Origin of the sequence: Kitasatospora sp. NPDC004745 (assembly GCF_042873275.1) — a bacterium.
In the GTDB taxonomy this organism is placed as follows: Bacteria; Actinomycetota; Actinomycetes; order Streptomycetales; family Streptomycetaceae; genus Kitasatospora.
Window position 1 is genome coordinate 1 of sequence record NZ_JBIALK010000035.1, and the last position, 56,283, is coordinate 56,283.

General features: G+C 75.5%; 48 protein-coding genes and 1 pseudogene. 25 read left to right on the forward strand and 24 right to left on the reverse strand.

All coding sequences use genetic code 11. The features are described from left to right. Positions 1–124: 124 nt before the first annotated feature. The 3 genes from ACFYUY_RS35745 to ACFYUY_RS35755 all read right to left on the reverse strand — a co-directional run bounded on the left by ACFYUY_RS35745 (position 125) and on the right by ACFYUY_RS35755 (position 3,072). On the reverse strand, positions 125–1,438 hold the full coding sequence (locus tag ACFYUY_RS35745; protein WP_387907120.1) for a TolB family protein: 1,314 nt from the start codon (positions 1,436–1,438) through the stop codon (positions 125–127). A gap of 212 nt (positions 1,439–1,650) precedes the next feature. After that, positions 1,651–2,421: a lysophospholipid acyltransferase family protein gene (locus ACFYUY_RS35750; protein WP_360223394.1), complete on the reverse strand. Its 771-nt coding sequence runs from the start codon at positions 2,419–2,421 to the stop codon at positions 1,651–1,653. 225 nt (positions 2,422–2,646) lie between these two features. Further along, positions 2,647–3,072, reverse strand: a complete 426-nt coding sequence (locus ACFYUY_RS35755) for a DUF4395 domain-containing protein (protein WP_387907123.1) — start codon at positions 3,070–3,072, stop codon at positions 2,647–2,649. 231 nt (positions 3,073–3,303) lie between these two features. Between ACFYUY_RS35755 and ACFYUY_RS35760 the strand changes: the two genes are divergently transcribed. From ACFYUY_RS35760 to ACFYUY_RS35780, 5 genes are all read left to right on the forward strand, one after another. Further along, complete coding sequence (locus tag ACFYUY_RS35760) at positions 3,304–3,690, forward strand: thioredoxin family protein (protein WP_360223388.1); 387 nt, start codon at positions 3,304–3,306, stop codon at positions 3,688–3,690. 260 nt (positions 3,691–3,950) lie between these two features. Continuing rightward, positions 3,951–4,736 carry an electron transfer flavoprotein subunit beta/FixA family protein gene (locus tag ACFYUY_RS35765; RefSeq protein ID WP_387907127.1) on the forward strand — a complete coding sequence of 262 codons (786 nt, stop codon included), beginning with the start codon at positions 3,951–3,953 and terminating at the stop codon, positions 4,734–4,736. A gap of 45 nt (positions 4,737–4,781) precedes the next feature. Then, positions 4,782–5,744, forward strand: a complete 963-nt coding sequence (locus ACFYUY_RS35770) for an electron transfer flavoprotein subunit alpha/FixB family protein (RefSeq protein WP_387907130.1) — start codon at positions 4,782–4,784, stop codon at positions 5,742–5,744. A gap of 206 nt (positions 5,745–5,950) precedes the next feature. Then, positions 5,951–7,396 (forward strand): acyl-CoA synthetase, encoded by a 1,446-nt coding sequence (locus ACFYUY_RS35775; protein ID WP_387907133.1) that lies wholly within the window; start codon positions 5,951–5,953, stop codon positions 7,394–7,396. A gap of 310 nt (positions 7,397–7,706) precedes the next feature. Further along, entirely contained in the window at positions 7,707–8,612 is a 906-nt protein-coding gene (locus ACFYUY_RS35780) for a C40 family peptidase (protein WP_387907136.1), read from the forward strand. Between the two features lie 153 nt (positions 8,613–8,765). Here ACFYUY_RS35780 and ACFYUY_RS35785 read toward each other — a convergent pair whose 3' ends face one another. Then, positions 8,766–9,788 carry a PfkB family carbohydrate kinase gene (locus tag ACFYUY_RS35785; protein WP_387907139.1) on the reverse strand — a complete coding sequence of 341 codons (1,023 nt, stop codon included), beginning with the start codon at positions 9,786–9,788 and terminating at the stop codon, positions 8,766–8,768. A 367-nt stretch (positions 9,789–10,155) separates the two neighbouring features. Here ACFYUY_RS35785 and ACFYUY_RS35790 point away from each other — a divergent pair, with 367 nt between their 5' ends. Then, positions 10,156–11,223, forward strand: coding sequence for an NUDIX hydrolase (locus tag ACFYUY_RS35790; RefSeq protein WP_360221619.1), 1,068 nt, complete (start codon positions 10,156–10,158; stop codon positions 11,221–11,223). A gap of 153 nt (positions 11,224–11,376) precedes the next feature. Then, complete coding sequence (locus ACFYUY_RS35795; RefSeq protein ID WP_387907143.1) at positions 11,377–12,219, forward strand: DUF4184 family protein; 843 nt, start codon at positions 11,377–11,379, stop codon at positions 12,217–12,219. Here ACFYUY_RS35795 and ACFYUY_RS35800 read toward each other — a convergent pair. Next, entirely contained in the window at positions 12,195–13,559 is a 1,365-nt protein-coding gene (locus tag ACFYUY_RS35800; protein ID WP_360221613.1) for a dipeptidase, read from the reverse strand. The genes ACFYUY_RS35795 and ACFYUY_RS35800 overlap by 25 nt on opposite strands. A gap of 499 nt (positions 13,560–14,058) precedes the next feature. Here ACFYUY_RS35800 and ACFYUY_RS35805 point away from each other — a divergent pair, with 499 nt between their 5' ends. Next, the gene (locus ACFYUY_RS35805; RefSeq protein WP_360221610.1) at positions 14,059–15,273 is read left to right on the forward strand and encodes a geranylgeranyl reductase family protein; all 1,215 of its coding nucleotides are present in this window, start codon (positions 14,059–14,061) and stop codon (positions 15,271–15,273) included. Positions 15,274–15,385: 112 nt separating this feature from the next. Here the strand turns inward: ACFYUY_RS35805 and ACFYUY_RS35810 are convergent, their stop codons facing one another. Continuing rightward, positions 15,386–17,689, reverse strand: coding sequence for a glycosyl hydrolase family 18 protein (locus ACFYUY_RS35810; RefSeq protein WP_360221607.1), 2,304 nt, complete (start codon positions 17,687–17,689; stop codon positions 15,386–15,388). A gap of 177 nt (positions 17,690–17,866) precedes the next feature. Then, the gene (locus tag ACFYUY_RS35815; RefSeq protein ID WP_360221604.1) at positions 17,867–18,853 is read right to left on the reverse strand and encodes a helix-turn-helix domain-containing protein; all 987 of its coding nucleotides are present in this window, start codon (positions 18,851–18,853) and stop codon (positions 17,867–17,869) included. A 131-nt stretch (positions 18,854–18,984) separates the two neighbouring features. Between ACFYUY_RS35815 and ACFYUY_RS35820 the strand changes: the two genes are divergently transcribed. After that, complete coding sequence (locus tag ACFYUY_RS35820) at positions 18,985–20,283, forward strand: MFS transporter (protein WP_387907147.1); 1,299 nt, start codon at positions 18,985–18,987, stop codon at positions 20,281–20,283. A 132-nt stretch (positions 20,284–20,415) separates the two neighbouring features. Here ACFYUY_RS35820 and ACFYUY_RS35825 read toward each other — a convergent pair whose 3' ends face one another. Then, positions 20,416–20,820, reverse strand: a complete 405-nt coding sequence (locus ACFYUY_RS35825; RefSeq protein WP_387907150.1) for a RidA family protein — start codon at positions 20,818–20,820, stop codon at positions 20,416–20,418. Between the two features lie 83 nt (positions 20,821–20,903). Continuing rightward, positions 20,904–21,773, reverse strand: a complete 870-nt coding sequence (locus ACFYUY_RS35830; RefSeq protein ID WP_387907153.1) for an ATP-grasp domain-containing protein — start codon at positions 21,771–21,773, stop codon at positions 20,904–20,906. Between the two features lie 177 nt (positions 21,774–21,950). Here ACFYUY_RS35830 and ACFYUY_RS35835 point away from each other — a divergent pair, with 177 nt between their 5' ends. Beyond that, positions 21,951–22,724, forward strand: coding sequence for an enoyl-CoA hydratase family protein (locus tag ACFYUY_RS35835; protein WP_387907157.1), 774 nt, complete (start codon positions 21,951–21,953; stop codon positions 22,722–22,724). A 54-nt stretch (positions 22,725–22,778) separates the two neighbouring features. On the opposite strand, the gene ACFYUY_RS35840 is transcribed toward ACFYUY_RS35835, so the two are convergent. Continuing rightward, positions 22,779–23,618, reverse strand: coding sequence for a maleylpyruvate isomerase family mycothiol-dependent enzyme (locus ACFYUY_RS35840; protein ID WP_387907160.1), 840 nt, complete (start codon positions 23,616–23,618; stop codon positions 22,779–22,781). A gap of 165 nt (positions 23,619–23,783) precedes the next feature. Between ACFYUY_RS35840 and ACFYUY_RS35845 the strand changes: the two genes are divergently transcribed. Further along, entirely contained in the window at positions 23,784–24,539 is a 756-nt protein-coding gene (locus ACFYUY_RS35845; RefSeq protein ID WP_360221586.1) for a DapH/DapD/GlmU-related protein, read from the forward strand. A gap of 184 nt (positions 24,540–24,723) precedes the next feature. On the opposite strand, the gene ACFYUY_RS35850 is transcribed toward ACFYUY_RS35845, so the two are convergent. Further along, complete coding sequence (locus ACFYUY_RS35850) at positions 24,724–25,932, reverse strand: PucR family transcriptional regulator (protein ID WP_387907242.1); 1,209 nt, start codon at positions 25,930–25,932, stop codon at positions 24,724–24,726. Positions 25,933–26,364: 432 nt separating this feature from the next. Here ACFYUY_RS35850 and ACFYUY_RS35855 point away from each other — a divergent pair, with 432 nt between their 5' ends. After that, positions 26,365–27,333: an esterase/lipase family protein gene (locus ACFYUY_RS35855; protein WP_387907164.1), complete on the forward strand. Its 969-nt coding sequence runs from the start codon at positions 26,365–26,367 to the stop codon at positions 27,331–27,333. A gap of 204 nt (positions 27,334–27,537) precedes the next feature. Here the strand turns inward: ACFYUY_RS35855 and ACFYUY_RS35860 are convergent, their stop codons facing one another. Beyond that, the gene (locus tag ACFYUY_RS35860; protein WP_387907167.1) at positions 27,538–28,182 is read right to left on the reverse strand and encodes a HutD family protein; all 645 of its coding nucleotides are present in this window, start codon (positions 28,180–28,182) and stop codon (positions 27,538–27,540) included. 185 nt (positions 28,183–28,367) lie between these two features. Then, the gene (locus ACFYUY_RS35865; RefSeq protein WP_387907170.1) at positions 28,368–29,711 is read right to left on the reverse strand and encodes an MFS transporter; all 1,344 of its coding nucleotides are present in this window, start codon (positions 29,709–29,711) and stop codon (positions 28,368–28,370) included. Between the two features lie 116 nt (positions 29,712–29,827). On the opposite strand from ACFYUY_RS35865, the gene ACFYUY_RS35870 reads away from it, so the two are divergent. The 3 genes from ACFYUY_RS35870 to ACFYUY_RS35880 all read left to right on the forward strand — a co-directional run bounded on the left by ACFYUY_RS35870 (position 29,828) and on the right by ACFYUY_RS35880 (position 33,173). Then, positions 29,828–31,006, forward strand: a complete 1,179-nt coding sequence (locus tag ACFYUY_RS35870; protein ID WP_387907245.1) for an ROK family protein — start codon at positions 29,828–29,830, stop codon at positions 31,004–31,006. 248 nt (positions 31,007–31,254) lie between these two features. Then, the gene (locus ACFYUY_RS35875) at positions 31,255–32,412 is read left to right on the forward strand and encodes a PLP-dependent cysteine synthase family protein (protein WP_387907172.1); all 1,158 of its coding nucleotides are present in this window, start codon (positions 31,255–31,257) and stop codon (positions 32,410–32,412) included. Between the two features lie 188 nt (positions 32,413–32,600). Next, a complete protein-coding gene (locus ACFYUY_RS35880) occupies positions 32,601–33,173 on the forward strand; it encodes a TetR/AcrR family transcriptional regulator (RefSeq protein WP_360222274.1) in 573 nt (190 codons plus the stop codon). Between the two features lie 74 nt (positions 33,174–33,247). Here the strand turns inward: ACFYUY_RS35880 and ACFYUY_RS35885 are convergent, their stop codons facing one another. From ACFYUY_RS35885 to ACFYUY_RS35905, 5 genes are all read right to left on the reverse strand, one after another. After that, entirely contained in the window at positions 33,248–35,662 is a 2,415-nt protein-coding gene (locus ACFYUY_RS35885; RefSeq protein WP_387907176.1) for a right-handed parallel beta-helix repeat-containing protein, read from the reverse strand. A gap of 259 nt (positions 35,663–35,921) precedes the next feature. Continuing rightward, on the reverse strand, positions 35,922–36,800 hold the full coding sequence (locus tag ACFYUY_RS35890; RefSeq protein ID WP_387907179.1) for an MOSC domain-containing protein: 879 nt from the start codon (positions 36,798–36,800) through the stop codon (positions 35,922–35,924). A gap of 307 nt (positions 36,801–37,107) precedes the next feature. Beyond that, positions 37,108–37,911 carry a DUF6643 family protein gene (locus ACFYUY_RS35895; RefSeq protein WP_387907182.1) on the reverse strand — a complete coding sequence of 268 codons (804 nt, stop codon included), beginning with the start codon at positions 37,909–37,911 and terminating at the stop codon, positions 37,108–37,110. A 471-nt stretch (positions 37,912–38,382) separates the two neighbouring features. Beyond that, complete coding sequence (gene mscL, locus ACFYUY_RS35900; protein ID WP_360222286.1) at positions 38,383–38,832, reverse strand: large conductance mechanosensitive channel protein MscL; 450 nt, start codon at positions 38,830–38,832, stop codon at positions 38,383–38,385. A 229-nt stretch (positions 38,833–39,061) separates the two neighbouring features. Next, complete coding sequence (locus ACFYUY_RS35905) at positions 39,062–40,207, reverse strand: glycosyltransferase family 4 protein (RefSeq protein WP_360222289.1); 1,146 nt, start codon at positions 40,205–40,207, stop codon at positions 39,062–39,064. Between the two features lie 377 nt (positions 40,208–40,584). On the opposite strand from ACFYUY_RS35905, the gene ACFYUY_RS35910 reads away from it, so the two are divergent. From ACFYUY_RS35910 to ACFYUY_RS35920, 3 genes and pseudogenes are all read left to right on the forward strand, one after another. Beyond that, positions 40,585–41,799 (forward strand): glycosyltransferase family 4 protein, encoded by a 1,215-nt coding sequence (locus ACFYUY_RS35910; RefSeq protein WP_360222292.1) that lies wholly within the window; start codon positions 40,585–40,587, stop codon positions 41,797–41,799. 368 nt (positions 41,800–42,167) lie between these two features. After that, positions 42,168–42,698: a thiol:disulfide interchange protein DsbA/DsbL gene (locus tag ACFYUY_RS35915; protein ID WP_387907248.1), complete on the forward strand. Its 531-nt coding sequence runs from the start codon at positions 42,168–42,170 to the stop codon at positions 42,696–42,698. Further along, a pseudogene (locus ACFYUY_RS35920) lies at positions 42,592–42,915 on the forward strand (alpha/beta fold hydrolase); the annotation flags it as partial. The gene ACFYUY_RS35915 and the pseudogene ACFYUY_RS35920, both read left to right, overlap by 107 nt. A gap of 53 nt (positions 42,916–42,968) precedes the next feature. Here the strand turns inward: ACFYUY_RS35920 and ACFYUY_RS35925 are convergent. Continuing rightward, positions 42,969–43,715: an SAM-dependent methyltransferase gene (locus ACFYUY_RS35925; RefSeq protein WP_387907186.1), complete on the reverse strand. Its 747-nt coding sequence runs from the start codon at positions 43,713–43,715 to the stop codon at positions 42,969–42,971. A 78-nt stretch (positions 43,716–43,793) separates the two neighbouring features. Beyond that, positions 43,794–44,942: a glycosyltransferase gene (locus tag ACFYUY_RS35930; RefSeq protein ID WP_387907189.1), complete on the reverse strand. Its 1,149-nt coding sequence runs from the start codon at positions 44,940–44,942 to the stop codon at positions 43,794–43,796. A gap of 57 nt (positions 44,943–44,999) precedes the next feature. Here ACFYUY_RS35930 and ACFYUY_RS35935 point away from each other — a divergent pair, with 57 nt between their 5' ends. Further along, positions 45,000–45,773: a glutamate racemase gene (locus tag ACFYUY_RS35935; protein ID WP_387907192.1), complete on the forward strand. Its 774-nt coding sequence runs from the start codon at positions 45,000–45,002 to the stop codon at positions 45,771–45,773. Positions 45,774–46,512: 739 nt separating this feature from the next. Here ACFYUY_RS35935 and ACFYUY_RS35940 read toward each other — a convergent pair. Both ACFYUY_RS35940 and ACFYUY_RS35945 read right to left on the reverse strand, forming a co-directional pair. Continuing rightward, entirely contained in the window at positions 46,513–46,653 is a 141-nt protein-coding gene (locus ACFYUY_RS35940) for a hypothetical protein (protein WP_387907195.1), read from the reverse strand. 745 nt (positions 46,654–47,398) lie between these two features. Next, positions 47,399–48,481, reverse strand: a complete 1,083-nt coding sequence (locus ACFYUY_RS35945; RefSeq protein ID WP_387907198.1) for a polysaccharide deacetylase family protein — start codon at positions 48,479–48,481, stop codon at positions 47,399–47,401. Between the two features lie 349 nt (positions 48,482–48,830). On the opposite strand from ACFYUY_RS35945, the gene ACFYUY_RS35950 reads away from it, so the two are divergent. The 3 genes from ACFYUY_RS35950 (at position 48,831) to ACFYUY_RS35960 (ending at position 50,392) form a co-directional block, all read left to right on the forward strand. Beyond that, positions 48,831–49,103, forward strand: coding sequence for a hypothetical protein (locus ACFYUY_RS35950; RefSeq protein WP_387907201.1), 273 nt, complete (start codon positions 48,831–48,833; stop codon positions 49,101–49,103). 225 nt (positions 49,104–49,328) lie between these two features. Beyond that, complete coding sequence (locus tag ACFYUY_RS35955) at positions 49,329–49,877, forward strand: sugar transferase (RefSeq protein ID WP_387907204.1); 549 nt, start codon at positions 49,329–49,331, stop codon at positions 49,875–49,877. Positions 49,878–49,903: 26 nt separating this feature from the next. Then, positions 49,904–50,392 carry an NUDIX domain-containing protein gene (locus ACFYUY_RS35960; protein WP_360218614.1) on the forward strand — a complete coding sequence of 163 codons (489 nt, stop codon included), beginning with the start codon at positions 49,904–49,906 and terminating at the stop codon, positions 50,390–50,392. 168 nt (positions 50,393–50,560) lie between these two features. Here ACFYUY_RS35960 and ACFYUY_RS35965 read toward each other — a convergent pair whose 3' ends face one another. Further along, positions 50,561–51,097, reverse strand: coding sequence for a PTS fructose transporter subunit IIA (locus tag ACFYUY_RS35965; protein WP_360218617.1), 537 nt, complete (start codon positions 51,095–51,097; stop codon positions 50,561–50,563). A 317-nt stretch (positions 51,098–51,414) separates the two neighbouring features. On the opposite strand from ACFYUY_RS35965, the gene ACFYUY_RS35970 reads away from it, so the two are divergent. The 3 genes from ACFYUY_RS35970 (at position 51,415) to ACFYUY_RS35980 (ending at position 54,800) form a co-directional block, all read left to right on the forward strand. After that, on the forward strand, positions 51,415–51,654 hold the full coding sequence (locus ACFYUY_RS35970; RefSeq protein ID WP_360218712.1) for a DUF397 domain-containing protein: 240 nt from the start codon (positions 51,415–51,417) through the stop codon (positions 51,652–51,654). A gap of 891 nt (positions 51,655–52,545) precedes the next feature. Next, entirely contained in the window at positions 52,546–53,040 is a 495-nt protein-coding gene (locus ACFYUY_RS35975; RefSeq protein WP_360218620.1) for a hypothetical protein, read from the forward strand. 317 nt (positions 53,041–53,357) lie between these two features. Continuing rightward, positions 53,358–54,800, forward strand: coding sequence for an acyl-CoA dehydrogenase family protein (locus ACFYUY_RS35980; RefSeq protein WP_387907208.1), 1,443 nt, complete (start codon positions 53,358–53,360; stop codon positions 54,798–54,800). Between the two features lie 10 nt (positions 54,801–54,810). Here ACFYUY_RS35980 and ACFYUY_RS35985 read toward each other — a convergent pair whose 3' ends face one another. Further along, entirely contained in the window at positions 54,811–56,025 is a 1,215-nt protein-coding gene (locus tag ACFYUY_RS35985; RefSeq protein ID WP_360218626.1) for a phosphotransferase, read from the reverse strand. Positions 56,026–56,283 lie beyond the last annotated feature (258 nt).

Sequence of the window (56,283 nt, forward strand, 5' to 3'; positions counted from 1 at the left end):
TACTGCAGGGGGGACCCTGTGGGAGAGTAGGACGCCGCCGAACAATCATTCACGAAGAACCCCCGCCGGGATATCCGGCGGGGGTTCTTTGCGTTTCCCGGAGGATTCCGGGGCCGGGGGAGCCTCACCCGTTGTCGGGCTGCGACTCCTCCTGAGCCTGAGCCGACGGCTGTGCCTGAGCCGACGGCTGCGGCTGGCTCGGTGCCTGCGCCTGGGCCTGGGCCTGCACCTGAGCGGCGTCCTGCTCCTCGGGCCGGGCCGGCACGGCCACCGCTGCGGTGCCCCAGGCCGGCCGGCTGAGCCACACCTCCGCGGTGTTGGTGAGCCGGGTGACGCCGGTGCCGTCCGGTCGCATGCTGTAGAGGTCGGACCCGCCGCCGGACGGTGCCTGGGCGAAGACGATGGACTTGCCGTCGGGCGCGTACGAGGCGGTGCCGTAGGAGACGTTGGACGGGGCGGGGGTGAGCGCCCCGATCGCCGAGCCGTCGGGGTGGACGGTGTAGATGCCGCCGCCGGGGGTGTTGTCGGGGCCGGCCGGGTAGGTGGTGAAGACGATCTGGGTGCCGTCGGGGGACCAGCTGGCGCGGTCACCGGCGCGCAGTTCCCAGGGGGTGAGCTGCCGGAGCCCGGTGCCGTCCGCGCCGACCACGTAGACGGCGCGGCTGTTGGCGGGCTGGCCGGTGGCGCTGGTGCGGTACTCGAAGGTGAGCTGCTTGCCGTCGGGGGACCAGCTGGGGTTGCTGACCTGGCCGGAGTACGGCTTGTCGTTGGTGAGGAAGGTGAGCCGCTGGACGTCGGTGCCGTCCGGGCTCATCAGGTAGAGGTCCGAGTACTGGACCTGGTTGCCGTTGGCCTGGTCGAGGGCGCCCCAGGAGCGGCTGAAGGCGAGCTGCTTGCCGTCCGGCGAGTACGCGGGTGCGCGCTCGTCCTCGTTGGCGCAGTCGGCGGTGCCGCTCTCGCAGAGCTGGCCGATCTGGTGGGCGCCCTCGCCGCTGGCCGCGACCGTCCAGAGCCGGGCGGTGCCGCTCTGCGGGTCGGTCCGGTCGAAGGAGATGACGGCGCCGTCCGGAGACCAGTCGGGGCGGTCGTCGCGGGCGCGCTCCGGCGGCTGGGTGACCTGGTGAGGGGCGGTTCCGTCAGGGGCCAGGGTGACGATTGCGGTGGTGGTGCGGGTGGCGTCGACGAAGGCGCGGCCGACGATCAGACCGTTGTGGGCGGTGACCGCGGGTGCTTCCGCGGCGGCGCCCACCACGCCGGGGGTGGCCGGGGCGGTCGGTTCGGGGGTGGCGGCGGGGGTGTCCGCCTGGATCTCGGAGAGCGGGATGTCTCCGGGTTCGGCCCCGCATCCGGTGAGCAGGGTGCCCAGCAGCAGAAGGCCCGCACCGGCGGTTGCGCGGGTGCGGGCCTTGGGGGTGGGCGACTGTCGTGTGCCGGCCATCCGTGTCATCTCCGTCTCCGACCTTCCGGCCGCTCCGACGTTCGCTCCGTCGCCGATTCAGGACGAGGGCCCCAGAAGGGAGCTGTCACTGTGTCAGACGGAGGGCGCCGATGGCCGAGCGACACGCGACACTGCGCGCACGCTCCGCCACACGGAGTAGGAAGTCGGTCGGAGGGGAGGCGGTGGAGGGAGGGCCGTGGAGCGGAGGGCGGTCAGCCCCGGGCGGCTCGGCGCTCGGCCTTGGCCGCCGCCTCCGCCTCGTCCTCGGCCTCGGCGACCTCCAGGGTGGGCGCGGTGCCGTCGAGGTGCGTGGGCAGCCACCAGGTGTCGTCCGGTCCTGAGGGCTTGCCGGGGTACTCGCGCTGGGCCTGGTCGAGCATCTCCGCCATGGCGGCGCGCAGGCGTCTGGTGACCATCACGGGCTTGTCGTTCGGCCCGAGGTGAATCGGTTCGCCGATCATGATGGTGACCGGGACATGGCGCTTGGTCAGGGTCTTCGGGCGGCCCTTGGTCCAGAGCTGCTGGGTGCCCCAGAGGATCACGGGCAGCAGGGGGGTGCCGGAGTCGGCGGCCATGCGGGCGGCGCCGGTCTTGAACTTCTTCAGCATGAACGAACGGCTGATGGTCGCCTCGGGGAACACCCCGACGACCTCGCCGGCCCGGAGCGCGCGCACGGCGGCCTCGTAGGCGGGCTGGCCGTCGGTGCGGTCGACGGGGATGTGCTTCATCCCGCGCATCAGCGGACCGGAGACCGCGTGCTTGAAGACGTCGTCCTTGGCCATGAAGCGGGTCTTGCGCTTGCCTCCGCGGTAGGCGCCCAGGCCGGCGAAGAGGAAGTCCAGGTAGCTGATGTGATTGCTGACGAGCACGGCACCGCCGTCGGCGGGGATGTGCTCGGCACCCACGATCCTGATCCGCACGTCGAGCGCGCGGAAGGCGGTGAGTGCGGCGCCGATCACCGGCGGGTACACGAACTCTGCCACGGTCAGTCCTGACTTCCACGGGCCGGGGCCCGGTACGACGGTACCCGCGCCGTCGGGAGGGGGCCGACCGGAGCGCGGCACGCCGCGGCGGTCACGGGTGATTCACGGAGATGATCCCCCGAACGAGTGCCTGCTGTCACCTGAGGCGTCCGGTCAAGCGGATTTTCGCGGTGTGATCTCCGTGATGAGAACGGACGGGAACTTTTCCCGTCCCGGGCGGCCCGGTCAGGCCCCGGCGCCGAGCCGGCCCTGGGCCCGGCGGACCAGCGGGTAGATCTCGGAGCCGGGACAGTAGCCGAACGCGGCGTTGAGGAAGGCCGCGACGAGGGCGAAGGCGGTGGTCAGCACGCCGAGCCAGACCACCCCGGTGAGGTAGCCGAGCGTGCCGACGGCGGCGAAGACGAGGCCGACGCCCTGGGCGAACCGGGGCGGCCGCTCGTCCTCGGTCTCGGACGGCGGATCCAGCCGGGGGAGCAGCACCGTCCGGAACAGCCAGCCGTAAGGGGAGAGCCGCGGGCCGCCGATCGCGCCGGCGGCGAAGACGAGCCCCTGGGCGGCGAGCAGGACGGGGCTGCCGGTGATCAGGGAGGCGGCCAGGACGACGAAGGTGAGGGCGGCGGCGAAACGGGGACCGCGGGGGTCTATCTGCACGGGGGCTCCGGGAGGGTCGCGACGGGCGGCGGCGGGGCGCGTCAGCGACAGCGGGTGGTGGTGGCCCGGCCCAGGTCGACGACGCGGCGGGAGGTCGGCAGCGGTGGGGCGGCGCGGTCGGAGTCCACCCGCCGATCGTACGCGCGCCCCGCGGGGCGGTCGACCTCCTTTCCGGACCCCGGGGGCGCTGGCGCAGACTGGGGGGCGACGGGATCGGTGAGGTGCGTCGTCGTGCCGACGGCGGCGACCGGGTCCGGCCTGCTGAGGGCCGGGAGCGACGGGAGTGTGCGGGTGCGGACCGGGGACGGGGCGGTACGGCTGTCGGAGGCGGAGCTCGGCGGGGCGCTCGGGGAACGGGCGACGCTGGTGCAGTTCTCGACGGCGTTCTGCCAGCCCTGCCGGGCCACCCGCCGGGTCCTCGCGGAGGTGGCCGGCATGGTCGACGGGGTGGTGCACGTCGAGCTCGACGCCGAGGACCGCTTGGAACTGGTCCGTCGGCTGGAGGTCCTGCGCACGCCGACCGTCCTGGTGCTGGACGCGGACGGGCGGGTGGTGCGCCGGGCCGCGGGGCTGCCGCGCAAGGCGGACGTGATCGCGGCGCTCGGCCGGGCGGTGTGAGGGGCGGAGCGAATCCGGTCGCGGATGTGCCGCCCCGTCGGGTGGTGTCAGGGGTGGGCTGGGGCAGGATGGGCGCAGGCGGAAGTGCAGCCGTCCGGCCTAAGCTACTGGCCAGTAGTGACCACTGAGCTACTGGCGAGTATGCTGCCAGAGAGTTCCGGACCGGCACGGGAACACGCTGCCCGGAGCGGGTGCGTGCCAAGTTCGCACCCGCTTGCACAGCCGCAGCCGCCGGACGAGACCAGTACAGGAGACAGGCCGTGAGCTTGAGGATCGTTGTCTGCGTGAAGCACGTGCCGGACGCGACGGGTGACCGTCGGTTCTCGGACGACCACACCACCGACCGGGAGGGCGTGGACGGCCTGCTGTCGGAGCTGGACGAGTACGGCGTGGAGCAGGCGCTGCGGATCGCGGAGGCGAACGAGGGCGCCGAGGTGACGGTGCTGACGGTCGGGCCGGACGACGCGAAGGACGCGCTGCGCAAGGCGCTGTCGATGGGTGCGGACAAGGCCGTGCACGTGAACGACGACGACATCCACGGCACGGACGTGATCGGGACGTCGGCGATCCTGGCGAAGGCGCTGGAGCAGGTCGGTTTCGACCTGGTGATCGGTGGCATGGCGTCGACGGACGGCACGATGGGTGTGCTGCCGGCGCTGCTGGCGGAGCGTCTGGGTGTGCCGCAGGTGACGCTGCTGTCCGAGGTGTCGGTCGAGGGCGGTGTGGTGCGCGGGCGTCGTGACGGTGACGCGGCGACCGAGCTGGTCGAGGCGGCGCTGCCGGCGGTGGTCTCGGTGACGGACCAGTCGGGTGAGGCCCGTTACCCGTCGTTCAAGGGGATCATGGCGGCGAAGAAGAAGCCGGTGCAGTCGCTGGACCTGGACGACCTGGGGATCGAGGCGGACGAGGTCGGTCTGGCGGGTTCGTGGACGGCGGTCGAGTCGGTGGCGGCGCGTCCGGCGCGCAGCGCGGGCACCGTCGTCAAGGACGAGGGCGAGGGCGGCAAGGCGCTCGCCGGCTTCCTCGCCGACCAGAAGTTCATCTAGTCCCACCCGTTCGCGCATCCAACGATCGATCAGGAGCAACGAATCATGGCTGAGATCCTGGTTCTGGTGGACCACGCCGACGGTGTGGTCCGCAAGCCGGCCCTCGAACTGCTGACCCTGGCCCGCCGGATCGGCGAGCCGTCCGCGGTCGTGCTGGGCGCCGGCGGCGCCGCGGCCGACATCGCCGCCAAGGCCGCCGAGTTCGGCGCCGCGAAGGTGTACGTCGCCGACGGCGCCGAGTTCACCGACCAGCTGGTCGTCCCCAAGGTGGACGCCCTGGCCCAGATCGCCAAGGCCAACGGCGTCGCCGCCGTCCTGGTCACCTCCTCCGGCGAGGGCAAGGAGGTCGCCGCTCGCGTCGCGCTGCGGCTGGGCTCCGGCATCATCACCGACGCCGTCGACCTGGAGGCCGGCGACGGCGGTCCGGTCGCCACCCAGTCGGTGTTCGCCGCGTCCTTCCAGGTGAAGTCGAAGGTCACCAAGGGCGCCCCGGTCATCACCGTCAAGCCGAACGCGGTGGCCCCCGAGGCCGCCGCGGCCGCCGGTGCGGTGGAGAACGTGTCGGTGGAGTTCACCGGCAACGCCGCCAAGGTCACCTCGCGCACCCCGCGCGTCTCCTCCGGCCGTCCGGAACTGACGGAGGCCGCGATCGTCGTCTCCGGCGGCCGCGGTGTCGGCGAGGCCTCGGGCTTCGGCGTGGTCGAGGAGCTCGCGGACGCGCTGGGCGCGGCCGTCGGCGCCTCCCGTGCCGCGGTCGACGCCGGCTGGTACCCGCACAGCAACCAGGTCGGCCAGACCGGCAAGCAGGTCTCGCCGCAGCTGTACATCGCGGCGGGCATCTCCGGTGCGATCCAGCACCGGGCCGGCATGCAGACCTCGAAGACCATCGTGGCCGTCAACAAGGACCCCGAGGCCCCGATCTTCGAGCTGGTCGACTACGGCGTGGTCGGCGACCTCTTCGCCGTGCTGCCGCAGCTCACCGCCGAGGTGAAGGCCCGCAAGGGCTGATCCCCGCGGGGAGGACTGGAGGGCGTGGCGCCGGGTGCTCGGTGCCACGCCCTCCGTCGTGCGCGGCGCGGCCCGGTGCACGCGCGGCGAAGCGCCGGGTGCGCCGCGGGCCCGGCGGCCGCGGACCGTAGAGTCGGCGCGAGACCGCGGGACGACGGCGCGGAGCGGCCGCGCCGGGACGAGGACGAGGGCGAGGGGACGGAAGCATGGCACTGCTGACCGCACTTCAGGGCGGCTTCGGGGACGCGGCCGACGCGCTGCGGATCGACGGGCGGGCGCTGTCCCGGGAGGAGCTGCTGGGCGCGGCGTCCGCCGTCGCCGACCGGGTGGCCGGCGCCCCCGCGCTCGCCGTGCTGGCCCGGCCCACCGCCGAGACGGTGGTGGCCGTGGTCGGCGGCCTGTTGGCGGGCGTGCCCGTGGTGCCGCTGCCGCCCGACTCCGGGCCGAAGGAGCGCGAGCACATCCTGCGCGACTCGGGCGCGGCGCTGCTCGCGCACGCCGTGGGCGAGGAGGTCGACGGCGTGGCGGACGCGGCGGCGGGCCGCGGGGGCGTGGAGCTCCTGCCGGTGGACCCCGCGGAGCGGTCCACCGCCCGCCACGCCGAACCCCCCGCGGACGCCACCGGCTTCGTCCTCTACACCTCGGGCACCACCGGGGCTCCCAAGGGGGCCGTGATCCCCCGCGCGGCGATCGCCGCCGACCTGGACGCGCTCGCCGCCGCCTGGCAGTGGACCGCCGACGACACGCTCGTGCACGGTCTGCCGCTGTTCCACGTGCACGGCCTGCTGCTGGGGGTGCTCGGCGCACTGCGCACCGGCAGCCGGCTCGTGCACACCGGGCGGCCCACCCCGGCCGGGTACGCCGCCGCGGGCGGCAGCCTCTACTTCGGCGTGCCGACCGTCTGGTCCCGGCTGGCGGGCGATCCGGAGGCGGCGGCCCGGCTCTCCGGGGCCCGGCTGCTGGTCTCCGGCAGCGCGCCGCTGCCGGTGCCGGTGTTCGAGAAGCTGGCGGCGCTGACCGGGCACGCCCCGATCGAGCGGTACGGGATGACCGAGTCGCTGATCACCGTCAGCACCCGGGCGGACGGCGAGCGCCGGCCCGGCAGCGTCGGCCTGCCGCTGGACGGGGTCCGCACCCGGCTGGTCGGCGAGGACGGCGCGCCCGTGCCCAGGGACGGGGAGAGCGTCGGGGAACTGCAGGTCGCCGGCCCGACGCTGTTCAGCGGCTACCTCAACCGGCTCGACGCGGACGCCGAGGCCTGGACGCCCGACGGCTGGTTCCGCACCGGCGACGTCGCCGTGATCGGGGAGGACGGCTTCCACCGGATCGTCGGCCGCGCCTCCGTCGACCTGATCAAGAGCGGCGGCTACCGGATCGGCGCCGGAGAGGTGGAGGCCGCACTGCGCGACCACCCGGCGGTCGCCGACGCGGCGGTGGTCGGCGCGCCGGACGAGGACCTCGGGCAGGCGATCGTCGCGTTCGTCATCCCGGACGGCGCCGTGACGGGTGACCAGCTGACGGCCTTCGTGGCGGAGCGGCTCTCGGCGCACAAGCGCCCCCGCCGGGTCGTGCTGGTGCCCGAACTGCCCAGGAACGCCTTGGGGAAGGTGCTGAAGAAGCAGCTGCTCGCGCAGGCCGCCGGACGCGACTGAGGGGGCGTCGGACGGCGTCCGATGACGGGTGTTCACCCTGATGCACCGTCGGTGCTCACCCGCCGTGAACCCTTCCATTGGCGCACTCCACTGCGCGCTGTGAGCGGACGCGTGCCTAACGTGACACGCAGGCAGAACTGAATCCCTGGGCGACATGCCGCGGCTTCCGGTCGCACGGCCGGAGGCCGCGGCATGTCGGACGGGGACTGCCGGTCGGTGCGTGCCTCGCCGGGACGCACCGCGTGTCCGCAGCCGTTTCCGCAGCCGCCCCCGTGGCGGCGGGTTCGCAGCAGTGAAGGAAGTCAGCAGGATGAGCTCCGTCAACACCGGCGCGCCGGGTGCCGCCGACGAACCGACCGGGCAGCGCACCGCCGCCGCCACCGCCGACCAGCGGGCCGCCGCCCGCCCCGCCCGTCCGGCCCGCGCGTCGCGGGTCCGCCGGGGGATAGGCATGGTGGCCGTGATCGCGGCCGGTGCGGGCGTGATCGGCCTCGGCACCAGCGTGAGCCCCGCGGCCGCCGAGCCGGCACCGGCGCACGCCGGCTGGGACGGCTCGCGGTACTGGTTCAAGAACAGCCAGGGGCAGTGGCGCTGGACCTCGCACTACGACGTGTACGCGGCGCGCACGGGCGGCGGCTCCTCGTCGGCGGCGAAGTCCACCGGGTCCGGCGGGATCAAGCAGGGCTGGGACGGGTCGCGGTACTGGTTCAAGAACAGCAAGGGCGAGTGGCGCTGGACCACCCACTACGACATCTACCTGGCGCGGACCGGGGGCGGGTCGGCCTCGTCCTCCTCGTCCTCGCCGAGTGCGTCGGGCTCGGTGGGGTCCTCCTCCGACGCGGTGGCGGGCGACCGGGACGTCGAGGACGCGGTGCAGTTCGCCCTCGCGCAGCTGGGCAAGCCCTTCGTGACCGCGGGCAACGGGCCGAACGGCTACGACTGCTCCGGCCTGGTGCAGCAGTCCTTCCGGCGCGGCGGCATCGACCTGCCGCGGGTGGCCAACGACCAGTACGCGGCCACCACGCCGGTCAAGGCGAGCCAGTTGCGCCGGGGCGACCTGCTCTTCTGGTCCCCCGACGGGACGGCGCGGGGCATCCAGCACGTGGCGATCTACCTGGGCGACAACCAGTACGTCGAGGCGGCCCGGCCGGGGACGACGATCCGGATCTCGGGGATCAGCAGCGGCTACTACCCGGCGTTCATGGGGCGGCCGTAGCTCCGGCGGCCCGGTGAGGGGCAGGGGTGCCCGGGCGTTCGCGGCCCGGGTGCCCCTGGCGCGTCCTGGTCCGGGTCACTCCCGGGGCGCTGCTCGGCGCTGCGGGGGTCACCGCTGCGGCGGGTGGTGGCCGGTGGGGCTGTCGTCGGTGGGTCAGAGGTCGGTGGCTCCTGGGGCGGTGGGGCCGAGATCGGCGGGGCGGGGTAGGGCACCGCGGGCGCCGAGGGCGGTGACGGCGAACGCCCCGGCGGCCACGGCCGCGGCGGCGGCTTCGGGCAGGGCCGTTCCGCGGGCGAGTCCGGCGGCGAGGGCGCCGCAGAAGACGTCGCCGGCACCCGTCGTGTCGACGACCCGGACGGCGGGTGCGGGCAGCCGGGTCAGCCGCCCGTCCGCGGCGACCAGTGCGCCGTCGGCGCCCAGGGTGAGCACGGCGCCGGCGACCCGGCCGCTCCGTGCCGCCGCGCTGCCCGTGCCGTCCGTGCTGCCCGTGCCGTCCGTGCCGCCTCGGCCGTCCCGACCGGGACGGTGGCCCGTACCGGCGAGGATCCGGGCGGCCTCCTCGACGGTCGGGGCGCCGGTGAGCTGGCGGGCCTCGACGGCGTTGGCGACGATCAGGGGCCGGCGCCCGGCGGGGCCGGTGTCGGGCAGCGCGCCGGCGGGCGCGGCGTTGTGCACCCAGCGGGTGTCGGTCCCGGCGAGCGCGGCCGCCGTCGCCCGGATGCACTCCGCGGGGACCTCGCCGCTGGTGAGGACCACGTCGAGGGGGCGCGGGCGGAGCGCGGCGAGCGCGGCGGTGACCTCGGCGGCGGTCAGGTGGGCGTTGGCGCCCGGGACGACGACGATGCTGTTCTCGCCGCCCGGGTCGACCATGACGATCGCCTCGCCGGTGGGCGCGTCGGGGTGCGTGAGCACGGCGCCCGTCTCGACCTCCGCGCCCTGCAGATCGGCCAGCGCCGCCCGGCCGTCGGCGTCCCCGCCGACCTTGGCCACCAGGTGCGTCGCGGCCCCCATCCGGGCCGCCGCGACGGCCTGGTTCGCCCCCTTGCCGCCGAACCCCCGGGTGGCGTCGGCGGCGAGGACGGTCTCGCCGGGGGCGGGCAGCACGGGGCAGCGGAGGATGCGGTCGGTGTTGACGGAGCCGATGACGACGACGCGGCCGACGGGAAGCAGCTTCATCGTCCCTCTGTACGTGCCGGGGCGTGCGCGGCGCAAGACGGCACCCCGGGCGTGCCCAGGCGGCGCGGGACGGCGGCCCGGGCGCGCGTGGCCGGCGCAGGAGGGCGCCCCGGGCGCGCGGGCGGGGCGCGCGGCGGCCGTGTGCCGTCCCTCCTGGGGCCGGACGGACTGGGGTGGCTGGGCGGATGGCCGCTCGCCCGGGCACATGCCGCCGTCAAGGGGGCGGACCGGGGCGGACACGGCGGGCGCGCGGGGGAGGCATGGGGAGCGGCGTGGCGCGGGTACCACCACGGGTGGCGCTGGTTCGGCCGACGGGGGCGCTGCCCGGTGCGAACGGCATCGGGGCAAGTCGAGGGCAGGGGACGTTGTGATCGTCTGGGTCAATGGCACATTCGGGGCGGGCAAGACGAGTGCCTGCCGAGAGCTGGTGGAACTGCTGCCCGGGAGCGTGCTCTTCGATCCCGAGCTGGTGGGCTTCGGCCTGCGGCGGATGCTCCCGGCCGACCGGCTGGCGACGGTGTCCGACTTCCAGGACCTGGCGGCGTGGCGCCGGCTCGTCCCCGAGACGGCGGCCGCGCTGCTCGGCGAGGTCGCGGGCCCGCTGGTGGTCCCGATGACCCTGCTCAGAGAGGACTACCGGGACGAGATCTTCGGTGACCTCGCCTCGAACGGCATCGCGGTGCACCATTTCGTCCTGGACCCAGAAGAAACGATCCTGCGCGACCGCATCGCCCGTCGCGACGAGTGCCCGGACGATCCGCAGGCCAGCGAGCGGGTCCGCACCTGGTGCCTGGAGCACGTGGCCCGGTACCGGGCCGCCCGGCGCTGGCTGGTCGAGGACGCCCGGATGCTCGACACCAGCGAACTCACCCCGCGCGAGACCGCGCACCGGATCGCCGAGCTGGTCCGGGTCGGTGCCGCGCGCTGCCCGATCGTCCAGACCCCGGACCCGACCGGGGACACCGTGGCCTCCGCCGTGCTGCTCTTCGACGAGCAGGACCGCGTCCTCCTGGTCGACCCGGTCTACAAGCCCGACTGGGACTTCCCCGGAGGCGTGGTCGAACGCGGCGAGGCCCCCACCGACGCCGCCCTGCGCGAGACCGCGGAGGAGCTCGGTCTGCGGCTGGACCCGTCCGTCCTGCGCCTGCTCGCCGTCGACTGGGAGCCGCGCACCGGACCGCGCCGCGGCGGTCTGCGCCTGATGTACGACGGCGGCCAGCTCGACTCCGCCGCCCGCCAGAGCCTGCTGCTCCAGCCGGAGGAGCTGCGCGGCTGGCGCTTCGTCACCCTGGCCGAGGCCGCCGACCTGCTGCCCCCGAGCCGCTGCCGCCGCCTCGCCGCCGCCCTGGACGCCCGCCGCAGCGGTGAGCTGCGCTACCTGGAGGCCGGCCGCCGGGTGGCCCTCGGCCTGACCAGCACGGCGGACGCGGCGTAGCGCGGGCCCGACGGTCCACGCCGGGCCGGGACCTGTGTTCACACCCGCGTCCGCGGGGCGACGCCGGACGGCCCGGGGGCCGTCGGACGCGGCGTGGTGGCCCACGACCGGGGGCGTTGGCCGGCGGCCGGGCGCGGGCGGGAGGATGGGGGCATGCCGTTCACACTGAGCCACCCCGCCGCCGTCCTGCCCCTGCTGCGCGCCGCCGGGCAGCGCGGGCCGCTGGTGGCCTCGGCCCTGGTCGCCGGGTCGATGGCGCCCGACGTGCCGTTCTTCGCCGAGTCGCTGCTTCCCGGGGTGTACCGGCACGGCGGTCTGACGCACAGCTGGTGGGCCGTGCCCACGCTGGACGTGGCGATCGCCGGGGTGCTGGTGGCCGGCTGGCACGGGCTGCTGCGCGCCCCGCTGGTCGCTCTGCTCCCCGACCGGTGGGCGCGCGCGGCCGAGGCGCTGACGGTGCGGCGGCCCGGCGCTGACGGGGCGGGCGCGGCCTGGTTCGCCGCGTCGGCGGCGATCGGCGCCGCCACCCACGTCGGCTGGGACGCCTTCACCCACGAGGGCCGACTGGGCGTGCGGCTGTTGCCGGAGCTGAACCGCCAGGTGGCCGGTGTCCCGCTCTACTCCGCGCTGCAGTACGGCAGTTCGGCCCTCGCGCTGGCCGCGATGGCCGGCTGGGCGGCGCGTGCGGTGCGGGCGGTCGAGCCGGTGCGCCCGGCCGTCGCGCTCGCGCCCCGGACCCGCCGGACCGCCGTCGCGGCGCTCGGCGCGGCGACGGCGGTCGGGGTGCTGCACCGGCTCGCCCCGCTGCGGCGCAACCTCGTCCCGGAGGTCTGCTTCGGTGCCGGCGCCGGGCTCGCCGTGGGCGCGCTCGGCTACGCGGCGGTGACCGCCGCCGCCCGCCGGCTCAGCGGCGGGCGGCCGGGCGGGCCCGGTGGCCGGGGCGGCGGCCCCGGCTCCCGCAGCGGCGCGCGTCAGACGGAGCGCAGCTCGGCGTAACGGCGCAGGAACAGGGCCTCGGTGAGGGCCATCCGCTCCAGCTCCAGCGGGTCGACGCTCTCGTTGACCGCGTGGATCTGGGTGGTCGGCTCCTCCACGCCGATGAGCACGATCTCGGCCTGCGGGTACAGCGAGCGCAGCGTGTTGCAGAGCGGGATCGAGCCGCCCTCGCCGGAGGCGACCATCGCGGTGCCGAAGGCCTCCGCCATCGCCTCGCCCATCGCCTCGTACGCGGGGCCGGTGGTGTCCGCGGTGAACGGGGAGCCGTTGCCCTGGCGCTCGATGGTCACCCGGGCACCCAGCGGCACCTGCGCCTCCAGGTGGGCGACCAGCGCCTCCTGGGCGGCGTCGGCGTCGCTGCCCGGGGCGACGCGCAGGCTGACCAGCGCCTTGGCGGCCGCCTGCACCGAGGAGGTGGCGCCGATCACCGGCGGGGCGTCGATGCCGAGGACGGTGACGGACGGCCGCGCCCAGAGGCGGTCGGCGATCGTGCCCGTGCCGGTCAGGGCGACCCCGTCGAGGACCCTGGCGTCCGAGCGGAACTGCTCCTCCGCGTACTGGACGCCGGTCCAGGTCTGGTCGGTGGTCAGGCCGGCCACCGCGACGTCGCCGTGCTCGTCGTGCAGCGAGGCGAGCATCCGCACCAGCACCTGCAGTGCGTCCGGGGCGGCGCCGCCGAAGGCTCCGGAGTGCAGGTTGCCGGCCAGCGTGCTGACGGCGACCTCGACGACGGTCATGCCGCGCAGCGAGGCGGTCACGGTGGGCAGGCCGGGGGCGAAGTTGCCGGTGTCGCCGATGATGATGGCGTCGGCGGCGAGCAGCTCGGGGTGGGCCTCGGCGTAGCGCTCCAGACCGCCGGTGCCCTGCTCCTCCGAACCCTCGACGATGACCTTCAGGCCGACCGGGTAGCCGTCGCCGTACACCCGGCGCAGCGCCCGCAGGGCGGTCAGGTGCATCAGGATGTTGCCCTTGCAGTCCGCGGCGCCGCGCCCGTACCAGCGGCCGTCCCGCTCGGTCAGCTCGAACGCGGGGCTGAGCCAGGCGTCCTCGTCGAGCGGCGGCTGGACGTCGTAGTGCGAGTAGAGCAGGACGGTCGGCGCGCCCTCGGGGCCGGGCAGCTCGCCGTAGACGGACTGGGTGCCGTCCGGGGTGTCCAGCAGCCGGATGCCGGTCAGGCCCTCGGCGGCGAAGGCGTCGGCGACCCAGCGGGCGGCCTTCTCGCACTCCTCGACGGGGAACTGGCGCGGGTCGGCGACCGAGGGGAACGCGACCAGTTCGGCGAGGTCGGTGCGGGCACGGTCCATCAGGGACCGGACGGCGTCGACCAGGGGCTGTGACATTCGGGGACTCCGTGGGGGCGGCTCCGGCCGCGGGGTGCCGCGGACGGAGGGGAGTGGTTGGGGTACCGCCGATCATAGGCGGAGTCGGGCGGGGCGGTCTGGTGGACGGGCTCGGCGGGGTGGCCCGGCGCGCGGGCCGGTCCGCCGGTTCCGCGGGGCCCCGGAGGCGTGCTGCGCGGCCCGGCCCGGAGTTCGGGGCGGCGCGGCCACCGGCGGGCCCGGCGGACGCATAGGATTGCTCGTCGTGACTGACTCCGGAAGCTCCGATTCCCGTAGCCCGCTCGACACCGGGTCCTCGCCGCTCGACGCCGAGGTGTCCGGGCAGCCGTCAGGTCAGCCCTCGGGCGAGGCGTCAGGACCGGCGCCCCAGGCGGCGCCCGATGCGGCCGGTGCGGCCGACCGGACGAGAGCCGGGGGGAGAGCCGACGCGGCGCCTGACGCGAAGCCCGCCGTGCCGTCCGAGGAGAGGCCCGACGCGACGCCCGCCGGTGAGCCCGCCGTGACGGCCGAGCCGCGCGACGGGCGGCCGCAGTCCGACGCCCTGGAGGGCGTCTGGGACGTCGTGGTGGTCGGTGCCGGGCCGGCCGGGGCCTCGGCCGCGCACGCCGCCGCCGTCCAGGGCCGCCGGGTGCTGCTCCTCGACAAGGCCGAGCACCCCCGCTACAAGACCTGTGGCGGTGGCATCATCGGCCCGTCCCGGGACAGCCTGCCGCCGGACTTCCGGCTGCCCCTGCAGGACCGGGTGCACGCCGTCACCTTCGCGTACCAGGGCCGGTTCACCCGGACGCGTCGTTCCCAGCGGATGCTCTTCGGCCTGGTGAACCGGGACGAGTTCGACCTGCGCCTGGTGCAGGCGGCCAAGCAGGCCGGGGCGGTGCTGGTCACCGGAGTGACCGTCACCGGTGTCGAGCAGCGGGGCGGAGAGCACCGGACGGCGCTGGTGACGGCCGCCGACGGGCGGAGCTTCGAGGCGCGCGCCGTGGTCGGCGCGGACGGCAGCGCGAGCCGGATCGCCCGGCACGTCGGCGTCACCTTCGACCAGATCGACCTCGGCCTGGAGGCGGAGATCCCGGTGCCGCCGCAGGTCGCCGCGGACTGGTCCGGCCGGATCCACCTCGACTGGGGCCCGCTGCCCGGCAGTTACGGCTGGGTGTTCCCCAAGACGGAGTCGAGCAGTCTGACCGTCGGCGTCATCTCGGCGCGCGGTGACGGCGAGCGGACCAAGCAGTACCTCGCCGACTACATCCGGCGGCTGGGGCTGTCCGGCTTCACCCCGACCGTCGAGTCCGGCCACCTGACCCGCTGCCGGGCCGAGGACTCGCCGCTCTCCCGCGGCCGGGTGCTGGTCGCGGGCGACGCGGCCGGCCTGCTGGAGCCGTGGACCCGCGAGGGCATCTCGTACGCGCTGCGCTCGGGCCGGCTGGCCGGCGAGTGGGCGGTGAAGGTCGCCGAGGCGGGCAACGCCGCGTCGGTGCGGCGCGAGGCGCTGAACTACGCGTTCGCCGTCAAGGCCGGGCTGGGCGTGGAGATGCGGGCCGGCAAGCAGCTGCTGGCGGCGTTCGAGCGGCGGCCGTACCTGTTCCACGCGGCGGTCTGCCTGGTGCCGCCGGCCTGGCGGGCCTTCGCCCGGACCACCCAGGGGCACACCACCTTCGCCCAGGTGCTGCGGCAGTACCGCGCCGCGCGGAAGCTGTCGGCGCTGGCCTCGCGGTAGCGGCGGACCCGGGGCCGGTGCCCCTCCCCGCGGGGAGGGGCACCGGCCTCTCGGGTGGCACGGGCCCTTCGGTGGCACGGGCCCTTCGGTGTCACCGGCCTTTCGGACCGGGCTACTTGAGACCGGCGTCGAGGGCGCCGATGAGCGTGCCGGACGGGGTGTCGCCGGACATCTCCCAGATCATTCCGCCGAGCAGGTTCTTCGACTTGAGGTAGGCCGCCTTCTGGCCGATCGACCAGGCGTCGTCGAAGCTCCACCACTGCCCGCCGGCTCCCGTGTAGCCGTACGTCGAGACCGACTTGGGATCGTGGTAGACGGTGAGCCCGGGCACTCCGGTGAGCAGGTTCTGGTAGCCGCGGGTACCGGCCTCCTCCGCGAACTGGCCGGGGGCGGCACCGTTCGCGGACTGCCAGACGCCCTTGGCGCCGCCGTCCGCCACGCCCTGCCAGCCGCGCCCGTAGAACGGGAAGCCGATGGTGAGCTTGCGCGGGTTGACCCCGGCGTCCAGGTACGTCCGGACCGCCGCGTCCACGCTGAAGTGGGTGGTGTACGGGTCGTTCGGGTCGGTGTAGAGGTTGGCCTGGTGGCCGGTGCGGCCGGGTTCCCAGGAGTTGTCGCTGCCGGAGCCGTGGAAGTCGTACCCCTGGACGTTGGCGATGTCCAGCGAGCCGAAGATCTTCGTCAGGTCCCATCCCGCGGCGACCTTCGCCGGGTCGGCCGGGGTGAAGGCGGTGAGCAGCTTGTGCGAGCCGCCCAGCGCGTCCAGCTGCTTGCGGAACTCGGCCAGCAGCAGGGTCAGGTTGCCCTTGTCGGCGGCGCTCCAGTGGTTGCCGGCGTGGCCGTCGCCGGAGCCGGGCCACTCCCAGTCGAGGTCGATGCCGTCGAAGATCCCGGCCGCGACGCCGTCGCCGCCGGCGCCGTTGTAGACCGGCAGGTTGCCCTTGATCCAGGTGTCGACGCAGGACTTGACGAACTTCTGGCGGGAGGCGTCGGTGGCGGCGGCGTCCGAGAAGTACTTGGAGTACGTCCAGCCGCCGAGCGAGACGACCACCTTGAGGTTCGGGTACTTGGCCTTGAGCTTCTTCAACTGGTTGAGGTTGCCGCGGAGTTTGCCCCAGCCGTCGTCGGCCACGCCGTCCACCGACTGGGCGGCGCTCATCGGGCGGGCGTAGTCGGCGTCGGCGTCACCGGCGCCGGTGCCCTGGTCCGGGTCCTGCGGGTTGGCGGTGGTGCCCTTGGTGACGCCCGCCAGGCAGGTCAGGTTGACCGGATCGATGTTCTCGAAGGCGTAGTTGACGACGTCCAGCTTGGCCGCGCTGCCCGAGGTGTCGAGGTTCTTGACGAAGTACTGGCGGCCGTAGATGCCCCACTGCACGAAGTAGCCGACCCTGGCGTACTTTCCCGCGCCGACCAGGTCCGAGGTGGTCACGGTGAGCGGTGCGGAGGCCGGCGAGGCGTTGTCGGCGGGGTCGCGGGCCTTGACGGTGAACGTGTAGGCGGTGGACGGCGAGAGGCTGCCGACGGTCGCGGTCAGCGTGCCGCCGCCGACCGTCGCCACCGGCGTGCCGCCCTGGTAGACGTCGTACGCGGCGACCCGGACGTTGTCGGTCGCGGCGTTCCAGGCGAGCGTGACGTCCGTCGAACCGACCGCCGTGGAGCGCAGGGCGGTCGGCGCCGTGGGCGGGGTCGGATCGCTCGACGGGTCGAAGGTCGCGGCGGTGACGGCGGTGCTGAGCGGGCCGGTGTTGCCGCGGGCGTCCTTGGCGCGGACGGTCAGGGTGTAGCTGGTGGCCGGGGTGAGGCCGGTGAGCAGGGCGCTCGTGGTCGTGCTCGAACCGAGCACGGTGGTGCCGCTCAGCACGTCGTAGGAGGCGACCGGGAAGTCCCCGCCGGTGGCGGCCGCCCAGGACAGGGCGAGCGTGTGCGCGGTGCTGGAGGTGACCGCCGGTGCGCCGGGGGCGGACGGCGGGACGTCGGCGCTGCCGTCGCACTTGTCGCCGTTGACGCGGCAGTTGGCCGGCGCGGCGACGGGCCCGGTGCCGACGAACCAGAAGCTGTACGGCTCGGTGGTGCCGTGGGCGTTGACGGTGGCGTTGTAGAAGGCGTTGGTCGCGGTGACGTGCCGGCCGTTGACGGTGGCGGTGCCGTTGTAGCTGTTGCCGATGGAGACTCCGGCCGGCAGGTCGAACTCCAGGGTCCAGCCGGTGACGGCGGTGGCGTTGTCGTTGTGGACGATGTAGGTGCCCTGCCACCAGGAGCCGTTGTCGGCGGTGGTGAAGGTGGCGGTGAGCTTTCCGGCGGCGTGCGCCGGGGCGGCCAGCGCGGTGATCGCGGCGACCGGGAGGAGCAGGGCGGAGAGCAGTGCCAGCAGTCTGCTGCGCACGCGCGGGCGCCCGGCCCGGGATCGAGCGGACATGGTTCTCCCTGTGACTGTGGGGGTTGGACAGGGTGACGCAGAACCGCGGGTGTGGTGCGTGTGCGATGGGTGCCCGCGCCGTGGGGTGACGCGGCATGGGGCACTGTAGGAGGACTGGACCAATGCGTCAACAGGTCTGTACCACTGGTGAGTTGGGGTGCAGGGTGGCGGGCCGGGTCACCGGTTCGCCCCCGTCAGCTCGTCCCCGAGCGCGCTGCGCCGGTACAGCACCGAGCGGCCGTGGCGTGCCCGGGTGACCAGCCCGGTGGCGGCCAGGACGGACAGGTGCTGGCTGACCGCACCCGGGGTGACCCCGAGCCGGTAGGCGAGGTCGGTGGTGGAGGCGGGCTCGGCGAGCAGGGTCAGCAGCCGGGCCTTCGGCGCGCCGATCAGCGCCTCCAGGGCCTGCGGCGGGACCGGGGCGCCGGCGCCGTCCATGCCCGCCTGCCCCCGGGCCGGGTAGCTGATCTGCGGCGCACGGTCGTTGCTGATCATGGTGATGGCGCCGCGGGCGAAGAAGGTCGGGATGAGCACGAGGCCGCGCCCGTCCACTGCCGTCTCGCCGTCCCAGTCCGTCCAGCGACGGTTGATCGACAGGACGCCGTCCTCCCAGTGCAGCCGGTGGTCCAGGTCGGCGAAGAGCGCCGCCGCGCCGTACTGCGAGAGCAGCCGGGCCCGGTAGACGAGGTCGGCGTCCAGGACGCTACGGGCCTGCGGCCACCAGTGCGGGGCCAGGCAGACCTCCCAGTACTCCTCCAGTGCGTCGGCGATCCGCGCCAGCAGCCGGGCCGGGTCGGCCAGTCCGGCGGCCAGCCGGGCGGGCAGGGGGCGTCCGTGCGGCAGGAAGGTCTGTTCGAGTTCGGTGCGCAGCTGCTCCGGCGGCAGCCCGCGGACGGCCGCCAGCTCGGTGCGGAAGTCGGCGGCGGGGGCCTCCGGGCGGGGCGTCAGGAAGTCCGGGATCCAGCGGTTCCCGCCGACGAGGGAGAGCAGCAGCGCGGAGTCCAGCCGCTCGAAGACGGGCCGGAGGCGTTCGAAGGCCCGGCTCTGCAGGGGGTAGACGCCGGGGTGGGTCCACATCCGCAGGCTGAGGGAGGCCTCCTGGATCGGGGACACCGCGAACCAGGTGGTGGCGAGGTCGGCCAGGCCGAGCCGGAAACGGTGCACGGGAGCTTTCCTGCGGCGCTCGACGACGAGGATTCAGCCAGAGCCTAAAGGATTGTCCGCAGCGCCCCGGTAGGCGGTGTGATCAGGGCATGACCTCCTCACCTGCGGAGACTTCCGCACCTCCGCTCGCCATGCCTGGAAACGCGGGAGACCCGGACGCCGGGAACGGCCTGCCGGGGGCCGTCCGGCGGCGCCTGCACCCCGACCCGATGGTCCGTCGGCTGGCCGGGGCCACGTTGGTCAACACCGTCGGCAACGGACTCTCGCTGTCCGTCGCGGTGCTCTTCTTCACCCGGGTGCTCGGTCTGAGCGCCGCCCAGCTCGGGCTCGGGATGACCGCCGCGGGACTGTGCGGGGTGGCGGCCAGCGTGCCGGCCGGGCGGGCGGCCGACCGGTGGGGCGCCCGGCCGGTGCTGGTGGTGCTGGTGGTGGCGGAGGCGGTCGGCACCGCCGGGTACGCGCTGGTGCACAGCTACCCGGCCTTCGTCGCGCTGGCCTGCGGGGTCGCGGCCGTCGACCGCGGGTCCGCCGCGGTGCGCAACGCCCTGTACGCCGAGGTGCTGCCGCCCGAGCGCCGGGTCGCGGGCCGGGCCTACCTGCGGGTGGTGACCAACATCGGCATCTGCCTGGGCACGGCCGTCGGCGCGGTCGCGCTCCAGGTGGACACCCGGCCCGTCTACCTGGCGGCGATCCTCGCCGACGCCGCCTCCTTCGCGGTCGTCGCCGTGCTGTTCCACCGCCTGCCCGCCCACGAGCGCCCGGCGCCGACCGCACCGCAGGCCGGTGGCGGGGAGCCGGACGGGCGGCGGGCGCGGCGGCGCAACCCGGCGCTGCGGGACGGCCCCTTTCTGGTGGTCACGGTGCTGAACTCGGTGCTCTGCCTGCAGTTCGCCGTCCTCGAGGTCGGCGTGCCGCTGTGGATCGTCCAGGACACCGAGGCGCCGCGCATCACCGTCGCGGGCACCCTGATCGTCAACACCCTGCTGGTGGTCGCCCTGCAGGTGCGGGCCACCCGGGGGACGGAGGACCGGGCGACGGCGGCCCGGCTCTGCGGCCGGGCGGGACTGCTGCTCGCCGCCTCCTGCCTGGTGATCGCGCTGGCGCACGGCCTGCCCGCGGTCGTCGCGGCCCTGGTGGTGCTCGGCGGAGTGGCGCTGCAGTCGCTCGGCGAGGTCCTCGGCCAGGCGGGCGGCTGGGCGCTCAGCTACGACCTCGCGGGGGAGCGCGACCACGGCGCCTACCAGGGCGTCTACAACGCCGGGACGGCGGCCGCGATGATGGCGGGCCCGGCGCTGGTCACCACGGCGGTGATCGGGTTCGGCCCGGTCGGCTGGGCGGTCCTGGGCGGGGTGCTGGCGGCGGCGGGCCTGGCGATGGGCCCCGCCGTCCGGTGGGCCGGGCGGCGGGGCGGGTCCGTCCTGCCGGTGTGACGGCGGCGTGACGGACGGCGTGACGGCTGCTGTGGCGGCTGCTGTGACGGCGCGGCGGATGTGGGCCCGAGCCGCGGCGCCGGGGCCCGAGCAGTGCGGGGCCCGGGGGAGCCGGCCGACGGGGGTGGTCGGCTACTCCGGGACGACCGCCATGGCCTCGATCTCGATCAGCACCTCGGGCAGGAACAGCGCCGAGACCTGCATCGCGGAGGAGGCCGGCGGGAGCACGGCGCCGAGGTACTCGTCACGGGCCTCGCGGATGGCGGCGAGGTGGCCGATATCGGTCATGAAGTAGGTGAACTTGACGACGTCGGAGAAGTCGGCCCCGGCGGCGGCCAGGCAGCGGCGCAGGTTCTCGAAGATCTGGCGCGCCTGCGCCTTGGGGTCGCCGGCGCCGACCAGGTTCCGGTGCTCGTCGAAGGCCACCTGGCCGGAGACCAGGACCAGCCGGCCGGTTCCGGTGACGACCTGGGTGTAGCCCGTCCCGGGGGCGACTCCGGGCGGCTCGACGATGTGGGTGAGATGCGAGGTGGTCATGGCGACCATCCTGTCCGAGCGGGTGACCGGGCCGCACCCGGGTTTCGCGGTCCTGCGCTCGGTCCTCGGCGCGGTCCCCAGCCCTAGCGGACGACCTCGGGCAGCTCGCGCAGGAACGGCCGGTCGGAGCCGGGGAGTCGTGCGGCCGGGCCGCCGGCACGGAGCACCACGTCGAGGACGCCCTCCGGGTCGGCGGCGTAACCCCCGCTGGCCCACGCCGCGTTGGCCTCGACCACGGCCCAGCGGCCGTCGTCCGTGAGCCCGACGTCCACCACCACGGCGCTCGGCAGCGCGGCGCCCGGCCCGGACGCCGCCAGGACCTCGGCGGTGAAGGCGAGGGCGTCGGCCGCCTCGGCGGCGTCCACCTCGGCATCGGCCGCCCCGCTGCCGGCCGCCCAGCTGCCGTTCGCCCCGCTGTCGTTCGTCGTGCCGAGCGGTGCGACGGACAGGTCGCCGTCCACCGCGTAGCGCGAGGCGGCTCGTACCGTGCCGTCCAGGACGAACAGCCGGTACTCGCTGCGGAACCGCACCACCTCGCTGACCAGGACCGGAGTGTCCCCGTCCAGCAGCTCGGGGCCCGGCAGCGCGCCGCCGTCCGGGTAGACCCGGGCGGCGAACAGCTTGTCCGCGGGCGGCTTGACGAATGCCCGGCGGCGCAGGCGCCGCGCCTCGGCCAGGGTGGTGCAGGCCACCTGCCGGCCGGTCAGGGCGTGCGGCAGACGGGCCAGCCAGTCCGCCGACGGCTCCAGGAGCGCCAGGTCGAGCTCGCGCCCGACCGCGTCCGCGAACAGCGGCCCGCCGTACACGTGCACGGCCGAGCCGAGCAGCTCCGGCGGCGCCTGCCAGGCCTGCGCGACGGCCGCGCGCAGGCCGCGGCGGCCGGCGGCGGTGCGCAGCTGGAGCCCCGTCTCGTTGATGCGCGGGGCGAGCAGGAGCACGGTGTCGGTGGTCATGGCGGCGATGCTGCCGTGCGCGTGGTGGTCGCCACCACCGGTTTTCCGCCGGGATCCGGCGCAGGGTGGCTCTGGCCGAGGGGCGGGTGGGCGTGCCAGAGTCGTCCGGGCGTCGCCCGGGCACCCCGGGCGGCGCGGCAGTCCGACCCACCCTCAGCCGGAAGGCAGGCCCCGCCGATGACCAGCGCAGAGCCCCTCGTCCGCGTCACCACCGCCGACGCCGTCACCACGATCACCCTCGACTCGCCGCACAACCGCAACGCGCTCTCCACCCGCCTGATGGCCGGACTGCGCGCCGGACTGGCGGCCGCCGCGGCCGACCCGGAGGTCCGGGCCGTGGTGCTCGGCCACACCGGCAAGGTGTTCTGCGCGGGCGCGGACCTGTCCGAGGCGACCGGGGCGGACCCGACGGTCGGCCCGAGGGGCCTGGTCGAGCTGCAGCGGGCGATCGTCGACTGCACCAAGCCGGTGATCGCCGTCATCGACGGCCACGTCCGGGCGGGCGGTCTGGGCCTGGTCGGTGCGGCGGACCTCGCCGTCGCCGGCCCGACCGCGACCTTCGCGTTCACCGAGGTCCGGCTCGGCCTCGCGCCCGCCGTGATCTCGCTGCCGCTGCGCCCCAAGCTGGACCCGCGTGCCGCCTCCCGCTACTACCTCACCGGCGAGGTCTTCGACGCCGCCGAGGCCGCCCGGATCGGCCTGATCACCCGCGCCACCGAGTCCGCCGAGGACACCGGGGTCGCGCTGAAGGGCCTGCTGGACGCGCTGCGCCAGGGCTCCCCGCAGGGGCTGGCGGAGTCGAAGCGGCTGGCCAACGCCGAGGTGGTGCGTTCCTTCGAGCGGGACGCGGACGAACTGGTGGAGCTGTCGGCTCGGCTGTTCGGCTCGGAGGAGGCGCAGGAGGGGATGCGGGCGTTCCTGGAGAAGCGGCCCGCGCGCTGGGTTCGCTGACGGGCGGGGCGGACGGCCTCCGGGCCGGGGGTCGGCCCCCGGCCCGGGGAGCCGTCAGCTCCAGCCGATGGCCGCCGCGTCCCGCCACAGGCCGAGCAGCGTCTCGTCGCCGGAGAGCTCGACCTTCGCCACGGGCCCGGTCTCGGCCCAGGATCCGGCCCCGGTCACGGCCCCGGCCCCGGTCACGGCTCCGGTTCGGGCGGGACCGACCGGCAGCCGGTTCCACAGCAACAGGTACAGGTCGCGGGCGGGGCCGCTCAGGGTCAGGTCGGCCGGTTCGGGGGCGTCGCCCAGGGTGACGCCGAGCGGCTCCCGGGTGATCGTCAGGTGCCAGGAGCCGGGGCCGTCGGTCGCCCGGACCCGGATGGTGCGCGGCTGGTCGCTGCGCAGCCTGCTCCCGCTGCGGGCCATGAAGCCGCGGAGCAGTTCGTCGATGCCGTCGAGGGCGAAGGCGGCGTCCACCCGGGGCCCCTCGACGCCGGCCGCCGCGTCGGCGTCGAAGCGGTGGACGGCGGTCTCGTGGGCCTGGCGCCGGGCCCAGAACGCCAGCGGGCTGGGGGCCGGCAGGAAGGCCCAGCAGTCGAGGTCGGCCGGGGCCCGGGTGAGTGCGTCGACCAGCGCGGCGTGGCCCTCGCGGAACCAGTCGACCAGGTCGGCGTCGGACGGTGCCGGGCCGGTGGCGGCCCGTTCGCCCGCCTCGTCCAGCGGGGCGCGCAGGCCGCGGGACGGGTAGGCGGCGGCCCAGCGGTGGACGTGGCCGACGTGTCGCACCAGGTCGCCGAGGCGCCAGTCCGGGCAGGTGGGGACGGGCGCGGACGGGTCGGTCCGGGCGGCGGCGTCGGCGAGCAGGGTGCCCTCGCGGTGCAGCACGGACACGTGTTCGATGATCTCCATGGGGGGAGTGTTCCACCGGAGCCCGCCGTGGGCCGCGGATTTCGGACAGACCGTCGGCGCGGGTCGGCCCGGTCGGGTGCGCCGCAGGTCACGGTGGGCGCGGGGGCGGTGTGATGTTGGCCGCCCGGAGTCGGGGCGCACCCTACGGGCCGGTAACGTGATCGCATGCCGATAACCCGTTCGCTCCTCTCCGCCGTCCGGTCCGGCGGCCGCCGTGCCGCCGGCCGACTCGTCCACCGGGGCTGGCGCTGGGTGCAGCGGACCGGTGCGGTCACCAACCGGAGCCCCGGCCCGTACCGCTTCGGCGAGTTGGGGGACGGCACGACGCTGGCGTTCCCGCTCGGTGCGGTGTTCAACGAGCAGTGGATCACCATCGGCCCGTTCTCGATCATCGGCGAGCGGGTCACCATCAGCGCGGGCTTCCTGCCGGGCCTGGACCTCGGGCCCGAGCCGATCGTCCGGATCGGCGGCGGCTGCGTGATCGGCCGGGACAGCCACATCGTCGGCCACCAGTCGATCGTCCTCGGCGACGACGTCTGGACCGGTCCCGGTGTCTACATCTCCGACCAGGCGCACGAGTACCGGGCCACCGACCTGCCGATCGGCAAGCAGTGGCCGCGCAACGAGCCGGTGGAGATCGGCGCCGGGAGCTGGATCGGCACCGGCGCGGTGATCCTGCCGGGCGCCCGGATCGGCCGCAACGTGGTGGTCGCCGCGGGCGCCGTGGTGCGCGGTGACGTCCCCGACCACAGCGTGGTGGCCGGGGCCCCGGCCAAGGTGGTCCGGCGCTGGACCGCGGAGGACGGCTGGCAGCCGCCGCTGCGCCACGACGCGCCCCAGCCGGTGCCGGACGGCGTGACCGCCGAGCAGCTGCGCGCGCTGGTGGGCTGGGACCTGCGGCTGCCGGGGGAGCAGCCGTAGGGCCGGTGGTCCGGCCCGCCCGCTGTGCCCGGCCCGCGCGCCGTCTCCTGCGCGCCTGCTGTGTCCGGCCCGCCCGCTGGGCCCGGGTGGGTGTGGGGCCGACTGCCGGTGCCGGGGTCCGGCCGACTGTCGGTGTCGGGAGTCCGGCCGAGGCCCGGCCCGTCGTGCCCGGGCGGGCGGCCGACTACCCCGTGTGCGCCGCCCGTTCGGCGGTCCGGGCGGCGATGGCGGCGGTGATCCGCAGGACGTCGGCCGGGCGGGCGGGGTCGAGGCCGGTGAGGGCGGCGATCCGGCGCAGCCGGTAGTCGACGGTGTTCGGGTGCAGGTGCAGGGTGGTCGCGGTGTGCCGGCGGTTGAGCCCGCCCGCCAGGTGGGTGCGCAGCGTGGTGAGCAACTCGCCGCCGTCGGTGAGCGGTTCGAGCAGGGCGGCGAGCCGGGCGCGCGCCCGGCTGGGCCGGGTGAGCTGGTACTCGAGCAGGACGTCGTCGAGCCGGTGGAGCCCGGGCGGGCGGCCGAACGCACGGGCGACGTCCAGGACTTCGTAGGCGAGGGCGGCCGCGTCGGGCACCTCGGCGGGCGCGGCGGCGGCCGCACCGGCCAGAACGGGTGCGCCCGCGGCCCGGGCCGCGGCGGCGACGGTGGCGGCGAGGTGCGGCCAGGGCCCGGCTTCGGGGGCCGGGCCGTCGTCGGTCGCTCTCCCGGCCGTCGGTGGGGCCTGGTCCGGGCCGATCGGGACGAGGACCAGGCCGCCCGAGGAGGTGAGCGCGGACAGCGCCGACTGCCGGGTGTGGTGGCCGAGTTCGGCCGTGAGCCGGCGGAGTTTGCGGCGGGCGGCGACGGCCGGTTCGACGCCGGGGGTGTGCTCGTCGGGGTGGTCGGAGACGGAGAGGCAGAGGACGGCGTAGCGCGGTGGGAGGCGCAGTCCGGCCCGGGCGGCGGCCTCTTCGGCGGGGCTGCCGGCGAGCAGCGCCGTGAGCAGGGCCTGTCGGGCCGCGCCGCGCGGGTCGCCGGCCGGCCGGTGTTCGTCGAGGTAGCCGGCGCCGGCCGCGGTGGTGGCCTGGCGGAGCTGGTCCAGCAGCAGCCGGTTGAGGACGAGCAGGTCGGCGGCGTCGTCGGCGCGCGCGTGCCGGGTGGCGAACTCCCAGCAGACCTCCAGCCCGAGGTGGTGGGCGAGCAGGACGGCGTCCAGCGGCAGGCCCTCCTCGGCGCGCCGGGTGGCGGCCTCCCGCACGGCGGTGAACTCCTCGTCGGGGGCGGGTAGTCCGGTGCGGACGGCGTGGGCGAGGGCGCGGATCCGGCGCTCGGTGTCGCGGGTGAGTTCGCCGGTGAGCTGCTCCCGGGGCAGGCGGCGGTAGACGGGCACCCGGTCCAGCAGGGCGGCGACCACGGCCACGGCCAACTCGCGTACTCCGCCGAGGAGTCGCTGGTCGGCCGGGCGGCCGCCGATCACCGGCACGCGCCAGCCGGGGGCCTGGCCGCCCGTCCGCCCCGTGGTCCCTGGGGCGGGCGAGGCTGCCGCCGACGTTGCGGCTGCGGGTTCGGCCGCGGCTGCGGTTTCGGTCACGGTCTCGCCCGGGTGCGCGGTGCCGGCTGCGGAAACGGAAACGGAAACGGAAGCGGACGGGCCGGCGGGCGCGCGTCCGGATGTGCGGGCGGCGGCGCGGTCAGGTGCGCGGTGGGGCGCGCAATCGGGTGCATTGTGACTGGTCACAGAGAACACCGTCCAGATCTGGGGAACGCCCAAGGGCCGGGCCGGAGGGGCGACCGCATGATGGAGCCACTCGGGTTACCTGTTGGTAACAAACTTCCGCCGTGGAGGCAACAGTTGAGAACCCCACTTCTCCGCTTCTCCGCAACTCCCCTGCGCCGTAGGCTCGGCGGGGCCTTCGGCACGAGCCTGCTGGCGGGCGCGCTGCTGGTCGGCGCGTCGACGGCTCCGGCGATCGCGGCTCCGGCCGCCGTGGCGTCCCCCGGCGCCGCCGCGTCGGCCGCCGAACTGCCGCCGGACGGCGACTCGGTGGCCTCCCCGCCCGGTGCCAACGACTGGAACTGCCGGCCGAGCGCGGCCCACCCCGACCCGGTGGTCCTCGTGCACGGCACCTTCGCCAACCGCTACGAGAACTGGCTCGCGCTCTCCCCGCTGCTCAAGGGCCTCGGGTACTGCGTGTTCGCCCTCGACTACGGGACCGTCCCCGGTGTCACCTCCTCCGGCAGCGGTCTGCTGCTGCCGATCGGCGGCCTCGGCCCGGTGCCCGACTCGGCGGCCCAACTCGGCCGGTTCGTCGACCTGGTGCTGAAGGCGACGGGAGCGGGCAAGGTCGACATCGTCGGCCACTCGCAGGGCGGCATGCTGCCGAACTACTACCTGAAGTTCCTCGGCGGCGCCGCCAAGGTCGGGCGGATGGTCGGCCTGGCGCCGTCCAACCACGGCACCACGCTCGACGGGATCACCAAGCTCGCCCCGTACTTCCCGGGCGTCGCGGACCTGATCTACACCGTCTGCCAGTCCTGCCGCGACCAGGCGGTCGGCTCCGACTTCAACCGCGTGATGGCCTCCCGCCCGGACACCGTGCCCGGCGTGCGCTACACGGTCGTCTCGACCGTCTACGACGAGGTCGTCACCCCGTGGCGCACCCAGTTCCTGAACGGCCCGGCCGTGGACAACGAGGTGCTGCAGGACCACTGCCCGGTCACGCTGGCCGAGCACGTGGCGATCGCGTTCTCGCCGACGGCGCTGCACCTGGTGACCAACGCCCTCGACCCGGCGCACGCCACTCCGGTGTTCTGCGGCTGAGCGCCGCCGCCCGTCGGCGGGGCCCCGGCCGGGGAGTCCGCTCCCCGGCCGGGGCCCCGCCGGTGCGCCGTGGCCGGACGGGGCACGGGCCTGCCGATCAGCCGATCAGCCGCTGCCCGGCAGGTCGGCGGATCGGCAGGTCGGCAGGTCGGTAGGTCGGCGGATCGGCGGATCGGTAGGTCGGCGGGCGGACAGGTCAGCCGGTCAGCGGGACGGCCGGAAGGAGACCACCGCCGTGACACCGCCGTGCGGGACCCGCACCTCGTAGTCGCCGGGCCCGGCGAGCAGCGCGCCGTCGAAACGGTCCAGCGCCACGTCGGCGGCACCCGTCGTCCCGTCCGCCGGCTCCGCGGCGTCGGCGGGGGCCGCGACCGCCGCCACGTCCGCGACCGCTGCGGAGCCGGCGAGGCAGACCACGAGCACGCTGTCGCCCGCCGGGACGTCCACCGCGCCCGGCGCGGTGAACAGGTCGACGCCGGCGCCGACCCGGCCGCGTCGGGTCATCACGTTGAAGTCGACCACCGGGCCGCCCAGGAGCCGGCAGTCCGTCTCGGCCTCACCCGGGAAGGCGAACGGGCGGAACGGCGCGTCGACGGCGTGCTCGGTGCCGTCGACGGTCAGCACCATGCCGGGGCCCTCGACCAGGGTGATCACTCGGTCGACGCCGGGGAACGGCGAGAAGGGCCCCGCCGAGGCGACGTCGGCGAGGCTGACCCGCCAGTCGAAGCCGTCCAACCCGGCTCCGGCCGGGTGTCCGGCGACCTCCCTGGTCACCCCGCCCCCGTTGAGCCACGCCGTGGCCGGGCGCTCGGCCGCCCGCAGTACCTGGATCCGTTCGCTGGTCGTCATGGCCCGCATCCTGCCAGTACCCGGCCGGGCCCGTCCCACCGGCGATCCCCGGGCCGGGAGGTCGCCGCGTCCGGCGGTGACCTGCGGGCCCGGCGGTGACCTCGTGGCCCGCGACCGACCCCGAGACCCGCCGGCCGTCCCGCCGGGGGATCGTCGGGGATCACCGACGATCCCCCGGGGGGTGTTCAGTGCCGGCGGACGGTCAGCGGCAGGAACGCCGCCGCGCCGGCCGCCACCGCGACGGTGGTCAGCGCCAGCGGCAGTCCGATCGCGTCGGCCAGGAAGCCGATCACCACCGGGCCGATCAGCATCCCGCCGTAGCCGAGGGTCGAGGCGAACGCGACGCCCTGCGGCCCGCCCGCGGCGCCCGCCCGGGCGATGGCGAGCGGAAAGAGGTTGGCCAGGCCGAGGCCGACCAGGACGAAGCCGCAGACGGCCAGCGGCACCACCGGGGCCAGCGCGGCGACCAGCATGCCGGCCGCCGCGGCCAGTCCGCCGAGCAGCATCAGCCGGGTCTGGCCGAGCCGGATGGACAGCCAGGTGCCGGCGACCCGCCCGCTGGTCATCGCGAACGCGTACGCGGCGTACCCGGCGGCGGCCGTACCGGGGCCGGCGTGGACGTCGTCGGTGAGGTGGAGCGTGGTCCAGTCGGCGACGGCGCCCTCGCCGTAGGCGGTGCACAGGGCGGTGAGGCCGAGCAGGAGGACGAGGAGGCGGACCTGCGGCGCGGCCGCTGTCGCCCGGGCGGTGGTCCCGGCCGCCCCGGTGCCCGGGGTGCCGTCCGCGGCTGCCCCGGCGACACCGGCGTCTCCTGCGGCACCGGTGCCCACGGTGTCGCCCCCGGCCTCCGCCGGGGCGGACCCACCGGCCCGCACGGGCGCGACCATCGGCGCGGCCGGGCTGCGCAGCAGGACCACGCCCGCGGCGGCGGTGACGGTGAGACCGAGCAGGCCGCCCAGGGCCAGTGCCCAGGAGGCGCTCAACGGCCCGGCGAGCAGTCCGCCGACGCCCGCGCCGATCAGGCCGCCGAGGCTGTAGCCGGCGTGGAAGCTGGGCATGACGGGCCGTCGCAGCTGGGCCACCAGGTCGACGGCTGCGCTGTTCATGGCGACGTTGGCGCCGCCGTACCCGGCGCCGAAGAGCAGCAGGACGCCGCCGAGCGCGGTGACGGAGTGGGTGTGGGCGGGCAGCGGCACGGCGAGGCTGAGCAGGGCGAGCGAGGCCACGGTCACCGGGCGCGAGCCGTACCGGAGGCAGAGCCGACCGACCACCGGCATGGTGAGGACGGCGCCGACGGACAGGCAGAGCAGGGCCATGCCGAGGGCGCTGTGCGAGGCGTTCACCTGGCTGCGGACGTCCGGGATGCGCACGACCCAGGCGGCGAACAGGAATCCGTCGACGGCGAAGAAGGCGGTCAGCGCGAGGCGTGCTGGGCCCCAGGGGCTGTCCGTTCCGGGGGGAGTGCTGCGAGACTGGGAGGAGGCCTGGTCGGGTCGGGAGTGTGAACGGATTTTGTTTCGAAGCGGCACAAAGTCACAATAGGGGCGTGCAGCTCTCACCTTCAAGCCCGCGACCAGGCGCCGGGGTCGACCCCGACGCGCAGCGCGACGCCCACCGCCGCGCGGCCCCCGACCGCGGCCGGACGCTGCTCGGCCCCGCGCTCGCGCTCATCCACACCGGCCAGACGCCCACCCGCTCGGCGCTGACCCGTGCGCTGGACGTCACCCGGGCCACCGCCGGCGCCGTCACGGCCGAACTCGAGGCGCTCGGCCTGATCACCGTCGACTCGCGCCCCGCCGGCGGCGGCCGCGGCCGCCCCTCGCACCGGCTGGCGATCGACCCGCAGGGGCCGGTCGTGGTCGCCGGGCAGATCCACGCCGACGGGCTGAGCGTCACCCTGGCCGGCCTCGGCGGCCTGCTGGACCCGCCCGTCCACCTGCCGCTGCCCGCCGCCACCGACCCGGTCCGGATGCTGCGCGCCGTCGCCGAGGCCGGTGCCGAGCTGGCCCGCGCGACGAGCCGGCGCTGCCTCGGCGCCGCGCTCGCGCTGCCCAACCCCGTCACCGAGCCGGACGGCACCGCGCTGGCCGCCCTGCACTTCGCCTGGCCCAGCGGCACCCCGGTCGCGGACCTCTACGACGTCGAGGTCGGGCGCGCCGACCACGGCCCGAACGCGCTGCGGCCGCTGCCCACCGTGATCGCCAACGACGCCAACCTCGCCGCGCTCGCCGAGTACCGCCACGGTGCCGGGCGCGGCGCCCGCCACCTGCTGCTGGTCACCTCCGGCCACCGTGGCGTCGGCGGCGCGCTGGTGATCGACGGCCACCTGCACACCGGGAGCGCCGGGCTGGCGCTCGAGGTCGGCCACCTGACCGTCGACCCGCAGGGCCGCCCCTGCCAGTGCGGCAACCGCGGGTGCCTCAACTCCGAGACCGACCCGGACGCGCTGTTCGCCGCCGCCGGCCTCAGCCCCGAACCGGGCCGCCCGCTGCTCGACCAGGCGCGCGAGCTGTGCCGGGCCGCGGCCACCGACGAGCGGGCGCGGGCGGCGGTGGAGCACGTCATCGACCGGCTCGGCCTCGGGCTGGCCGGCGTCGCCAACATCCTCAACCCCGACCGGGTCGTGCTCAGCGGGCTCCACCTCGACCTGCTGGAGGCCGCGCCCGAGCGGCTGCGCGCCGTGGTCGCCGAACGGTGCCTGTGGGGGCGCAGCGGGCGGGTGCCGATCGTCGGCGCGGAGCTGGCGCACGGTGCGCTCGCCGGCGCCGCCGAACTGGGCTGGGGGCCGTACCTGGCGGATCCGCAGTCGGTGCCGGCGGGTTGACACCGGTGCCGACGGGCTGACACCGGTGCCGACGGGCTGACACCGGTGCCGGCGGGCTGACGCCGGTGCCGGCGGGCTGACGCCGGTGCCGGCGGGCTGCGGGGGCGGACCGGGAGGGCAGCCCGGGCTCCTCGACGGGGAGCGCGGGCGGGATAAGCGGAAGCTGGGTCTTCGGAAATTGTCACTTATCGTGACTCTCATACACTCGTAGTGAGCACCGGGGGGCGCAACGAGTGGAGAGAGAGACCATGAGCAGCCAGTCCGGCGGCGCCGGCGGCGTCCGCAGTCAGGGCGGCGCGAGCGCGATCGAGCCGACGATCGACATCGACCGCACCGACCCGCAGTACCGCGCCTGGCTCAAGGAGGCGGTGCGCAAGGTCCAGGCCGACGCCAACCGCTCCGCCGACACCCACCTGCTGCGCTTCCCGCTGCCCACCGAGTGGGGGATCGACCTCTACCTCAAGGACGAGTCCACCCACCCGACCGGCTCCCTCAAGCACCGCCTCGCCCGCTCGCTCTTCCTCTACGGGCTCTGCAACGGCTGGATCCGCCCCGGGAAGCCGGTGATCGAGGCCTCGAGCGGATCCACCGCCGTCTCCGAGGCGTACTTCGCCCAGCTCGTCGGGGTGCCGTTCATCGCCGTCATGGCCAAGAGCACCAGTCAGGCCAAGATCGACCTGATCGAGTTCCACGGGGGCGAGTGCCACCTGGTCGAGCGGCCGGACGAGGTCTACGCGGCGTCCGCGCGGCTCGCCGAGGAGACCGGCGGGCACTACATGGACCAGTTCACCTACGCCGAGCGGGCCACCGACTGGCGCGGCAACAACAACATCGCCGAGTCGGTCTTCGCCCAGCTGCGCCTGGAGCCGCACCCGGAGCCGGCCTGGATCGTCGCCACCGCCGGGACGGGCGGCACCTCGGCGACCATCGCCCGGTACGTGCACTACATGCAGTACGACACCCGGATCTGCGTCGCGGACCCGGAGAACTCCTGCTTCTTCGAGGGCTGGGTCCACCACGACCCGGAGGCCGTCTGCGACCGCGGGTCGCGGATCGAGGGCATCGGGCGGCCGCGGATGGAGCCGAGCTTCGTCCCGGGGGCCGTGGACCGGATGATGAAGGTGCCGGACGCCGCCTCGATCGCCGCCGTGCGGCTGCTGGAGCAGTTGCTCGGGAAGAAGGCGGGGGCGTCCACCGGGACGGGCCTGTGGAGCGCGTTGAAGATCGTCGCCGAGATGCGGACCTCGGGGCGGCGCGGCAGCGTGGTGGGCCTGATCTGCGACCCGGGCGACCGCTACCTGGACAAGTACTACTCGGACGACTGGCTGGCGGGTGAGCGGATCGACATCGCGCCGTACCGGGCCGCACTGGAGTCCTTCCTCGCCGGCGGGGCCTGGACGGGCTGATGCCGCAGGCTCGGTGACGGATCGTCAGGTGCCGTGCCGTGCCGGGCAGCCGGGTTGGGGCGGTCGGTGAGCGGTGGCCCGGCCCGGCGGGGCGGCGTGCGCCAGCCAGCCGTGCCGGCGCCGCCCGGGCGGGGGTCGACACCGCAACCTTTCGGCGCTCTGTTGCCTAGCGATGCTAGGATCGGTCCATGTCGATTCACCAGCGCCGCGAGCGCGAACGCGCCGAGCGGCACCAACTGATCATCAGCAGCGCGCGGGAGCTGGCCGAGGCCGAGGGCTGGGAGGCGGTGACGACCCGCCGGCTGGCGGAGCGGATCGAGTACAGCCAGCCGGTGCTGTACAGCCACTTCGCGGGCAAGACGGAGATCGTCGCGGCCGTCGCGCTGGAGGGGTTCGCGGAACTCGCCGCAGCGTTGCGGGCCGTGGTGCGCGAGGCCGACGGGCCGGCGGCGGCCTTCGCGGCGGCGGCGCACGAGTACCTCGCCTTCGGCCTCGCCAACCCGGCGCTCTACGACGCGATGTTCACCCTCGCCACCGACCTGCCGTTCGGGCGGCCCGACTCGCCGGAGCCGTTGAAGGAGGCCTTCGCCGCGCTCGCGGGCACCTTCGCCGAGGTGGCGGGGGAGCGGGACCCGGAGGTGTTCACCGAGGTGGGCTGGGCGTCACTGCACGGGCTCGTGACGCTGGTGCGCGGCGGACGGCTGCGGCCCGGGTTGGAGCGGGCGCGGGTGGACCTCCTGGTCGAGCGGCTGCTCGGCTGAGGCCTCCTTCCGGCCCCGGCCCCGACCCCGGCCGCCGGACCCCCCGTCACCCTGCCCCCGTCACCCGGCCGCGCTCAGGGCAGCCGGGTGCCCGGCAGGTCCGCCGGGACGAGGAGCTGGAGCTCCTCCGTCGACGGGTCGGTCAGGTGGGCCACCCGGACGGCGTGCCGCTCGACCATGGTCTCGAAGACCTGCCGGGCGGTGCGCCCGTTGCCGAAGTTGGGCCCGCGCTCCAGCCGGGCGAAGTGGTCCAGCAGCGCGCCCTCGGCCTCCTCGGCGAGCTCGTACTCGTGCTCGGCGCACTGGGCCCGGGCGATGTCCAGCAGCTCGTCCGCCGTGTAGTCGGGAAACGTGACGGTGCGTGAGAAACGCGACGAGACACCGGGGTTGGCGGAGAGGAAGCGCTCCATCTCGGCGGTGTAACCGGCCACGATGACGACCACCTCGTCCCGGTGGTCCTCCATCAGCTTGACCAGGGTGTCGATGGCCTCCCGCCCGAAGTCCCGCGCGCCGTCCTCGGGGGCGAGCGCGTACGCCTCGTCGATGAAGAGCACCCCGCCCCGCGCGCGGTCGAAGGCGGCGGCGGTGCGGATCGCGGTGGAGCCGATGTGCTCGCCGACCAGGTCGACCCGGGCGACCTCGACCAGGTGCCCGCGCTGGAGGACCCCGAGCGCGGCCAGGATCTCGCCGTACAGCCGGGCGACGGTGGTCTTGCCGGTGCCGGGGGCGCCGGTGAAGACGAGGTGCCGGCGCAGCGAGGGCGCCTTGAGCCCGGCCAGCCGGCGGCGCTTGCCGACCGAGATGAGGTCGATCAGCGTGCGCACCTCCTGCTTGACGGTGGCCAGCCCTACCAGCGAGTCGAGTTCGGCGAGCGCCTCGTCGGCGGGCCGGCAGTCGGGGATCGGGGAGATCGCCGCGGGCGCCGCGGGTGCCGCGGCGGCGACGGCGGACGGGATCGCGGGCGCGGGGAGCCGGGCGGTGCGGGGCGCCGGTACCTCGGCCGCGCCGAGGCCCGGCCCGACGTCGTCGGAGGTGCAGCCCTCCGCGACCGGCCCGGGTTCGGAGAACTCGAAGCCGGCCCGTTCGTTCTGCTCGGCCCGGCAGCGGGTGAGCCGGGTGCGGCAGCCGTCGATGATGTGGAAGCCGAAGCCCTTGCCGTGCGAGACCCGGCAGTCCTCGAAGGTGCCCCGTCCCTGCGCCGAGACGTAGACCCCGGCGTCGGTGCTGGCCCGGACGGTGCAGTCGCGCAGCACCGGGTCGGCGCCCTTGGTGACGATCACGCCGGTGGCGACGTCGGAGATCTCGCAGTCGGTGAGCAGCCCGCCGCTGCCGTGGTCACGGAACCACAGGCCGGTGCCGGCCTCCTGGACCCGGCAGCCGGTGAGGGTCACGGCCGCGCCGCCGCTGACCGAGACCGCGGAGCTGCGGATGCGGCTGAAGGAGCAGTCCTCGGCGGTGGCGGCGGAGTCGCGGTCGAGGACGAAGAGGGCGTCCGGGAGGTCGTGCAGCGAGCAGTCGGTGAGGGTGAGCCGGGCGCCGTCGCTGACCCACAGGGCCGGGTACTCGCCGTTGGAGCCGTGGATCTGGCAGGACTCGGCGACGGCCTCGGTGCCCTGGTCCCACACCGAGAGCGCTCCGCGTCCGAAGTCGCGGACGGTGGTGTGGGCGAGGGTGAGGCGCGAACGGCCGCGCAGGTCGGCGCCGTTCTCCGGCAGGTCGTGCACCCGGCAGCCGGTGAGGACGAGTTCGGCCTCCCCGTCCAGGGTCAGGCCGTTCCCGGTGACCCGGTGGATCTCGCAGTCGACGAGCCGGCCGCCGGCCTGCGCGTCGGCCTGGACCCCGCTGCCGCGGATCTCGTAGATCTCGCAGCCCGTCAGTTCGGCGGCGCTGCCCGGGTCGGAGAGCAGGACGCCGGCGCCGGAGGCGTGGTGGACCTTGCAGCGTTCGAGGGCCGCGGTGGCACCGCCGAGGACGGCGAGTCCGGCTTGGCCGGCGGCGGCGACCTCGCAGTCCTCGAAGGCGGCGGCGGTGCCGGCGCCGCGCAGCCGCAGGCCGAGGCCGGCGGGGTTGGTGACGACGCAGCCGCGCAGCGTGGGCCGGGCGCCGTCGGCGACCTCGAGGCCGGTGGCCGATCGGGTCTCGATCCGGCAGCCGGAGAACGCGGGCGTGGCCTGCGGCCCGGTGACCAGGACGGCGGGGGTGGAGCCGTCACCGCCCTCGACGACGAGGTCGCGGACGGTGGCGGCGGCGGTGACGGTCAGCGCCACTCCGGAGGGCGGGTCGATCCGCACGGTGCCCGGGCCCTGGGCCGGGACGATCGTCACCGCCTTGTCGAGCAGCAGGTTCTCCCGGAACGTGCCCGGCCGGACGGTCACGGTGTCGCCGGGTTCGGCGGCCGCCAGGGCCTCGGTGAGCGTGTCGTACTCGCCCGCGCGGCGACGCCAGCGGGATGCGCTGTCCTGGGTGACCCGGACCCTGTGCTCTGCCATGACGGTCTGTCGTCCCCACCTTCGTCGAGCCGGCGTGCCACGGGCCGGGCACGGGGTGCGCGGGCCGTCCGCCCACCGTAGCGCGCCCGTCCGGGTGGTCCGGCCGCCCGTGGAGGCGGGGGCACCGGGGGTGCGCGCCGTTGCCACACGTTCCGACCACATGTTTCAACGAGCGCGCACAGCCGGGGTTCCGGAGCCGGCGCCGGAGCCGATCACGGCGGCGGCCGGAGCCCGGGGCGCGGTGGGAGCCGTCAGCCGGTCACCCCCGCGCGTCGGCCGGCCAGTGCGCCCCGTCCTCCAGCACCTCGACGTCGTCGCCGACGCGCAGCGTGCCGAGCACGTCGCCGGTCACGCCGGCCGGCCGCTCGGGGATCAGGTTCTGCCCGAACGCGGCGGACCTCAGCAGCCGGTGGTGCCGGGCCAGGGTGCGCAACGGTTCGGGCCCGCGCCGCTCCCCGCTCTCCTGGTCGGTGGTGGTGATGACGCAGCGGCCGCACGGCTTGACCACCCGGAAGGTGAGGTCGCCGATCCGGATCCGGCGCCAGCCGTCCTCCGCCCAGGGTTCGGCGCCGCCGATCACGACGTTGGGGCGGAAGCGTTCCATCGGCAGGTTCTCGTGGCCGTCGGGGTGCTCGGCGGCGATCAGCGCGTTGAGGCGGTCCAGCGAGGCGGTGGTGGTGAGCAGCAGCGGGAAGCCGTCGGCCATCGAGACGGTGGTGCCGGGCTCGGAGTAGTCGGGGTCGACGGGCCGGGAGCGGGGGTCGTCCAGGTGCACCAGGCGGTAGTCGCCGAGGTGTTCGGCGATCCACCGGTGCGCGTCCTTGGCGGCCTCGGCGGCGTGGAAGCGGGTGCCCCACACCTCGACCTCGGCGAGCGGGTCGCCGGCCGCGACGGCGGGGGCGGGGACCTCGGTCCGGGAGCCGTCGGGGGCGGTGAGGGCGAGCGCGCCGTCGGGGAGCAGGTCGGCCCGCATCTGGCCGAGTGCGGTGTTCTCGCGCTGGCTGACGAACCGTCCGGTGGCGTCGGCGAGCATCCAACGGCGGTCTCCGGCCAGGCCCCAGGGTTCGACCTGGGCGGTGGCCGGGCTCAGGCGGTACATGGACTTGACGGGGTAGACGTGGAGTCCGGTGAGCTGCATCCCCCCATCCTGCCAGCCGGTCGCGCGGATCCTCCGGGCGCCCTGGGTGCCGGGAGCGCGGCCGTCCGGCGTGGCTGCCCAGCTGCTCCGGGCGGGGCCCGGGCCCGTCGTGCCGTGACGGTGCCGGCGAGGGGCGGTCGGACGGTTCCGGGCCCGTACGCGCACGGACCGCCCGGGACGCCGTGGGGGCGTTCCGGGCGGTCCGTGGATGACCCGTTCTCCGTGGGCCCGGCGCGGGATCGCGCCGGGTGGTGCTCAGATGGTGCGGGTGGGGGCCGGGTGGGGACGGCCCCGGGGTGTCAGCGGCTCAGTAGCCCTGGCCCTGCTGGTAGCCGCCGGGCTGGAACTGGCCCTGGCCGGTGTCGCCGTAGGGGCCCGGCCGCTGCGGCTGCATCGGGCGGACGGGTGCGACCGGCGCCATGGCCGGGCGCAGCTGGCCGCCGCCGAAGCCCTGGTCGCCGCCCTGACCCGGGAAGCCGGGGCCGGCCGGGTTCGGGCCGGTGAAGGACTGCTGCCCGCCGAAGCTCTGCGGACCGCCCTGCGGCTGGCCGCCGGGGTGGCCGGGCCCGAACGCGCCCGGGCCGCCGATCGGCTGCGCGCCGAAGGACTGCTGGCCGCCCTGGCCACCGATGAAGGTGTTCTGGCCGCCGAAGCTCTGGCCGCCGGTCGGCTGGTAGCCGCCGCTGGCGGTCTGGGCGAAGGACGGCGCGGCGGGCTGCGGTCGCTGGTACGGCTGGGGGGCGCCGTAACCGGGGACGGGCGGCTGCGGCGCGGAGGCGTACGCCGGCGCGGGCTGCGCGGGGATGTACGCCGTGGCGGGGCCGGCGGAGGGGCCGCTGCTCGGGCCGGGGCCCAGGGCGAGGCGGGCGGGCGGCAGCGCGGGGAGGTTGCTGCCGGCACTCTCGTACCCGTTGCCGTACCGGTTCTCGTAGGAGGGGGCGAGGCCCGCTCCGTAACCGGACGACAGCGCCGGCGGCAGGGCTGCCGGCACGTTGATGGGCGCGATCTGGGGGACGCCGCGCTCAGCCACGAGGCTGTCGTAGATCGGCGTGCCGGAGGAGAAGGACGGAGAGGGGTAGCCGACTCCGTCGTAGGAGCGGGGCGAGGTCATGGGGCATACGGTAAGCCCACAATGCGCCTGCTGAGGAGAGTGGGAGGGGGAGCAGTTCGAGTGTTTACACAGTCTTCGCTCGCACAAAGGTTTCGAAAGTAGGAAGAACGGACATACCGGCGTTCAGTTCCGGACAACCTTCGCGCGCCGTCGGTGATCGAACGGCGACCGCACGGAGGAGCCGGGAAGCCTTGCGGTGACTGGGCGGTGGCCGCTTCCTGGCCCGCCGGAGAAACTTTTGGCGACAGGGCGTGCGCGGGCGCATTCGAGCCCCCGCCGACGGTCGGCGGAGGCTCGTGAATGTTTCGGGGATAAGGTCCCTGTCAAACGCTACTGAACCGGTGCCCAGCCGTTATAAAAGCCGTGGTCAGCCCCGCCCCGCCCGGTCCGCCACCGGTGGGCGGCCCGGCGGCCCGGTGGCCCTGCGGCCCCGCGGTCGGGAGCCAGGGGCCGGCGCGACCGGAGTCGCACTCAGCTCGACTGCAGCGCCTGCGTCTGCGCCGGGAGACCCGGCCGGCCGGACACCTCCGAGGTGCAGAAGGAGCAGCGGCTGGCCGCGGCCGGGATCGAGCTCAGGCACTCCGGGCAGTCCACCTTCGCGGCCGGCGCCGGCTTGGCCGATTCGAACCGCGCCTGCAGCTTGCCGACCGGCACCACCACGGCGAAGTAGATCACCGCGGCGACCAGCACGAACCCGATCAGCGCGTTGACGAAGACCCCGTACGGGAACCGGGTGCCGGCCACCTCGAAGGTCTTCTGGGTGAAGTCGCCGACGGCCCCGGTCGCGACCCCGATGAGCGGGGTGAGGAAGGCGGTGACGAAGCCGGTGACCACGGCGGTGAAGGCCGCGCCGATCACGATGCCGACCGCGAGGTCCACCACGTTTCCGCGCAGCAGGAAGCTGCGGAATCCCTTGAACACCGGGTGACTCCAAATCCGAAGGGGGCAGGGGGAGATGGGGCGGCGCGCCGGGCCCCGGCCGGACATCCTGCCGACCTGGCCGGGTCGAGGTCCAACCGCGTTCACCCGAACCGCGTAACCGGCCCGGCGCCGCGCGGGGCGTCCCCGGGCCTCGCGGGGTCGCTCCGCGTACGGGCCGATCGCGTGCCTGCTCCGCGTACGGCTCGGTTGCGTGCGCCCGTGCCCCGGCTCAGACCGGCCGCACCCGCAGGGCCCGCTCGTAGAACTCGACCATCTGCGCCGACACCTGAGGCAGCGTGAAGGACGTCAGGAACCGCGCCCGCGCCGCCTTCGCCCGCTGCCGCGCCGCAGCCCGGTCGTCCAGGGTGTCCGTGAGCGCGGCCGCCAGAACGGCGGGTTGCTCCGGCGGCACCAGCCGCGCGTAGTCCTCCGAGCCGACCGTCTCGCGCAGTGCCGGGACGTCCGTGCAGACCAGCGGCACCCCGATGCCCATCGCCTCGATCGCCGTGCCGCCCTGGCCCGCCCAGCGGGACGGCACGGCGACGGCGTCGGCGGCGGCCATCAGGTCGGCGACGTCCTCGCGCGGCCCGAGCAGACGGACGTTCCCGGCCGCCTCGGCGAGCGTCCGCAGCCGTCCGCTCTCCGGGCCGGCCGCCCCCGCCAGCAGCAGCACGGCCTCCGGTTGCTCGCGCCGGACCGCCGGCCAGGCCGCCAGCAGGACGTCCAGGCCCTTGCGGTACTGCTGGCACCCGGCGGCGAGCACCACCGGTGCGTCCGGGGCGAGTTCCAGCGCGGCGCGGACGGCGGCCCGCCGCTCGGGGGTGGCGGTGCCCAACAGGTTCGGGTCGAGGCCGCGCGGCACCACGTCGATGCGCCGCCGGGGCACCCGCAGCCGCCGCGCCATGGTGGTGGCGACGTGCCGGGTGAGCGCGTGGAAGCGGCGGGGGCCCCGGGCGGTGGCCGTGTCGAGGGCCCGTCCGGCGCGGGTCCGCCAGGGGCCGCCGTCGTGCGTGCTGAGCTGCGCGGGCCCGTACGCCGGGTCGAGCAGGCTGGAGACCACGGGGGTGCGGGTGGCCAGCGCGGTGGCCCGGCCGAGCACGTCCGTGGTGTGGCGGGTGGTGTGGAGGAGGTCGGGCCGGCGTTCGCGGACCAGGCGGCGCAGCGCCGCGGCCGTCCCGGCGCGGCTGAGCCGGCCGACGGCGAACACGGTGGCGCCCGCCGCCGTCAGCTCCGGCTGCCAGCCGCCGGGGGAGTCGTGCAGATGGGCGACGTCCAGGGTGACGCCGGCGCGCACCAGGTGGGGCGCCATCTCGACCAGGGCGCGCTCGGCCCCGCCGGTCCGGTTGACGCTGTCGAGCAACACGAGTACCTGCACCGGCCACCCCCGCCCGCTGCGGGCGCGCCCGTTCTCCCGTGCCGGACGCCCCCTGACTGGCGATCAGCATCGCAGGTGACCGACCGGCCCGCCAGCGATTTGGCCCGCCCGGGTGGCGAACTCCCATCGTGCGGGCGAAGGTTGGGGGGTGGCCGGGTTACGCCGCGGGGTCGGACGGGGTGGTGCCGGGGTGTGCCGGGGGCCGGACGCGACCGTCGGCTCGGGGGTGGTGCGTGTCACGGGGCGCACAGCGGTCGCAACCGGCGCACGGCCGCGGCCGACCCGCGCACGACAGGTGTATTCGCGCGGGCGCACGGGCCACCACCAGGTTGCGCGAAGGGGCTGTACCGCGCGGGGCGCTGTGCCAAGGTCGGTCCATGCCCGACCATACGTCGGCCGATCCGGCCGGAGCCCGTCCCCGTGTCCTGCACCTGATCAGTGATCCACGCCGCGGCGGCGCCCAGAACCTCGCCCGTGACCTCCACCGGGAACTGCGCCGCCGGGGCCAGGCCTCCGCCCTGTGCGCCCTCGCCCCGCAGCCCGCCGCGCCGCCCGCGCGGTTCGCGGCGCCCGCGCTGCCCGGGCCCCGCGCCGAGGACGGCGGCGAGGACGAGCCGGACATCCTCCCCGGCGCCTGCGCCGGGCTCCCGGGCGCGGCCAACGCCGCGGTCCTCGGCGCCGGGCGCCTGCGGCCCGGCACCCTGCGCTCGCTGCGCGCCGCCGCCCGCGCCGCCGACGTGGTCCTCGCCCACGGCTCGGACACCCTGGCCGCCTGCGCCCTCGCCCTGGCCGGCACCCGGACGCCCTACGTCTACGTCTCCGTCGGCCACCCCCGCTACTGGACCGCGACGCGGCTGCGCCGGGTGCGCGGGGGTGCGCTGATGCACCGGGCGGCCGCCGTCACCACCCTCACCGACGAGGCCCGGATCGTTCTGGAGGAGCAGTTCCAGCTGCCCGAGGGCAAGGTCCGGGTGATCGCCAACTCCCGTGCCGCGGAGAGCTATCCGCCGGCCGGCGGCCGGGACGACAGACGTGCGGCCCGGCACGAGCTCGGCCTGCCCGCGGACGTCCTGCTGGTCGCCTGGATCGGGGCGATCGCCCCCGAGAAGCGGCTCGACCTCGCCCTCGACGTCCTGGACCGCCTGCCGGACGTGCGGATGGCCGTGGCCGGGGACGGCCCGCTGCGCGAGGCGCTGGCCCGCCACCCGGCGGCCGCCCGCGCACACTTCCTCGGCGCCCTGCCCGACCCGGCCCCGCTCTACCGGGCCGCCGACGCGCTGCTGCTCACCAGCGACAGCGAGGGGGTGCCGGGCGCGCTGATCGAGGCGGCGCTGGCCGGCGTGCCGGCGGTGGCCACCGACGTCGGCTGGGTGCGCGAGGTGGTCCGGGACGGCGCCACCGGCGCGCTGGTGGCGCCCGGTGACCCGCTGGCCCTCGCCGAGGCGCTGGCCAAGGTGCTGGCCTGCAACCGGGCTGGCCTTGGCGCGGCCGCCCGGGCGCACGCACTGGAGAACTTCGAGCTGGGCGCGGTGGTGGACGACTGGCAGCGGCTGGTGGCCGAGGTGTGGGCGGGATCGGGGCCGGGCTCCTGACGGTGCCGGCGGGGCGGGCCCCGGCGGTCGGTGGCGGACGGCGGCGGACGGCCCTCCGCGGGCGGCGGCGGCCGGGGCGGTTCCCCTCGGCCGGGCCCGGTTCCCGTCGACCGGGCCCGGTTCCCGTCGACCGGGCGGTGGGGGCTGCGCCGTTCGGGCGAATCCGGGCCGCCGGCCCGGGGCCGACTCGACGGTAACGAACCGTCACCGGCACACTGCCCGGTGTGAACTCGAAGTCGCTGCTGCGGTCCGCCGTCCTGCTCGCCGTCGCCGCGGGGATCGCCGCATTCCCCGTCCAGGCCGGCGCGGCGTCCCACCAACCCCCCTCCGAGGGGGCCCAGTTCGTGAGGCTCGACCATCCGCAGCCGGTGCGCGAGAGCGCCCGCGCCGAGGCGGTCGAGTTCTTCTGGTACGACTGCGGCCACTCCCAGCAGCTCGAACAGTCCCTTCAGGCCTGGGCCGAGAAGCACCGCGCGGACGTCGACCTGCGCCGGGTGCCGGCGATCTGGCCGGGCAGTCCGGAGGAGGCCGTGCAGCGCGGCCACGCCCGGCTCTACTACACGCTGGAGCGCCTGGGCCTGGTCGAGCGCCTGCAGGTCGCCGCCTTCCGTTCGGTGCACACCGACAAGGCCGACCTCACCTCCGAGGTCACCGCCACCGACTGGGCGGTGCGCCACGGCGCCGACGCCGAGGTCTTCCGCACGGCGTACCGCTCGCCGGAGGTCAGGCGCGCGGTGGACGACGCCGCGGCCCAGTTCATCCGCTACGGGATCAACGAGCTGCCGACGGTGGTCGTCCAGGGCGAGTACCGGACCTCGCCGAGCAAGGCCGGTGGCGTCGACGCGATGCCCGAGGTGCTGGACTACCTGGTGCAGCAGGAGCAGCTCCAGCACAACTGACCGTGGACGAGGCGGTGGTGACGCGGGATCGGTGGATTCGCTGGTGCTCTGGGGCCGCAACGACCCCTTCTTCACCGAGGCCGGCGCCCGCGCCTACCTGCGCGACCTGCCCGCGGCCGAACTCCACGTCCTCGACACCGGGCACTTCGCCCTCGAGGAGAAGCTGCCCGAAATCGCGCCGCTGATCGACGACTTCCTGGCCCGCACGCAGAAGTAGGCGCGTCCGGGCGGGCGTTCGGCCCGTATGGGCCGTTCCGGCCGGACGGCCGTTCAGCCCCGGCGCAGCAGGTAGGTGACGAAGCCCAGCGTCCCCCGGTAGCCGTGCAGCCACTCCCGGCGGTGCCGGTCCACGGCCTCCCGGGCGGCCGGCGCGTCCGGGTGCTCCGGGTGGTCCAGCACCCACTCGGCCAGCGAACCCGTCCAGGCGAACTCGTAGTCGTCCCACTCCTGCGGGCTGCTCACGTACCCGGACACCGGCGTCCAGCCGTCCGCCAGCACCCGGTCCGTGGTGGCCGCCAGGTCCGCGTAGTCGTCCCGCTCGGCACCCAGCCCGTCCAGCACCGCCCGGGACGGCTCGCGCTCCCAGAACGCCTCGCCGACCATGACCAGGCCGCCCGGGGCCAGGTGATCACGGGCCGCCGCCAGGGTCGGCGACAACCCGCCGAAGGCGTGCGTGGAGCCGACGCACAGCACCAGGTCGAAGGGCTCGACGGCGGTGAACTCCCGGGCGTCCAGGTGGTGCAGGCCGAGCCGGCGCACCACGCCGAGCGCGGTCGCCGTCTCGCGGGCCCGGGTCAGTGCGGCCGGGTCGAGGTCCACCCCCACCGCCCGCCAGCCCGGGCGCGCCGCCAGCGCGCGGACCAGCCACGCGCCCTCGCCGCAGCCGAGGTCCAGCGCGCGGCCGGCCTCCGTCCGCGCGGTCGCCCGGTCCAGCAGCCGGGCCACCGACTCGTCGGCGATCGGCGCGGCGATCGGGTGGTGGGCGTGGGCGAGGCGCGAGATCGTCTGACGGTCCATCCGAGCAGTATGGAGCGGACCGGCCCGCGGCGCCCGGCTTTGCGCCGGGTCCGGCCGACGGGGAACCGCCGGCGGGGCTCAGGCCTGCGAGTACGTCCGGCCCTTCCACGCCGCGCCCCGGCCCCGCCAGTGCTGCACCGCCGAGTCCACCGTCATCAGCAGGTAGAGCGCGGCCGTGAACGGCAGCAGGAGCACGGCCGCCGCCGGCTGCCGGTAGTAGCGGACCATCGGCAGGTACGTCCCCGCCATCAGCGCCCAGGCCGCCCCGCCCGCCACCGCCACCGCCGGCACCCCCGCCGCCAGCCCGGCCACCGTCGCCAGCGGTGGAACCAGGTACACCAGCCCCAGCCCCAGCACCGTCCCGGCCAGCAGCAACGGCGAGTGCCGCAACTGGGCGTAAGCACTGCGCGACACCATCCGCCACAGCTGCTCCAGCCGCGGGTACGGGCGGACGCTGTCCACCTCGTCGGCCAGCCCCAGCCAGGTCCGCCCGCCGGAGGACTTCACCGCGCGGGCCAGCGAAACGTCGTCGATCACCGCCCCGCGGATCGCGGCCACCCCGCCCGCCCGCTCCAGCGCCTCCCGCCGTACCAGCGAACAGCCGCCCGCCGCGGCGGCCGTCCGGCCACCCGGGCGGTTGCTCCGGCGGAACGGGTACAGCTGGGCGAAGAAGTAGACGAAGGCCGGCACGATCAGCCGCTCCCAGCCGGTCTCCACCCGCAGGCGCGCCATCTGCGACACCAGGTCCAGCCCGTTGGACTCCGCCGCCGCCACCAGCTCCGCCAGCGACTCCGGGCCGTGCGCGATGTCGGCGTCCGTCAGCAACAGGTACTCCACGTCCGGACCGGCCAGCTCCACCCCGTGCCGCAGCGCCCACAGCTTGCCCGTCCAGTCCGGGGGCAGCGGGGGCGGCGTCGTCACGGTCAGGTCCAGTCCGTCCAGCGTCCGCAGCTCCGCCGCCAGCGCGCCGGTGCCGTCCGAACTGTGGTCGTCCACCAGGATCACCCGCGCTCGCCCGGGGTACTTCTGCGCCAACAGCGTCGGCAGGCTCACCGGCAGCACCTGCGCCTCGTCCCGGGCCGGCACCACGACCACCGCCTCCGGCCATCGCACCGGCGGACGACGCGGCGGCAGCCGCACGTCGGTGCGCCAGAACAACCCGTGGCAGCACGCCAGCCAGAGCCAGACCAGCAGGGAGGACGCGGCGATCCACAGCAGGACGGTCACCCCGGCAGTCTGCCGCAGAACCGGCCCGGACGGGTGGATCGACTAGAGTCTTGCCCCGTGAAGATCGCACTGATGGACTCCGGAATCGGCCTGCTGGCCGCCGCCGCCGCCCTTCGGAAGCTGCGCCCGGACGCGGATCTGGTGCTCTCCTCCGACCCGGCGTCGATGCCCTGGGGGCCGCACACCCCCGAGGAGATCACGGACCTCGCCCGCGGCTGCGCCCTGGCGGCGGCCGCGCTGGAGCCGGACGTGCTGATCATCGCCTGCAACACCGCCTCCGTGCACGCGCTCGCCACCCTGCGGGCCGAGCTCGAACCCGCACTGCCCGTCATCGGGACGGTCCCCGCGATCAAGCCGGCCGCCGCGCTCGGCGGCCCGGTCGCCATCTGGGCCACCCCGTCCACCACCGGCAGCGCCTACCAGCGCGGCCTGATCCGGGACTTCGGCGGCACGGCCGAGGTCACCGAGGTCGCCTGCCCCGGGCTCGCCGACGCCGTCGAGCACGGCGACGACGAGGCCATCACCGCCGCCATCGCCCACGCCGCGGCCCGGACGCCCGAGGGCACCGCCGCGCTGGTCCTCGGCTGCACCCACTACGAACTCGTCGCCGACCGCATCCGCGCAGCCGTCGCCCCGACCGCCTCCCCGGCGCTCGTCCTGCACGGCTCCGCCGAGGCCGTCGCCGCCCAGGCCCTGCGGCGGGTCGCCGACCCCACCCGCACCGGCTCCGGCACCCTCACCGTGCTCCACGCCGGCGCCCCGGCCACCCTCCCGGCCGCCGCCGCCCTCTACCCCCAGGGCCGCGCCCTCCCCAACCCCCTCCCCGCCTGACCCGCCCCGCGCGGCCCCGGCCTCACACGGGACAAATCTTGGCCCCCGCTCTCCGGCACTTCGCCTGAGCCCCGGCGGCCCGCGGGACGTGTCCCACCTCAGAAGGCCGGCCGCAGCGCGAGGCTCCGTCTCCGGAGGTCGTCCGGGCCGACTTCCCGTGCGGGACGTGACGCCTCGGGCGAAAGGCGCCCTCTGCGCTCCCCACGCCCGTAGCCGACGCAGGCTGCCCCCACCGCAGCCTCCCGTCACGGGAAGTCGGCGGGCCCGACGTCCTGCGCCGCGAGCCGATCCCGCCACACGACTCCCCGGGGCCCTGCGGGCCGAGGGGTTGGCTTCAGCGCGGGTGTTCGCCTCCGGAAGTCGACGGAGCCGACTTCCCGTGCGCAGCGCGATGCCTCGGGCGCCGGGCGCCCTTCGCGTGCCCACGCCCGTAGCCGACGCAGGCTGCCCCCACCGCAGGCTCTCGTCACGGGAAGTCGGCGGGCCCGACTTCCTGGGCGAGACGCGCTGCCGGGGGCACATGGCGGCCTTCAGCGCCTTGAGCCCGCGGCCGTTCGTGGGCGGAGGGACTGGCTGTAGCACCGGTGTCCCGCATGGGAAGTCGATGGGGTCGACTTCCCAGGGCGGTGAGTCGGCGTGGCATCGTGTCCTCCGTCGGGAGGTCGATCAGACCGACTTCCCACGTGGGATGCGCTGCCTCAGGCGCATGGCCGCATGCGGCGCCTCTCGCTCGCGCCTGTCAGTCGCCCGAGGAGGCCGGCTGCAGTGCAGGTGCCCGTCGCCGGAAGTCGGCGGGGCCGACTTCCGGGGCGGTGAGTCCGAGCTGCCTCATCCGCTGGCAGGGCAGTTCGACCGGGTGGATGCCGCTGCCTCGATCCATGCTGGCCTTCGGCGCCTCGCCTCAGGCGCTGTCCGCGGCCGGAGGAGATTGGCCACGGGGCCGGTGTCCCACGCGGGAAGTCGGCGGGGTCGACTTCCCGCGTGGGACCTGACGCCTCGAGTGAAAGGCGGCCTCTGTGAGCCCCGCGCCCGTGGCCCGAGAGGGTCGGCCGAAGCGCAGGTGTTCGTCACGAGAAGTCGGCAGGGCCGACTTCTGGAGCGGTGAGTCCGAGTGGCTTCGATCCCTCTGCGTGGGAGGTCGGTCGGGCGGACTTCCCGGGCGAGGTGCGCTGCCTCGGGCGCATGGCGGCCTGCGGTGCCTTGCGCCCATGCCCCTCCGCGGTTGTCCGCGACGCAGGTCGTCTCCGCAGGAAGTCGGCGGGGCTGACTTCCTGTGCGGGATGTAACGCCTCGGGTGCGGGGTGGCGCCTCGGCGCCTGGCACCTTGGCTGGAGGTGGTTGGCCGCAGCGTGGGGGTTCGGCACGGGAAGTCGGCGGGGCCGACTTCTGGGGGTGGCGGCTTTGCGTGGCCCCGTGCCCGTGTGGGGTGCCTTGGGTCGGGCGCCTGGCGTCGCCGGTTGCAGCGCAGTGCCTGCGGGATGCGCTGCCTCAGGCGCATGGCGGCATTTCGGTGCTTCGTGCAGGTGGTGGTCACGGGAACTCGGTGGGCGTGGCGCTGACCGCTCCACGGGGGAGTCGGGTGGGCCGACCTCCCCCGTGGAGGGGCACATGTTGGCCCCTTGGGGTCAGGCCACGGCCTGACGGCGCCAGCGGCGGTAGGCGGGTTCGAGGCCGGAGAGGATGGTGTCGAACCGGCGGGTGCTGGTGGTGGAGTCGACCTGGAGGCGGCTGATCTGGAGCGGGTGGGAGGGGATGCGGGGGCCGAGGCGGTGGTCGGAGAGGAAGCCGAGGCGGTAGCCGAGCTCCTGCAGGACGGCTTCCGCACGCGGGTCGTGGCCCCCGTCCGGGTAGGCGAAGGCGATGGGCGGCTCGCCCAGCCACCGGGTGAGGGCCTCGTGGGCGCCGGTGATCTCGGCGCGGACGGTGGCGTCGTCGCAGCGGCCGAGACAGGGGTGCCCCTGGGTGTGGTTGCCGATGGCGACCCCGCCGTCGCGCAGGGCGAGCAGGTCGGCGGGGGTGAGCTGTTCCTGGCTGGGCGGTCTGCGGTGGGCGCTGACCCGCAGTTCGTGCAGGCTGCGCCGCCGGTCGGGGTCGGGCATGGCCTTGAGCCGGGGGAGCAGCTGGGAGGGGTGTCCGCAGTCGAGGGAGCGGGCGCGGCCGCCGTGCCGGGCGAGGAAGTCGGCCTCGTGCCACCAGAACGGGCGCTCGGTGCCGATGAGCTCGGAGATGACGAAGGCGGTGGCGGGGATGGAGCGGGCGTCGAGGGCGGGCAGGGCGTGGGTGAGGACGCTGCGGTCGGCGTCGTCGAAGGTGACCAGGACGCTGCGGGGCGGTAGCGGCCGCCGTTCGGTGACGGCCTGGAGCACGGCGTTGAGGGAGACCGGGGTGGCGAGTCTTCGGAGCCGGTCCAGCTGGGCGCCGAACGACCGGTGGTCGGTGACGCCGTGGTAGGCGAGCACGGCGAGGCGCTGTGCGGCGCGGGCGCGGAAGAGCGGCTGGACGGGGGCGAAGCGCAGCCACTCGCCCCGTGCGTCCGGCCGGCAGCCGTCGACCGGCGGCCGGCGGAGCCCGGCGGTGGTGGCCGTGACAGTGGTGGCCGTGGCAGCGGTGGTCGTGGTGGTGGCCGCCGCGGGCGGCAGCGCGCGCACGCGTGGGGCGGGCCTGGTGGGGGCCATGGAGATCGACGTGGTGGACTGGGACTGCGGCACGGTTCCCCCTCGGTCGCCGAGCGGCGTGGCGGTACCGCCGGAGGGCGGAGCCCGGCCTCCGACTCCAGGGGACGGCGGCTCCGCCCCCTGGGTATTCCTGTTCGCGGTGGGGGCTCGCGCCCTCCCGTGAACGGCTCCTGGATCGCTCAATGCCATTGAGACCGCTGCACCGAGCGGATGGTTGTACCGGGGGGACGAGGATTTTTCGTGGACTGATTGTGGAGCCGTAATGCGCGTGCGCGGCCGGATCGGACCGGGCCCGAACGGCTTGGCGGCCGGTGGCGCAGGGTGGCCGAATGTTCACTCCCTGCGGGCTGCCCGCGGCACCGGCCCGGGGTACCTTGGGCTCATGGCAGATGCGGACCGTGATCCCTTCCACCTGCACGGCGCGACCAGGATGGCCCGTGCCTGGAGCGGCGGCGCCCTGGTCACCCACCAGCTCCCGCTGGCCGTGGTGGGTCTGGCCTGCCTGGCGCTGGGCATCGTGGTGGCCGTGGTGGTGCCGGACAACGACGGCCCGGCCTGGGCGATGGCCGTGGCGGGTTGCCTGGCGGCCGGGATGCTGCTGCTCGGACGGATCGCTTTCGGCCTGTTGCGCTACCGGCGGGGCGCCACGCTCTGACTACTTCGATTGCCCTCGGCATTACGAACGCAGATCGAGCGATATTGGTCAGATCGACCGAATTTCGGCCTGTCGGGCAATGTTCTGCCCACTTCTTTCACTATTTCCGGGTGGCGGCACACCGGCCCCACTTACAGTGAATGCGTTCTTGTGCCGGACGAGGCCGTGGAGGGGAACGATGGGCGGGGAGCCGGGCCCGATACCGCGCGCCGCCGTGTCCGTCTCATGAGACGCGGTGGGGACCTCGCCCTCGCCGCCCTGGCGGGGATCGTCGCGCTCCCGCTGGCCCTGGCGATCGCCGCGCTGCTCCGCTGCACCGACCGCGGCCCGGTGCTGCTGAGGCAGACCCGCGCCGGCCGGCACGGCCGGGAGTTCCAGGTGCTCCGGTTCCGCACCCGCAGGACCGGTCCGGGCGGACGGCTCGGCGCACTGCTCCGCCGGACCGGCCTGGACGAGCTGCCGCGACTGTGGAACGTCGCCCGCGGCGAGATGGGGGTGATCGGCCCGCGCCCCGCCCGCCCGGACCAGGTGGTCTGCTACTCCCGCCGCGAGCGCGGTCGCCTCGACGTCCGCCCGGGGCTGACCGGGTGGGCCCAGCTCCAGGCCGGCCGCCCGCTCGCCCGCGCGGACTGGGCCGAACTCGACCTCTGGTACGTCGAGCACCGCTCGCTCCGGCTGGACCTGCGGATCCTCGGGCTGACGGTGCTGGCCCTGCTGCGCCCGGGCCCGCCCCCCGCGCACCGCCCCGGGGGCCCCGCGGTGCCGCCGACCTGACGCCCCGTCTCGGTAGGCTGCGGCGCATGGCCATTCCCGCGTTCCTCGCCGACCTCCGCACCCTCGTGGGCCACCGCCCGCTCTGGCTGAGCTCCGTCGTCGCCGTCGTCCTGGACGACCGCGACCGGGTGCTGCTCGTCAAGCGGGCCGACGACGGCAGGTGGGCGCCGGTCGGCGGCATCCTCGAGCCGGGGGAGCAGCCCGCCGACGGCGTGGTGCGGGAGTGCCTGGAGGAGACCGGGGTGACGGTCGTGCCCGAGCTGCTCGCCTCCGCCACCGTCCCGCCGCCCGTCTCGTACCCGAACGGCGACGTCGCGCAGTACCTGGTGCTGACCTTCCGGTGTCGGGTGGTCGGTGGTGAGGCGAGGGTCAACGACGACGAGTCGCTGGAGGTCGGCTGGTTCCCCCTGGACGCGCTGCCGCCGATGATCGACGTCGAGCAGGACCGGCTGCGCCACGCGCTGGAGTGCGAGGGGCCGGCGGTCTTCGCCTGGGAGGGCAAGGAGCGGCCCTGACCTGCGTGCCGCGGGCGGTCCCGGGCATCCCCGCCTCCCTTCCCCAGACGGCACCGGGGCCGGCGCCGCCTCCGTGCCGATGGTAGCGGCCCGGTCACACCGTGTGGAAGAGGGTCGTGGGCGAATGCCGTGGCACCGGCCCGGTGGGGGCCGGACCCTGGGGCTGCCCTAGTCCTTGTGCTGCCGGTAGGCCTCCTCCGCGGCGTCCAGCACGGCGGCGAGGTCGCCGCCGGCCGTGGCGGTCGCGGCGGCGGCCACCGCCCCCTCGACGAACGGGGCGTTGGCGAAGCGGACGGGGAACGGGAGGCCGTGCTCGTCGGCGTCGGAGAGCAGTGCGCGGACCGTGGTGACCGCGCTGCCGAGGTCGGCCAGCACCACCACGCCGTGCCCCTGGTCGACCCGGCGGGTGGCGGCGGCGACCAGGACGGCGCTGATGCCCGGCCCGGCCGGATCCCCTCCGGTCGCGGCGACCGGGGCGGGGGTGTCGGATCCGGTCAGCGCGAGCGCCACGGAGCGGACGGCGGTGGCCAGTTCCTGGCTGTGCGACACCAGGACGACCCCGACCCGCCCGTGCGCGGGGGGCCGGCCGGGGGTGGGACGCGGCAGGGTGGCCGGCGAGGGCGGGGTGCGGGGCGCCGGGGGGTGGGCCGAAGGGGCGTCCGAGATGGGGATGACGTCGGCGCGGGTGCCGTCCCGGCGGCTCATCGGCTGCTCCTGGGGGTCTCGGTGGGCGGGTTCGGGCGGAGGCGCGGACGGAGGCACGGGCGGAGGTGCGGACGGGCCGTCGGTCGCCGGGCCCGTGGACGGCCGGCGGGGGCGTGTGCGCGCCCTGTCGAGCACTCTGGCAGCTCCGGTGTCCCGCGCCCGGCGGGACACGCGTTGAGCGGGCCTCCGGCGGCGCCCGTTCCCGGCTGGGGCGGTCCTCGTCAACCCGCTGACCGGGGCGGGTGGGTGTGGCTAGGCTGGACGTGGAACCGCCGTCGGGAGGAGACCGGATCGTGGCAGTCAACAGCGGGATCGACGTGGAGGCGGCCGGCGTGCAGCCCGGACCGGCGCCGAGCGGCAAGCCGAAGGTGGACTTCACCGGGGCGACGTGGCTGTGCAGCAGCCAGGGTGTGGGGGACGTCCAGATCGCGTTCGTGGACGGGTACATCGGGATGCGGGACGGCCGCCAGGAGGACGGGCCGGTGCTGGTGTTCACCCCGGGGGAGTGGCGTGCCTTCGTGCTCGGCGCCAGGGACGGCGAGTTCGACCTCACCTGAGGGCGCGTCGGGCCCGCCGGGATCCGTGAAGGCCCGTCGGGAGCCCGGTGAGGGCCTGGCGGGAGCCCGGTGAGGGCCCGCGCCCGGGCGGCGCCGGCGGCGCCGCCGTCACCCGGGATTCGCCCGGAGGTCACGCAGGGGTCGCCCCCGCGTCGCCAAGGATTCATCCGACGTTCACCCGGGCCGTGGTCCGACAGCTGTGGAGCGGTCCCCGGGCGGGGGTCGCTCCACAGGTGATTTCGGGCCCGAACATCACAAGTGATGATCTATTGAGCGTGCCCCGTCAGAATTTCTGTTGACTGTTAGACAAACGCAGCTCAGAGTATGAGCACAGGCAGACGCCGTGCCCACCGCCCCCACGCGGCCAGACACGGCGCCTGCTGTGCGGCCCGGCAGCAATGCCAGGCCATCCTCCCAGTCATCCCCTGCGCACCGGGGGTGCGTCGGCCGGTCCCGGCCCACGAAGGGCCGGCAGTCGCCGGGAGGCTGGCGCCGAAGCCGAGAGCGACTCGGCGACGACACCGTTTGCTCGGGACCCGCACGCCCCCACGCGGCGGCGTCCCGAGCAGATCCACGGGAGCGACGGGCCGGGGCCCCGCGGATCTGGCTTGTGGTACGTGGAACTGTTGGCTTGTGTGCTGTGCTGTGTGCGACGACGAAGCTGGGTGCTCGGCAGTTCGGCACGACAAAGTGCACAGTGAGGGATACGCGTGTAGGGCCGCGTTGCGACATGCCGTCCCCCCGGAGGGTGAAACCCAGAACGGCTGTCGTGCTGAACCGAACGTAGCCCGGACGGTTGCTCAGAGTCAACATTGGTCTCTGAGCGTCGATCTCCCGCCGGTGCCCCACCCACCTCGCGAGCGTGGTGTGCCGGGCACGTACGATGTTCCCATGTCTTTTCTCCGCCGTCGCTCCGGACAGCCCGCCGGCCCGGACTTCGACGTGCTCGCGATGGACCCGGGCGACTGGCCCGGTGACTTCGGTGCGGCCATGATGACCGGCCCGGACGGCTCCTGCCAGGGGATTTTCCTGCGCTACGACCTGTTCGGCGGCAGAGGCCCGGCGATGTTCATCGGCAACCTGCCCGAGGGCTCGCCCGCCCGGGACACCGGCGACGAGGTGCCCTTCGAGGTGCGGCAGCTGCTCGCGGCGCTGGAGAACGACGAGCCGGTCGAGTTCGTCTCGGCCGAGGACTTCCCGGTCATGCTCGGGGACGACCTGCTGATCGTGAAGAAGGTCAAGGTCAGCGAGGAGCGGGTGTTCTGCGCGCAGTTCGGGCGCAGCGACGGCGTCCAGGTCACCATCGCGTCCTGGGACCGACCGATTTCGGACGACCTGTATCAACTGCTGAAGCCGCTCCCCTCGGACATGTTCCAGCAGGGCTGACCGACCCCTGCCCGGGGCCCGGACGCCGCTTGACGGTTTCGATCACCGGTTCGTACAGTCGCGAACATGTCGTGCCGTCTCCCGCTGCTGACCCGCCGCAGCTATCTGGACCTGCGGCGCACCGCCAGCGCGGTGTGTCCGGGCCGCTGAGGGGGATTCGTCCCCGTGGCGGCGGGTGCCGGGCCGAGTGCGGTCGGTGCCCCATCCGGGGGCGGGCAGCGACCTGACCTCCGGGGCCGCCCGCCGGTACCGCGCGCCCGTCCGGCGTGCCGCCCGCACCTGCCGAGCCCACGCTGCCGCCCGGAGGCCCCACCGCCATGACGACCACCACCGCCGACCGTTCGCCTGCGGACCGCCCCTCCGCCCCGTTGCGGGGCACGGCGGGACGGTCGGATTCCGGCCAACCCGCATCCGGCCGAACCGCAGCAGCGGACGCCGCACCCGAAGCACCGGCGACCGGCCAACCCGCATCCGGCCGGACCGCATCCAGCCGGACCGCGACCGGCAGCGCCGCCGACGACGCCGCGCCCGACCGCACGGCGGTCACCGCCGCCCTCGCCGGCCTGCCCCGGGTGGTCGACCTGCTCGCGGCCCGCGCCGAGGAGCACGACCGCGACGCGACCTTCCCGTACCAGGGCATCGAGGCGGTGCACGAGGCCGGGCTGCTGACCCTGACGGTCTCCCGGCGCTACGGCGGGCCGGGCGGCACGCTCGCCGACGTCGTCCGGGTGCTCGCCCAACTCGGGCGCGGGGACGCCTCGGTGGCGGTGGTGACGGCCTTCACGCTGCTCCAGCACGCCGAGCAGGCCCGCCGCGGGGCCTGGCCGACCGCGGGCTACCGGCGGCTGCTCGTCGAGTCCCGGCGCGGGCCCGCGCTGGTCACCACGCTGAGCGCGGAGCCGGGCGGCCGGCCCGGCGAGCTGCCGGGGACGCTGGCCCGACGGGACGGCGACGGCTGGTCGTTGACGGGCCGGAAGACGTACTGCACCGGTGCCGAGGCGCTGGCCTGGATGGCGGTCACCGCGCGGACCGACGATCCGGAGCCGAGGGTCGGGACCTTCCTGGTCCGCGGCGAGAGCGAAGGGCTGGAGATCGACCCGACCTGGGACCAGCTCGGTCTGCGGGCCAGCGCCAGCCACGACGTGGTGCTGGAACGGGTCCGGGTCCCGGCCGATCTCGCCCTGGGCCTCGGTCCGGCGCGTCCGATGGGCGCGAGGGCGGGTGCAGCGGGCGCGAGGCCGGGCGCGGCGGCGAAGGCGGACGGGCCGGCGGGGGCGGACGCCCAGGAGGCCGGGGCCGCCGAACTCACCCGGGCCTGGCACGACCTGGCGCTCTCCGCGGTGGCGATCGGCGTCGCCCGCGCCGCCGAGGCCTGGCTGGTCGGCTTCCTCAACCAGCGGACTCCGGCCAACCTGACCGAGCCGCTCGGCACCCTGCCGCGCTACCGCTGCGCCCTCGGCGAGATCGAGGCCCAGCTGATCGGCGCCGAGGAGCTGGTGGCGGGCCTGGCGCCCCGGGTGGACCGGGGCGAGCCGGACGCCGTCGCCCGGACCGGCCCCGCCCACCTGCTGGCCACCCGGGCCGCCACCGCGGCGGTCCAGCAGGCGGTGGCGCTCACCGGCAACCCCGGCCTGAGCCGGCGTCACCCGCTGGAGCGCTACCTGCGGGACGTGCTCAGCAGCCGGGTGCACCTGGCCCCGGACGAGGCCGTCCTGGAGGCCGCGGGCCGGGCCGCGCTGGAGCGCGGGGGCCGGCCCTGAGACTCCGTCCTCAGCGGGTGCCGACCGCCGCGCGGACGGCCCGCCGGGCGAGCGCGGCGTCGTCGTAGAGCCGACGGATCATGATCCGCTGCTCCTCGCCGGCGCCCGGCACGTCGTACAGGCGGATCTCCCGCATCAGCACCAGCACCAGGTTGACCAGGAACGCGTCCCGGGCCATCGTGCCGCCGCTCTGCGCGAGTTGGCTGATCTGGCGGCGGGCGGCGGTGTCGCCGGAGAGCACGCTCCACAGCACCGCCAGGTCGTAGCCGGGCAGGTACCAGCCGGCCTGCTCCCAGTCGACCAGCACCGGGCCGGACGGCGCCAGCAGCATGTTGCTGAGCAGGGCGTCGCCGTGGCAGAGCTGGAGCGGGGTGTGGCCGAGGCCGTGCAGCAGGCCGCGCAGGTCGCCGGCGTCCCGGTCGGTGAGCTGGCCCACCGAGTGGTAGCGGGCGACCTCCAACTGGTAGTCCATGCGCGGCTGGAACACGTCGGTCGGCGGCCGCCACAGGTTCAGCGTCCGGACGGCGGTCAGCAGCGCCCGCACCTCGCCCGGGGTGGGCGCGTTGACGGGGTGGCGCTCCCGGGCCGCCGGGCGGCCGGGGACGCGCTCCATGACGAGCACGCAGCGGTCGTGGTCGGCGGCGACCAGCCGGGGCAGCCGCACCGGCGGGCGGTGCCGGACGAACGCCCGGTAGACCGCGACCTCGTGGTGGAAGTCGGCCACCAGCTGCTCGAAGTGCCCGCTGCGCACCGCCTGCGGGGCCAGGCACTTGGCGACCACCGGGGCCCGCCCGATGGTGCCCGCCACCAGGATGTGGCGGCTCCCCTCGCGCAGCACCTGGCGCGGGGTGAACGCGGGACATATCCGCGCGACGCTCGCCAGGGCGGCCCGTACCGCCGGGGTCTGCAGCGCCGACGGGTCGATCCGTTCGGGGCCGCCGACCTGGCCGGGCCGGTGCGGCTGGCGCAGCACCCGGCCGTCGGCCTGCCGGGCGAGCGGGACCCGGCCGCCGGCGGGCGGGGCGGTCTCGGGGCCGCGCAGCCCCAGCGCCGTACGGCCGGCCGGGACCCGGGCGTCCGTGGACCGGCCCTCGGTGCCGCGCGGAGCCACCGGGCGGCTCGACGGGGGCACCTGCTTGGGGCCGGGACGGCCGGCGGCTGCGGTGGGGGGGCGCAGCGCGGTGCGGGTCGCGGTCGGCGTGGGGGTCGTCGCTGAGGAGTACATGGGGTGAGGGTGGTCCCTTCCTGTCCGTCGGCGGGGTGCGCCCCGCGGTGCGGGGAGGGCCGGTGCCGCGTGCTTCCTGGCGTGACGGCGGCCCTGGCTCGGAGCGGTGGGTGGTGCGCGGGCGCCGGGCACGGACGCGGGGGTCGGGGGACCCCTCCTGCGGCGGTCCGCCCGTCCGCACCCTGGGGAATGCGGTCGGTCGGACTGCCGTGGCCGTGCCCGGCGCCCCCGCGCCACCCGGCCGCGCCACCCCCTCGG

Coding starts and splice junctions, on each gene's coding strand:
- ACFYUY_RS35745 (WP_387907120.1), bottom strand. CDS start 1,438: ATGGCCGGCACACGACAGTCGCCCACCCCCAAGGCCCGCACCCGCGCA.
- ACFYUY_RS35770 (WP_387907130.1), top strand. CDS start 4,782: ATGGCTGAGATCCTGGTTCTGGTGGACCACGCCGACGGTGTGGTCCGC.
- ACFYUY_RS35775 (WP_387907133.1), top strand. CDS start 5,951: ATGGCACTGCTGACCGCACTTCAGGGCGGCTTCGGGGACGCGGCCGAC.
- ACFYUY_RS35780 (WP_387907136.1), top strand. CDS start 7,707: ATGAGCTCCGTCAACACCGGCGCGCCGGGTGCCGCCGACGAACCGACC.
- ACFYUY_RS35785 (WP_387907139.1), bottom strand. CDS start 9,788: ATGAAGCTGCTTCCCGTCGGCCGCGTCGTCGTCATCGGCTCCGTCAAC.
- ACFYUY_RS35795 (WP_387907143.1), top strand. CDS start 11,377: ATGCCGTTCACACTGAGCCACCCCGCCGCCGTCCTGCCCCTGCTGCGC.
- ACFYUY_RS35800 (WP_360221613.1), bottom strand. CDS start 13,559: ATGTCACAGCCCCTGGTCGACGCCGTCCGGTCCCTGATGGACCGTGCC.
- ACFYUY_RS35810 (WP_360221607.1), bottom strand. CDS start 17,689: ATGTCCGCTCGATCCCGGGCCGGGCGCCCGCGCGTGCGCAGCAGACTG.
- ACFYUY_RS35820 (WP_387907147.1), top strand. CDS start 18,985: ATGCCTGGAAACGCGGGAGACCCGGACGCCGGGAACGGCCTGCCGGGG.
- ACFYUY_RS35825 (WP_387907150.1), bottom strand. CDS start 20,820: ATGACCACCTCGCATCTCACCCACATCGTCGAGCCGCCCGGAGTCGCC.
- ACFYUY_RS35830 (WP_387907153.1), bottom strand. CDS start 21,773: ATGACCACCGACACCGTGCTCCTGCTCGCCCCGCGCATCAACGAGACG.
- ACFYUY_RS35835 (WP_387907157.1), top strand. CDS start 21,951: ATGACCAGCGCAGAGCCCCTCGTCCGCGTCACCACCGCCGACGCCGTC.
- ACFYUY_RS35840 (WP_387907160.1), bottom strand. CDS start 23,618: ATGGAGATCATCGAACACGTGTCCGTGCTGCACCGCGAGGGCACCCTG.
- ACFYUY_RS35845 (WP_360221586.1), top strand. CDS start 23,784: ATGCCGATAACCCGTTCGCTCCTCTCCGCCGTCCGGTCCGGCGGCCGC.
- ACFYUY_RS35860 (WP_387907167.1), bottom strand. CDS start 28,182: ATGACGACCAGCGAACGGATCCAGGTACTGCGGGCGGCCGAGCGCCCG.
- ACFYUY_RS35875 (WP_387907172.1), top strand. CDS start 31,255: ATGAGCAGCCAGTCCGGCGGCGCCGGCGGCGTCCGCAGTCAGGGCGGC.
- ACFYUY_RS35880 (WP_360222274.1), top strand. CDS start 32,601: ATGTCGATTCACCAGCGCCGCGAGCGCGAACGCGCCGAGCGGCACCAA.
- ACFYUY_RS35885 (WP_387907176.1), bottom strand. CDS start 35,662: ATGGCAGAGCACAGGGTCCGGGTCACCCAGGACAGCGCATCCCGCTGG.
- ACFYUY_RS35890 (WP_387907179.1), bottom strand. CDS start 36,800: ATGCAGCTCACCGGACTCCACGTCTACCCCGTCAAGTCCATGTACCGC.
- ACFYUY_RS35895 (WP_387907182.1), bottom strand. CDS start 37,911: ATGACCTCGCCCCGCTCCTACGACGGAGTCGGCTACCCCTCTCCGTCC.
- ACFYUY_RS35910 (WP_360222292.1), top strand. CDS start 40,585: ATGCCCGACCATACGTCGGCCGATCCGGCCGGAGCCCGTCCCCGTGTC.
- ACFYUY_RS35925 (WP_387907186.1), bottom strand. CDS start 43,715: ATGGACCGTCAGACGATCTCGCGCCTCGCCCACGCCCACCACCCGATC.
- ACFYUY_RS35940 (WP_387907195.1), bottom strand. CDS start 46,653: ATGGATCGAGGCAGCGGCATCCACCCGGTCGAACTGCCCTGCCAGCGG.
- ACFYUY_RS35950 (WP_387907201.1), top strand. CDS start 48,831: ATGGCAGATGCGGACCGTGATCCCTTCCACCTGCACGGCGCGACCAGG.
- ACFYUY_RS35955 (WP_387907204.1), top strand. CDS start 49,329: ATGAGACGCGGTGGGGACCTCGCCCTCGCCGCCCTGGCGGGGATCGTC.
- ACFYUY_RS35960 (WP_360218614.1), top strand. CDS start 49,904: ATGGCCATTCCCGCGTTCCTCGCCGACCTCCGCACCCTCGTGGGCCAC.
- ACFYUY_RS35965 (WP_360218617.1), bottom strand. CDS start 51,097: ATGAGCCGCCGGGACGGCACCCGCGCCGACGTCATCCCCATCTCGGAC.
- ACFYUY_RS35975 (WP_360218620.1), top strand. CDS start 52,546: ATGTCTTTTCTCCGCCGTCGCTCCGGACAGCCCGCCGGCCCGGACTTC.
- ACFYUY_RS35980 (WP_387907208.1), top strand. CDS start 53,358: ATGACGACCACCACCGCCGACCGTTCGCCTGCGGACCGCCCCTCCGCC.
- ACFYUY_RS35985 (WP_360218626.1), bottom strand. CDS start 56,025: ATGTACTCCTCAGCGACGACCCCCACGCCGACCGCGACCCGCACCGCG.